51 protein-coding genes and 1 tRNA gene (1 of these 52 cut by a window edge) are annotated in these 56,821 nt (G+C 63.5%); 20 read left to right on the forward strand and 32 right to left on the reverse strand.

The window, feature by feature from the left end; genetic code table 11:
• Window positions 1-886: 886 nt before the first annotated feature.
• The 7 genes from VQ045_RS09340 to VQ045_RS09370 all read right to left on the reverse strand — a co-directional run bounded on the left by VQ045_RS09340 (window position 887) and on the right by VQ045_RS09370 (window position 5,547).
• A tRNA-Pro gene (locus VQ045_RS09340) sits at window positions 887-963 on the reverse strand.
• A 272-nt stretch (window positions 964-1,235) separates the two neighbouring features.
• The gene (locus VQ045_RS09345; RefSeq protein ID WP_331829924.1) at window positions 1,236-1,814 is read right to left on the reverse strand and encodes a MerR family transcriptional regulator; all 579 of its coding nucleotides are present in this window, start codon (window positions 1,812-1,814) and stop codon (window positions 1,236-1,238) included.
• 27 nt (window positions 1,815-1,841) lie between these two features.
• Window positions 1,842-2,189, reverse strand: a complete 348-nt coding sequence (locus VQ045_RS09350; protein ID WP_327625578.1) for an integration host factor subunit alpha — start codon at window positions 2,187-2,189, stop codon at window positions 1,842-1,844.
• A 107-nt stretch (window positions 2,190-2,296) separates the two neighbouring features.
• Window positions 2,297-3,277, reverse strand: coding sequence for a beta-ketoacyl-ACP synthase III (locus tag VQ045_RS09355; RefSeq protein ID WP_331829925.1), 981 nt, complete (start codon window positions 3,275-3,277; stop codon window positions 2,297-2,299).
• Window positions 3,274-4,347: a phosphate acyltransferase PlsX gene (plsX, locus tag VQ045_RS09360; protein ID WP_327625576.1), complete on the reverse strand. Its 1,074-nt coding sequence runs from the start codon at window positions 4,345-4,347 to the stop codon at window positions 3,274-3,276. The genes VQ045_RS09355 and plsX overlap by 4 nt, the downstream gene beginning before the upstream one ends.
• A gap of 85 nt (window positions 4,348-4,432) precedes the next feature.
• The gene (locus VQ045_RS09365; protein ID WP_331829926.1) at window positions 4,433-5,008 is read right to left on the reverse strand and encodes a YceD family protein; all 576 of its coding nucleotides are present in this window, start codon (window positions 5,006-5,008) and stop codon (window positions 4,433-4,435) included.
• Complete coding sequence (locus VQ045_RS09370) at window positions 5,005-5,547, reverse strand: ubiquinol-cytochrome C chaperone family protein (RefSeq protein ID WP_331829927.1); 543 nt, start codon at window positions 5,545-5,547, stop codon at window positions 5,005-5,007. The genes VQ045_RS09365 and VQ045_RS09370 overlap by 4 nt, the downstream gene beginning before the upstream one ends.
• 206 nt (window positions 5,548-5,753) lie before the next feature.
• Here VQ045_RS09370 and VQ045_RS09375 point away from each other — a divergent pair, with 206 nt between their 5' ends.
• Window positions 5,754-6,227 (forward strand): outer membrane protein assembly factor BamE, encoded by a 474-nt coding sequence (locus VQ045_RS09375; protein WP_331829928.1) that lies wholly within the window; start codon window positions 5,754-5,756, stop codon window positions 6,225-6,227.
• 98 nt (window positions 6,228-6,325) lie between these two features.
• On the opposite strand, the gene VQ045_RS09380 is transcribed toward VQ045_RS09375, so the two are convergent.
• The 9 genes from VQ045_RS09380 to VQ045_RS09420 all read right to left on the reverse strand — a co-directional run bounded on the left by VQ045_RS09380 (window position 6,326) and on the right by VQ045_RS09420 (window position 16,175).
• On the reverse strand, window positions 6,326-8,476 hold the full coding sequence (locus VQ045_RS09380) for a sodium-translocating pyrophosphatase (RefSeq protein ID WP_327625571.1): 2,151 nt from the start codon (window positions 8,474-8,476) through the stop codon (window positions 6,326-6,328).
• A gap of 151 nt (window positions 8,477-8,627) precedes the next feature.
• Window positions 8,628-9,854, reverse strand: coding sequence for an MFS transporter (locus VQ045_RS09385; protein ID WP_331829929.1), 1,227 nt, complete (start codon window positions 9,852-9,854; stop codon window positions 8,628-8,630).
• On the reverse strand, window positions 9,854-10,381 hold the full coding sequence (nusB, locus tag VQ045_RS09390) for a transcription antitermination factor NusB (protein WP_331829930.1): 528 nt from the start codon (window positions 10,379-10,381) through the stop codon (window positions 9,854-9,856). The genes VQ045_RS09385 and nusB overlap by 1 nt, the downstream gene beginning before the upstream one ends.
• Before the next feature lie 4 nt (window positions 10,382-10,385).
• Complete coding sequence (locus VQ045_RS09395; protein ID WP_331829931.1) at window positions 10,386-10,835, reverse strand: 6,7-dimethyl-8-ribityllumazine synthase; 450 nt, start codon at window positions 10,833-10,835, stop codon at window positions 10,386-10,388.
• Between the two features lie 139 nt (window positions 10,836-10,974).
• Window positions 10,975-11,592, reverse strand: coding sequence for a riboflavin synthase (locus VQ045_RS09400; RefSeq protein WP_331829932.1), 618 nt, complete (start codon window positions 11,590-11,592; stop codon window positions 10,975-10,977).
• Window positions 11,592-12,743, reverse strand: coding sequence for a bifunctional diaminohydroxyphosphoribosylaminopyrimidine deaminase/5-amino-6-(5-phosphoribosylamino)uracil reductase RibD (ribD, locus tag VQ045_RS09405; RefSeq protein WP_331829933.1), 1,152 nt, complete (start codon window positions 12,741-12,743; stop codon window positions 11,592-11,594). The genes VQ045_RS09400 and ribD overlap by 1 nt, the downstream gene beginning before the upstream one ends.
• A 25-nt stretch (window positions 12,744-12,768) precedes the next feature.
• The gene (nrdR, locus tag VQ045_RS09410; protein ID WP_327646503.1) at window positions 12,769-13,251 is read right to left on the reverse strand and encodes a transcriptional regulator NrdR; all 483 of its coding nucleotides are present in this window, start codon (window positions 13,249-13,251) and stop codon (window positions 12,769-12,771) included.
• 89 nt (window positions 13,252-13,340) lie between these two features.
• On the reverse strand, window positions 13,341-14,657 hold the full coding sequence (gene glyA / locus VQ045_RS09415) for a serine hydroxymethyltransferase (protein WP_327646501.1): 1,317 nt from the start codon (window positions 14,655-14,657) through the stop codon (window positions 13,341-13,343).
• Window positions 14,658-14,834: 177 nt separating this feature from the next.
• Window positions 14,835-16,175, reverse strand: coding sequence for a L,D-transpeptidase family protein (locus tag VQ045_RS09420; RefSeq protein ID WP_331829934.1), 1,341 nt, complete (start codon window positions 16,173-16,175; stop codon window positions 14,835-14,837).
• 341 nt (window positions 16,176-16,516) lie between these two features.
• Between VQ045_RS09420 and VQ045_RS09425 the strand changes: the two genes are divergently transcribed.
• A complete protein-coding gene (locus tag VQ045_RS09425; protein ID WP_327646500.1) occupies window positions 16,517-17,179 on the forward strand; it encodes a peroxiredoxin in 663 nt (220 codons plus the stop codon).
• Between the two features lie 70 nt (window positions 17,180-17,249).
• On the opposite strand, the gene ldtR is transcribed toward VQ045_RS09425, so the two are convergent.
• A complete protein-coding gene (gene ldtR / locus VQ045_RS09430) occupies window positions 17,250-17,759 on the reverse strand; it encodes a transcriptional regulator LdtR (RefSeq protein WP_206455070.1) in 510 nt (169 codons plus the stop codon).
• Between the two features lie 158 nt (window positions 17,760-17,917).
• The gene (locus tag VQ045_RS09435) at window positions 17,918-18,340 is read right to left on the reverse strand and encodes a DUF6163 family protein (protein ID WP_327625559.1); all 423 of its coding nucleotides are present in this window, start codon (window positions 18,338-18,340) and stop codon (window positions 17,918-17,920) included.
• Window positions 18,341-18,620: 280 nt separating this feature from the next.
• Between VQ045_RS09435 and hemB the strand changes: the two genes are divergently transcribed.
• The 5 genes from hemB (at window position 18,621) to VQ045_RS09460 (ending at window position 24,048) form a co-directional block, all read left to right on the forward strand.
• On the forward strand, window positions 18,621-19,655 hold the full coding sequence (gene hemB / locus VQ045_RS09440; RefSeq protein WP_442872884.1) for a porphobilinogen synthase: 1,035 nt from the start codon (window positions 18,621-18,623) through the stop codon (window positions 19,653-19,655).
• 93 nt (window positions 19,656-19,748) lie between these two features.
• Window positions 19,749-20,219, forward strand: a complete 471-nt coding sequence (locus VQ045_RS09445; protein WP_327646497.1) for an RDD family protein — start codon at window positions 19,749-19,751, stop codon at window positions 20,217-20,219.
• Window positions 20,220-20,394: 175 nt separating this feature from the next.
• Window positions 20,395-22,221 carry an SLC13 family permease gene (locus tag VQ045_RS09450; protein WP_327625557.1) on the forward strand — a complete coding sequence of 609 codons (1,827 nt, stop codon included), beginning with the start codon at window positions 20,395-20,397 and terminating at the stop codon, window positions 22,219-22,221.
• Window positions 22,222-22,237: 16 nt separating this feature from the next.
• Entirely contained in the window at window positions 22,238-22,987 is a 750-nt protein-coding gene (locus tag VQ045_RS09455; protein WP_331829935.1) for an arginyltransferase, read from the forward strand.
• 131 nt (window positions 22,988-23,118) lie between these two features.
• A complete protein-coding gene (locus VQ045_RS09460) occupies window positions 23,119-24,048 on the forward strand; it encodes a DMT family transporter (protein ID WP_327646493.1) in 930 nt (309 codons plus the stop codon).
• Between the two features lie 57 nt (window positions 24,049-24,105).
• Here the strand turns inward: VQ045_RS09460 and parC are convergent, their stop codons facing one another.
• On the reverse strand, window positions 24,106-26,358 hold the full coding sequence (parC, locus tag VQ045_RS09465; RefSeq protein ID WP_327625554.1) for a DNA topoisomerase IV subunit A: 2,253 nt from the start codon (window positions 26,356-26,358) through the stop codon (window positions 24,106-24,108).
• Window positions 26,359-26,572: 214 nt separating this feature from the next.
• Here parC and VQ045_RS09470 point away from each other — a divergent pair, with 214 nt between their 5' ends.
• Window positions 26,573-27,754, forward strand: coding sequence for a hypothetical protein (locus VQ045_RS09470; RefSeq protein WP_331829936.1), 1,182 nt, complete (start codon window positions 26,573-26,575; stop codon window positions 27,752-27,754).
• 80 nt (window positions 27,755-27,834) lie between these two features.
• Here VQ045_RS09470 and aspS read toward each other — a convergent pair whose 3' ends face one another.
• Window positions 27,835-29,715, reverse strand: a complete 1,881-nt coding sequence (gene aspS, locus VQ045_RS09475; RefSeq protein WP_331829937.1) for an aspartate--tRNA ligase — start codon at window positions 29,713-29,715, stop codon at window positions 27,835-27,837.
• A 185-nt stretch (window positions 29,716-29,900) separates the two neighbouring features.
• Between aspS and rnd the strand changes: the two genes are divergently transcribed.
• Window positions 29,901-31,058, forward strand: a complete 1,158-nt coding sequence (rnd, locus tag VQ045_RS09480) for a ribonuclease D (protein ID WP_331829938.1) — start codon at window positions 29,901-29,903, stop codon at window positions 31,056-31,058.
• A gap of 10 nt (window positions 31,059-31,068) precedes the next feature.
• On the opposite strand, the gene ppx is transcribed toward rnd, so the two are convergent.
• From ppx to VQ045_RS09505, 5 genes are read right to left on the reverse strand one after another with little or no spacing between them, the layout of a single operon-like run.
• Window positions 31,069-32,592, reverse strand: coding sequence for an exopolyphosphatase (gene ppx / locus VQ045_RS09485; protein ID WP_327625550.1), 1,524 nt, complete (start codon window positions 32,590-32,592; stop codon window positions 31,069-31,071).
• On the reverse strand, window positions 32,576-34,978 hold the full coding sequence (locus VQ045_RS09490) for an RNA degradosome polyphosphate kinase (protein WP_327625549.1): 2,403 nt from the start codon (window positions 34,976-34,978) through the stop codon (window positions 32,576-32,578). The genes ppx and VQ045_RS09490 overlap by 17 nt, the downstream gene beginning before the upstream one ends.
• Window positions 34,979-34,980: 2 nt before the next feature.
• Window positions 34,981-35,694, reverse strand: coding sequence for a hypothetical protein (locus VQ045_RS09495; protein ID WP_327625548.1), 714 nt, complete (start codon window positions 35,692-35,694; stop codon window positions 34,981-34,983).
• 12 nt (window positions 35,695-35,706) lie between these two features.
• Window positions 35,707-36,873 (reverse strand): AI-2E family transporter, encoded by a 1,167-nt coding sequence (locus tag VQ045_RS09500; protein WP_327625547.1) that lies wholly within the window; start codon window positions 36,871-36,873, stop codon window positions 35,707-35,709.
• Window positions 36,870-37,436, reverse strand: a complete 567-nt coding sequence (locus tag VQ045_RS09505) for a CDP-alcohol phosphatidyltransferase family protein (RefSeq protein WP_331829939.1) — start codon at window positions 37,434-37,436, stop codon at window positions 36,870-36,872. The genes VQ045_RS09500 and VQ045_RS09505 overlap by 4 nt, the downstream gene beginning before the upstream one ends.
• Window positions 37,437-37,567: 131 nt before the next feature.
• Here VQ045_RS09505 and purM point away from each other — a divergent pair, with 131 nt between their 5' ends.
• On the forward strand, window positions 37,568-38,635 hold the full coding sequence (gene purM / locus VQ045_RS09510) for a phosphoribosylformylglycinamidine cyclo-ligase (RefSeq protein WP_331829940.1): 1,068 nt from the start codon (window positions 37,568-37,570) through the stop codon (window positions 38,633-38,635).
• Window positions 38,632-39,324 carry a phosphoribosylglycinamide formyltransferase gene (gene purN, locus VQ045_RS09515; protein WP_327625544.1) on the forward strand — a complete coding sequence of 231 codons (693 nt, stop codon included), beginning with the start codon at window positions 38,632-38,634 and terminating at the stop codon, window positions 39,322-39,324. Before purM ends, purN begins: the two co-directional genes overlap by 4 nt.
• Before the next feature lie 608 nt (window positions 39,325-39,932).
• On the opposite strand, the gene VQ045_RS09520 is transcribed toward purN, so the two are convergent.
• From VQ045_RS09520 to VQ045_RS09530, 3 genes are all read right to left on the reverse strand, one after another.
• On the reverse strand, window positions 39,933-40,163 hold the full coding sequence (locus tag VQ045_RS09520; RefSeq protein WP_331829941.1) for a DUF433 domain-containing protein: 231 nt from the start codon (window positions 40,161-40,163) through the stop codon (window positions 39,933-39,935).
• A gap of 46 nt (window positions 40,164-40,209) precedes the next feature.
• Window positions 40,210-42,321, reverse strand: a complete 2,112-nt coding sequence (locus VQ045_RS09525; RefSeq protein WP_331829942.1) for a molybdopterin oxidoreductase family protein — start codon at window positions 42,319-42,321, stop codon at window positions 40,210-40,212.
• 163 nt (window positions 42,322-42,484) lie between these two features.
• A complete protein-coding gene (locus VQ045_RS09530; RefSeq protein WP_327624580.1) occupies window positions 42,485-43,597 on the reverse strand; it encodes an alkene reductase in 1,113 nt (370 codons plus the stop codon).
• 164 nt (window positions 43,598-43,761) lie between these two features.
• On the opposite strand from VQ045_RS09530, the gene VQ045_RS09535 reads away from it, so the two are divergent.
• The 3 genes from VQ045_RS09535 (at window position 43,762) to VQ045_RS09545 (ending at window position 45,857) form a co-directional block, all read left to right on the forward strand.
• Complete coding sequence (locus VQ045_RS09535) at window positions 43,762-44,640, forward strand: 23S rRNA (adenine(2030)-N(6))-methyltransferase RlmJ (RefSeq protein WP_331829943.1); 879 nt, start codon at window positions 43,762-43,764, stop codon at window positions 44,638-44,640.
• Between the two features lie 65 nt (window positions 44,641-44,705).
• On the forward strand, window positions 44,706-45,242 hold the full coding sequence (locus tag VQ045_RS09540) for a hypothetical protein (RefSeq protein ID WP_331829944.1): 537 nt from the start codon (window positions 44,706-44,708) through the stop codon (window positions 45,240-45,242).
• A gap of 15 nt (window positions 45,243-45,257) precedes the next feature.
• The gene (locus VQ045_RS09545) at window positions 45,258-45,857 is read left to right on the forward strand and encodes a glutathione S-transferase family protein (protein ID WP_331829945.1); all 600 of its coding nucleotides are present in this window, start codon (window positions 45,258-45,260) and stop codon (window positions 45,855-45,857) included.
• A gap of 37 nt (window positions 45,858-45,894) precedes the next feature.
• Here the strand turns inward: VQ045_RS09545 and VQ045_RS09550 are convergent, their stop codons facing one another.
• Window positions 45,895-46,563 carry an outer membrane protein gene (locus tag VQ045_RS09550; protein WP_327646464.1) on the reverse strand — a complete coding sequence of 223 codons (669 nt, stop codon included), beginning with the start codon at window positions 46,561-46,563 and terminating at the stop codon, window positions 45,895-45,897.
• A 385-nt stretch (window positions 46,564-46,948) separates the two neighbouring features.
• On the opposite strand from VQ045_RS09550, the gene uvrC reads away from it, so the two are divergent.
• From uvrC to VQ045_RS09570, 4 genes are all read left to right on the forward strand, one after another.
• Window positions 46,949-48,994 (forward strand): excinuclease ABC subunit UvrC, encoded by a 2,046-nt coding sequence (gene uvrC / locus VQ045_RS09555; protein WP_331829946.1) that lies wholly within the window; start codon window positions 46,949-46,951, stop codon window positions 48,992-48,994.
• A 92-nt stretch (window positions 48,995-49,086) separates the two neighbouring features.
• Complete coding sequence (pgsA, locus tag VQ045_RS09560) at window positions 49,087-49,668, forward strand: CDP-diacylglycerol--glycerol-3-phosphate 3-phosphatidyltransferase (protein WP_327624586.1); 582 nt, start codon at window positions 49,087-49,089, stop codon at window positions 49,666-49,668.
• 72 nt (window positions 49,669-49,740) lie between these two features.
• Entirely contained in the window at window positions 49,741-49,992 is a 252-nt protein-coding gene (gene moaD / locus VQ045_RS09565; RefSeq protein ID WP_327624587.1) for a molybdopterin converting factor subunit 1, read from the forward strand.
• A gap of 2 nt (window positions 49,993-49,994) precedes the next feature.
• Window positions 49,995-50,507, forward strand: a complete 513-nt coding sequence (locus tag VQ045_RS09570) for a molybdenum cofactor biosynthesis protein MoaE (protein WP_331829947.1) — start codon at window positions 49,995-49,997, stop codon at window positions 50,505-50,507.
• A gap of 110 nt (window positions 50,508-50,617) precedes the next feature.
• Here the strand turns inward: VQ045_RS09570 and ndk are convergent, their stop codons facing one another.
• Window positions 50,618-51,040, reverse strand: coding sequence for a nucleoside-diphosphate kinase (gene ndk, locus VQ045_RS09575; RefSeq protein WP_331829948.1), 423 nt, complete (start codon window positions 51,038-51,040; stop codon window positions 50,618-50,620).
• 195 nt (window positions 51,041-51,235) lie between these two features.
• On the opposite strand from ndk, the gene VQ045_RS09580 reads away from it, so the two are divergent.
• Window positions 51,236-53,143 (forward strand): ABC-F family ATP-binding cassette domain-containing protein, encoded by a 1,908-nt coding sequence (locus tag VQ045_RS09580; protein WP_327624590.1) that lies wholly within the window; start codon window positions 51,236-51,238, stop codon window positions 53,141-53,143.
• A 51-nt stretch (window positions 53,144-53,194) separates the two neighbouring features.
• Here the strand turns inward: VQ045_RS09580 and VQ045_RS09585 are convergent, their stop codons facing one another.
• Together VQ045_RS09585 and VQ045_RS09590 are read right to left on the reverse strand one after the other, a co-directional pair.
• On the reverse strand, window positions 53,195-53,647 hold the full coding sequence (locus VQ045_RS09585; protein ID WP_327624591.1) for a DNA polymerase III subunit chi: 453 nt from the start codon (window positions 53,645-53,647) through the stop codon (window positions 53,195-53,197).
• A 298-nt stretch (window positions 53,648-53,945) separates the two neighbouring features.
• Entirely contained in the window at window positions 53,946-55,451 is a 1,506-nt protein-coding gene (locus VQ045_RS09590) for a leucyl aminopeptidase (protein ID WP_331829949.1), read from the reverse strand.
• 255 nt (window positions 55,452-55,706) lie between these two features.
• On the opposite strand from VQ045_RS09590, the gene VQ045_RS09595 reads away from it, so the two are divergent.
• Window positions 55,707-56,821, forward strand: partial view of an LptF/LptG family permease gene (locus tag VQ045_RS09595; protein WP_331829950.1) — the 5' portion only. The gene runs 79 nt beyond the window's last position; only the first 1,115 of its 1,194 coding nucleotides appear in the window; it begins with the start codon at window positions 55,707-55,709; its stop codon lies off the right edge, out of view.

Below are 56,821 nucleotides of genomic sequence, written 5' to 3' on the forward strand. Positions count from 1 at the left end.
GGATTTCGAGAACCTGTCGCGCAACGCGCTCGCATTCCTCAAACTGGCGTCTATCCGCCTAATGCTGCGAAGGCTTTGTTCAAATTGAACAACTTTCCGGACCGACTCTTAGACAGGATCATTTTCTGCTGAAAAATCCAGCTTCTTCTCTGCCAAGCGGTGGCAATTCCACCACTGATCACTGCGGCGATGACGAAGGTCAAACTTGCGTAGAAGGCGGCCCACATTTGAAATGTTGATCTCCGAGCGGCGCATCACCTGGATGGTCAGCCAAGGTGGTTTAGCTATTGAAATTCAGCATAGGCGCTCGGTGTGCATCTGTCGATTTGTCGGGGTAAATTTGTAGATATCCCCTAGCGCGCCTCCTTGTGGAACTGCAGTCTGCGGCCTCCAATCGTGCCGCATCGTCGCTATCCCGCTAGCCCGCACGGCGTGGGACCTGCAGCGCCGGCGCGTTGCCGATTTCCGACTGCCGCATCACTGAAAGCGACTCGCGGCAGATGTTCGGCGACCTCGCATCCAGCCTGTCGTGCCCCTCCCCCAAAATTTTCTCCCCATCCTTTCACCTCCCGCATAATCCCCTCACCGCCGGCCCACGGATGGGCACGAATGACCGACCCAAGATCACTCGCGGGCCGGCGGTGCGGCGTCTATGGCGCGTGGCTCTTCCGGAGGGTTCGCGCCCCGGACGGCCCCGACGCGCCGCCGGATGGATCGCTGGCGGGGATGGAGCGGAATCGGACCGGCTGCAATTGTGGATGTCGGGGATGGTGTCCCAACCGACCCCCATCGCATCAGGGTCAAATCGGGGTCGAAAATCTTGGGGGGTTCTCAGGATTTTTGCCGCGATGCGCGGCGGTCGCTTGGCCTTGCAAGGCTTTGGAAATGGTCGGAGCGAGAGGATTCGAACCTCCGACCCCCTGAACCCCATTCAGGTGCGCTACCAGGCTGCGCTACGCTCCGACTGCTGACTGTCCTAGATAATCCAGACATGGCGCGCAACAGGCAAATGCAGTGCCGCGCACGCGATCTCGCGAAAAGCGCCCGTCCCGCTCCCGATTGAAACGGCGACAACGCCAGTGCCGGACCGCCTTGTGCAGCGGCGGGCCGCGCGAAGCCGTTCAGGCGATCGTCGGAGACCGCAAGACGGCGCCGCTGGGCGGCCGGGTCGCTTGCCGATTCCGGCAGCCCCTGAGCGCCGAAGGGCGCAGACGCCGCATTCAAGCCGGTCGACGTCACCGCACCTGATCGAGAAGACGTTTGCATTCGAGCAACTGCAGGATCACGTCGTCGAGCTCTTCGGCGCTCTCGCGCGGGAGCAATCCGCCGCGTTGGCCGTCGTCGGTGCCGGCGTTGCGGTGACGTTTCAGCAACCCGGCGAAGGGCTTGCCCGGTGCTTCCGCCGCGGCGGTCGGTTTCCCCGCCTCTTCCCGCGATTCGGGCGCAATCAGATCGATATCGTCGAGATGGGGCTCGTCGTTCGCGCCGGCACTGGCCGCGCTTTGCCGCCCCGCCTGAATCTGTTCGAGCGCCGCGATGTCACCCGAACCGATCGCCACGACGAAGCGCGCACCGTTTTCCTTCAGGATCCGCTGCACGCCCTTGATGGTGAAACCCTTGACGTACAGGAGATACTGGATGCCCTTGAGAAGCTCGACATCGTCCGGCCGGTAATAGCGACGACCGCCGCCCCGCTTCATCGGCTTGATCTGCGGGAAGCGGGTTTCCCAGAACCGCAGAACATGTTGCGGCAGGTCGAGATCTCCAGCGACCTCGCTGATCGTGCGAAAGGCGTCGACGCTCTTTTCCGTCATGGCGGTGACCAATCGACCGTAGCGGCCTTACTCGGCGGCTTTCAGCATCTCGAGACCGTGCGCTTTCGGACGTCGCTCGCCATGCGCCCCCAGTATCCGGTCCTTCAGAACGTTCGAAGGCTTGAACACCGCGACACGCCGGGGCGAGATCGGCACTTCCTCGCCGGTCTTCGGATTCCGCCCGACGCGTTCGTTCTTCTTGCGAACCAGAAACGATCCGAACGACGAAATCTTGACCGATTCCCCGCTGGCGATGGTCGAGCAGATTTCGTCGAGGACCATTTCGACAAGTTGCGCCGACTCCGTCCTGGACAGACCGATCTTCCGGAAAACCGCCTCGGCGAGGTCGGCCCTGGTGAGGGTCTTGTCTCCCATACATGTCCCCTAACTTTCTGGAAGACCGTCGGACACCGATCGCTGGTCGGCGCCCTTACGTATGGCCACACTTTAGCGAAAACATCATCTGAATCAAGGCTTGATATCTACCAGCGGAGCAAAACCGCACCCCAGGTGAAGCCGCCGCCCATGGCCTCCAGAAGCACGAGATCGCCACGCTTGATGCGACCGTCGCGAACCGCCGCGTCGAGAGCCAGCGGGATCGAGGCGGCCGAGGTGTTGCCATGTTGGTCGACGGTCACCACCACCTTCTCGGCGGCAATCCCGAGTTTCCTCGCCGAGGCATCGATGATCCGCCGGTTCGCCTGATGGGGAACGAACCAGTCGATATCATCGGCCGTTACGCCCGCCGCCGCGAACGAGTCCTCGATCACGTCGGTAATCATCCCGACCGCGTGCTTGAAGACCTCGCGGCCTTCCATGCGCAGCTTGCCGATCGTCCCGGTGGTCGAGGGGCCGCCATCGACATACAGCTTCGACTGGTGGGCGCCGTCCGAGCGCAGCCGCGAGACGATGATGCCGCGCGCGTCGCCCGCACCGGTTTCGGCGGTCGCTTCGAGCACCAGGGCGCCGGCGCCGTCGCCGAACAGCACGCAGGTCGACCGGTCCTCCCAGTCGAGAATGCGCGAAAAGGTCTCCGCGCCGATGACCAGCGCCCGCCGGGCCATGCCGCTCTTGAGGTACAGATCGGCGGTGGTCAGCGCATAGACGAAACCACTGCACACGGCCTGAATGTCGAAGGCGAAGCCATGTGAGATGCCAAGTCGATGCTGAACCTGAACGGCAGAGGCGGGAAAGGTGTTGTTGGGGGTCGCGGTCGCCAGGACGATCAGGTCGATGTCGGCGGGTTCGAGGCCGGCGGCGGCGAGCGCCTGCCGAGCCGCCGCCTCGGCGAGGGACACGGTGGTCTCGTGGTCGCCGGCGATGTGACGCGCCGCGATGCCCGTGCGCTGGCGTATCCACTCGTCGGAGGTCTCGACGATGCCTTCGAAATCCTGGTTGCGCATGATCCGTTCTGGCAGGGCCGACCCGGTCCCGCGCACGACCGATCTCGTTTCATTCGTCATTGCAGATTGCTTTCGGGAATTGCGACGGCTTCCTCGGAAACGCGCAGATAGAAGCTATTGAGGTCCGCCTCGATTTTCTCGCGCAGGCCATTGCGCGCCATCGCGTGAGCCAGATCGATCGCCGCCGCGATCCCTTCCGCATCCGTGCCGCCATGGCTCTTGATGACGATGCCGTTGAGGCCGAGAAACACGCCGCCATTGGCCTTGCGCGGATCCATCTTGTCGCGAAGCCGTTCGAAGGCGCTCCTGGCCAGGATGTATCCGGCCTTGGCAAGCCAGGTCTGCGACATGGCGGCGCGCAGATAGGCGCCGATCTGCTTGGCGGTTCCCTCGGCCGTCTTCAGCGCGATGTTGCCGGTAAAGCCCTCGGTCACGACGACATCCACAGTGCCCTTGCCGAGGTCGTCGCCTTCGACGAACCCGCGATAGTCGATACCGGACAGCGGCGTCTCTTTGAGGAAACGGCCAGCCTCGCGAATCTCGTCCTGACCCTTGACCTCCTCCACGCCGATATTGAGCAAGCCGACGGTCGGGCGCTCCACGCCGAAGAGAGCCCGCGCCATGGCGCCGCCCATCATCGAGAAGTCGATCAATTGCTGCGCGTCCGCGCCGATCGTCGCGCCGACATCGAGCACGATGCTGTCGCCACGCAGGGTCGGCCAGATCGCGGCGATCGCCGGACGCTCGATATTGGCCATCGTGCGCAGACAGAACTTGGCCATCGCCATCAGCGCACCGGTATTTCCGGCCGAGACCGCGACATCGGCCTCACGCGTCTTCACGGCCTCGATCGCTCGCCACATGGAGGATTTGTACCGGCCCTGTCGGAGCGCCTGCGACGGTTTGTCGTCCATGCGAATCGAAATTTCGCAATGGTGAAACGTCGATGCCGCCGCCAGTTCGGGATCCGCGTCGAGAAGCGGCATGACGAGATCGCTCTGGCCGAAGAGGACAAAGCGCGTGTCGGGGTGGCGCTTCAGCGCGATGGCCGCACCCGCGAGAACCACGTCCGGCCCGTGATCACCGCCCATGGCGTCGATCGAGATCGTAATGCCGGTCTTTGAATTCAAAGGTCTCTCGCTTTCCTGCAGTGCACCCGGACGGCGCGGCGAGAAGATATCCGTTTGCGCGCGAACGGCAACCGTCGATTTTCCATCAATTTTTGTTCTCATCGTCACGCGGAACGAGGGACACCAAGGCCTCGAAGGCAGAGGGCGGGCGGGCGTCGGGATCGGGGTCCGTATCGACGCGATCGAACACCGCGTCCGCCTCGCGCGGATACGGGTCGAGGGCCAGCGCCAGAGCCTCCACCAGATACGGACCAAGGTCGATGGTGTGACCGGCGTACACTTCAGGCGGATCCTCGCCCTCGGGATCGATGTATAATTCCTGCTCGCCCGGTTGATCGATACGCGCCAGCTTGGAGCCCTCTGGCACGAAGATCATCTCGAACGGTTCCGTGATCGTCTGGCGGAGCGGCTCCAGGCTGACGACGCTCAGCTGCACGACCGTCGCCGCGACCCGCCCGGTGACACGCACGCCCTCGGCCCGCCACGGCAGCACGCGGAGATCGCCGACAAACGTTTCGACGGCCGAAATGTCGAGTTCGCCGGCCAGCGCCCCACGCTCCGTTTCATCCGCCTCGAAGCGGACCAGCATGCCATCGCGCGGCAATTTGAGCGGCGATATGGGGTATCGGATGGCCTTGGACCCCATAAACTCCCGAGTCATGCCGCTCCTCCCAACTCGCCAGTCTCGATGTGTCCCGAAAGAATCGCGGAGACCGTCGTCGCCTGAAACCGCGTTTTCATCCCCGCCATGTAAGTTGCCAGCCGCAAGGCAACACCCTCCTCCGCTTCGGCAGGAACAACGCGTGCCTGAAGTGTGGCAGCGAGGCGGGCGAGCGGCGCCTGGGAATCCTCGAGCGCCGCGTCATAGGCGGCGACGCGCTCGTAGAAAATTCCGGCCAGCTTGCGCATGCGCTTTGGAACCGAGGGATCGCCCACTCCCAGTTCGCGGATCGACTGCTCGACATCGGTGATGAAACGGTCGACGACATCCTGCGCGATCGCCTGCAGCGCAGGCTCTTCCCGGCAACGCTGGAGAAACAGGAAGACATGGATCGACAAGGCGTCGAACCGTCCCATCACGGTATCCGGAACGCCGTGCTCCAGATAAAGCTCGGGGCCGCGGGCAAGCGCCACCAGTTCGCCATAGAGACGCTCAACGACTTCGCGATTACGATGGTTGGTTTTCAGTCGAGCGAACATGGCTGGGTCCGATGCGTTTCGGGCGATATCACCGGGGCGGGTGCCACAGCGCCGAGCCGATTGCAACGCCGCCGTAGGTGCTTTACCTAGTCCGACCGGCTTGGTTTGAAAGGCGGTGGAGGAGACCGCCGTGCCGTCGCGGCGCGTTGGAAATCGCCGTTATGCAGCGCAGCCTGCGGGACGCGACGTCAATGGCCTCAAGGAGAATGATCAGCGTGAATTCATCCGTCCGCCTGAAGCGATCGATGCTCGCCTCCGCCGCCGTCGCGGCGGTTCTTGCCCTGTCCGCGTGCTCGACCAGCGAAGTCCTGAACCAGGGCTACGTCGTCGACGAAAAAAGCCTTGAGCTGGTTCCGGTCGACTCCAGCCGCGAGCAGGTGCTTCTGGCTCTCGGCTCGCCATCGACGACGGCGACGTTCGATAACGAGGTGTTCTATTACATCTCCCAGAAGCGCGTTCGCCCGGTGGCGTTCATGCAGCCCCAACTGGTCGACCAGAAGGTGCTGGCGGTCTACTTCAATGCGGACGGACGCGTCGAGCGGATCGCCAATTACGGCCTGCAGAACGGCCAGCTCTTCGACTTCATCTCGCGCACGACGACGACAGGTGGCAAGGATAAAACCTTCCTCGGCCAGATCCTGACCGATACCGGAAGTGGTGGGCGCGGTATCCGCCTCTGACCTGAGCCGGACAGTCGGCCGGAGCCGGACAATCGACATGAAAAGAGCCCCGCGAGCGATCTCGCGGGGCTCTTTCGTTTTCGCGACTCCCCGCGAGATCAGCTGTGGGCGAGGACCGCCAAAAGCAGCAGCGCGACGATATTGGTGATCTTGATCGCCGGATTGACCGCCGGGCCGGCCGTATCCTTGTAGGGATCGCCGACCGTGTCACCGGTAACCGACGCCTTGTGGGCCTCCGATCCCTTCATATGCTTGGTGCCGGAGGCATCGACGAAACCATCCTCAAAGGATTTTTTCGCATTGTCCCAGGCGCCGCCGCCGGACGTCATAGAGATGGCGACGAAAATGCCGGTGACGATGACGCCGAGCAACATCCCCCCCACCGCCGAGAAGGCCTGGCTCTTGTCGGCGATCAACAGGACGCCGAAATAGACGACGATCGGCGCCAGAACCGGCAACAGTGACGGCACGATCATCTCCTTGATCGCCGCGCGGGTCAGAAGGTCGACCGCCCTTGCATAGTCGGGCCGCTCGGTGCCGGCCATGATGCCCGGCTTCTCGCGGAATTGTCGGCGAACCTCCTCGACCACCGAACTCGCTGCGCGCCCGACCGCCGTCATCGCGATGCCGCCGAAGAGAAACGGAATCAGCCCGCCGAGAAACAGGCCGACGACGACGAAGGGGTTGGTGAGCGCGAAATCAGGCTCGACCCCTTGGAAATATTCGAAGCCCTGCCCTGCGTTGGCCTGCTGGATAAAATATTGCAGGTCGTAGTTGTACGCGGCGAACAGCACCAAGGCGCCGAGACCGGCCGAGCCAATCGCATAGCCCTTGGTGACCGCCTTGGTCGTGTTGCCGACCGCGTCGAGCGCATCGGTCGAACGGCGAACATCGGCGGGCAGACCCGCCATTTCCGCGATGCCGCCCGCGTTGTCCGTCACCGGCCCGAACGCGTCGAGGGCGACGATCATGCCGGCGATGCCGAGCATGGCGGTCACGGCGATCGCGGTCCCGTAAAGGCCCGCGAGTTGGTAGGTCGAGATGATGCCGGCGACGATGACGATCGTCGGCAGCGCCGTTGCCTCGAGCGACACCGCGAGACCCTGGATGACGTTGGTTCCGTGACCCGACACGGATGCCTCGCTGATTGAACGGACGGGGCGGAAGCCGATCCCGGTATAAAATTCCGTAATCCAGACGATCAGCCCGGTGACCACGAGACCGATGATGCCGCTGAAGAAAAGGTTCAGGCCGTTGATCGTCACGCCATCCGTGGACTGGCCGATGTCGCCGAAGCCAATCGTGGCCCAGGTCGCGATCGCGAGGCCCACGATCGACAGCAGCGTCGTCGCCCACAGGCCCTTGTACAGGGCGCCCATGATCGAGCCGTTCGAGCCAAGCCGAACAAAGAACGTGCCGATGATCGACGTGATGATGCAGGCGCCGCCGATCGCCAGCGGATATGCCATCACGCTTTCGATGATGTCGGAGCCGGCAAAGAAGATCGCGCCGAGCACCATCGTCGCGACGATGGTCACCGCGTAGGTCTCGAAGAGATCGGCCGCCATGCCGGCGCAGTCGCCGACATTGTCGCCGACATTGTCGGCGATGGTGGCAGGATTGCGCGGGTCGTCCTCGGGAATGCCGGCTTCCACCTTGCCGACGAGATCACCGCCGACGTCGGCGCCCTTGGTAAAGATGCCGCCGCCCAGACGGGCGAAGATGGAGATCAGCGATGCGCCGAAGCCGAGCGAGACGAGCGCGTCGATCACGGTGCGGTCCGAGGCCGCGAAACCGAATTGCGTGGTGAGAAGGAGAAAATAGACGGTGACGCCAAGCAACGCCAGTCCGGCCACGAGCATCCCCGTGATCGCCCCCGACTTAAAGGCAATACCGAGACCGAGGCTGAGCGAGCGCGAGCACGCCTGGGCGGTCCGGACGTTGGCGCGCACCGACACGTTCATGCCGATGAAGCCGGCGAGACCTGACAAGACTGCGCCGATGAGGAAACCGCCCGCGGCATAGGCCGACAGGAGGAACCAGGTGATGGCAGCAACAACCGCGCCGACGATCGCGATGGTGGTGTACTGGCGCAAAAGATAGGCTTGGGCGCCTTCCCGAATCGCACCGGCGATCTCCTGCATTCGCGCCGAGCCCTGATCGGCCGCCATGACTGATCGGGTGGCCCAAATCGCGTAGACGATCGCCAGTAGCCCGCACAGAGCCACAATAATTAAGATTGTCGGCATGCTGTTCCCTCACTCCTCGCCAGATACGTGTCCGGCGATTTCCCCAATTTTCCCGACGAGAACGAATTTCATTCCCCATCCCGCAAGGCGACCGGGAGGTTATAGAAGGGCCGGATGCCGTCAAGCGCCCAGATTGGTCGGATGGGCGAATTTACCCTTGCGGCTGCGTCCGCGGCGCGAAGCGCGACTGCACGACCAATGCCACGAGACATAGCGCCACGATTGGGAAGATGACGACATTCATCGTCTCCCAGCCCGCGGCTACGAAGGTCCGCCCCGACATGAAGGACGCGAAGGCGACGGTGGAAAACAGCAGGAAATCGTGCAGCCCTTGCGTCTTGTTCTTTTCCGACGGCCGGTAGGTCTCCGCGACCATCGCCGTTGCCCCGATAAATCCGAAATTCCAGCCGAGGCCAAGCAGCGCGAGACCGACCCAGAAGTTCCAGACCGCGAGACCGGACATGAAAATGCCGCCACTCACCGCAAGCAGCAAAAGCCCGGTCGCCACGATGACCTGTTTTCCGAACCGAGCGATCAGGCGGCCGGTGAAGAAGCTCGGACCGAACATCGCAAGGACGTGCCACTGAATGCCTAAAACGGCCACGTCCTTGGTGAGTCCGCAGCCGACGATCGCCAGCGGCGCGCCGGTCATGACGAAGCTCATCACCCCGTACGTGCCGACGCCACACAGCAGCGCAACCAGGAAACGCGGCTGTGCGACGATCTCGGACAACGGCCGCGCCGGCATCGCATCGTCCGGATGGGTCTCCTCCGGGCCGTCGGGAATTCGCAGAAATGTCAGGACGCCGGCACCGAGGATACCGAGGATGATGACTCCAACAAACGCTCCGGCGAAATCGACCGGCAGAAAGAGGCCGTCCGTCAGCCGCACGGTCTGCGGTCCGATGACGGCGGCCAGGATGCCCCCGGCCAGCACAATCCCGATGGCCCGCGGTTGATACAACCTGGAGGCGCCGTCGGTCGCGGCAAAGCGATATTGCTGGGTGAACGAGCCGCCGACGCCGACCAACATCAAGGCCAGCGCGAAGAGCCAGAAACTGCCGCCGAACAAGGCAAGGGTCGCGACCAAACCGCCGGTGGACGTCACCAGCGCCCCCGAAACGAAACCGAGCCGCCGTCCGACTGCCCGCATCAGCGCCGCCGCCGGCAAGGCCCCAATTGCGATGCCGAGATTGAATCCGGTCACCGGGAGCGTCGCCATCGACTTGTCTTCGAGGAGCAGCCACGCACCGGCGAGACCGCCGATCGAGATCACGACCGGCGCGGCGCCTCCGACCAGAGCCTGCGCGCCCGCCAGAATGAAGGCGTTGCGGCGCACGGCCCGTTCACCGAGCGAAAGGGGCGCCGCGTTCTCCATCAAACCTTAGCGTCCTTCGCGTCCTTCGCGTCCTTGGCGTCTTTGCCTCGGCCCTCGCCGCGTTCGGCGCGCGCGACGCGGTCGAGCACCGCATTGACCAGCCCCGGTTCGTCGTCGTTGTAGAACGCCTTGGCGACGTCGACATATTCGGAAACGATCACGGCGACCGGAACGTCCTTGCGATTGGTCAATTCGTAGGCCCCGGCCCGCAGGATCGCCCGCAGGGTGGTGTCGATGCGCGATAGCGGCCAATCCGTAGGCAACGAGGCGTGGATGCGCGGATCGATGACTTTTTGGGTCCGCACGACGCCGGAGACGACATCGCGGAACCAGGCCGCATCGGCGTCGCGATAGATCTCTCCGTCGATCTCCTGGCCGAGCCGGAAACCCTCATATTCCGCTACCGTCTCCAGCAGGCCGGTACCGCCCACATCCATCTGGTAGAGCGCCTGTACGGCGGCGAGTCGTGCCGCGCCCCGCTTATTGGCGGGCTTGACAACGCGAGGCTGTGGCTCAGTCCCGGCCATGATCTCAGGCCCCCAACCGATCGCGGAGCGCGATCATCTGCAGCGCCGCGCGGGCGGCCGCGCCGCCCTTGTCCTTGCAGCGCCGGTCGGCGCGATCGAGCGCCTGCGCCTCGTTCTCGACGGTCAGGATGCCATTGCCGATCGCGACGGTCTCGTCGATCGACAGCGCCATCAGGCCCCGCGACGACTCGTTGGCGACGAGTTCGAAATGATAGGTCTCGCCGCGGATGACACATCCGAGCACGATGAACCCGTCATAATCGGCCCTTCCCTCGTCCGCGCCGGCGAGAGCGAACCCGACGGCCGCGGGCGCTTCCAGCGCGCCCGGCACGGTAACGACATCGAAGGTCGCGCCAGCTTTGTCGAGTTCGGCCTTGGCCCCTTCGATCAGCAAATCGGCGATGTGCTCATAGAACCTGGCCTCGACGACGAGGAGATGCGGCTTGGATGCCATGGGTGTTCCTTCCTGGCGGTCGAGTATTCCGGCAGACGGGGGCGCGGCGCGGGCGACGTTTCGCCGCAGTGAGATCGCGTGGTTCCGTTGTGGTGACCGGTCGGCGCTTCTTAGAAATTCCCGGCAGCGAACCCCGCCGCTAGGATGCGGTCGAGTTAGCGCCGAACAGGCGCTCGGCATAGCGCGCAATCTGATCGACCTCAAGATTGATGCTGTCGCCCTGGCGGCGGTCACCCCAGGTCGTGACCTCCAACGAATGGCGTATGAGGAGAACGTCGAAGCGATCGTCGGCAACGGAATTGACCGTCAGCGACGTGCCATCGAGACAGACCGATCCCTTTCTGGCGATGTATCGCTTCAGATCCTGGGGCGCGCGCAAGCGGAACCGGACCGCCTCGCCCTCCTCCTCGACGGCGAAAATTTCCGCCAGACCATCGATGTGTCCGGAGACCAGATGGCCCCCGATTTCATCGCCGATTCTCAGCGAGCGCTCCAGATTGATGGCCGTGCCCTCTGCCCACTGCCCGGCGGTGGTCAGGCGCAACGCCTCCTCCCAAGCCTCGACTTCAAACCAGCCGTCATTCGAGGTCTCGCCGGATAGAGCCGTTACGGTAAGACAAACTCCCGAACAGGCGATCGAGGCGCCAATGGCGATCGACGCCGTCTCGTAAGCGGTCGCGATTCGGAAGCGGCGTCCCGAATCAAGTCGTTCGACGTGGTCGATCCGGCCTATATCCGTGACGATTCCGGTGAACATCAGGCTTCCCTCCGGGCGAACTCGAACGCGTGGTCGGCGCCGAAGCGATACTGTCGGACCAAGCGAAAACGTCGCCGCGCGGCCGCGACATCGATCGGGCTCGCGATACCGTCTTCGCCGATGACGACCTCGCCCCGCAAAAGCACAAACCGATCGACGAGGTCCTCGTAGAGGAAAGCTGCAGCGGTCTCCGCTCCACCCTCGACCAGAACGCTCGACATGCCCCTGGCAGCGAGATCCTCGAGAAGTTCGGGGAGTGCGATCCGGCCGGTGTGCGGATCGGCTTCACAGGCGACGAAACCGACGCCGGCCGCAGCCAGCGCCGCGCGCTTATTCGGGTCCGCATCGGCGAAGCTGGCGATCTGCGTCGGCGTTTCCCTCGCGGTCCGCACGACGGACATCTCAGCTGTCGTGCGCAATCGCGGATCGAGCACGATTCGGGTTGGCGAACGGTCGGCGAGCCCAGGCAACCGGCAATCGAGGCGCGGATCGTCATCGAGAACGGTCCCCGCCCCGACCAGGATGGCGTCGTGTCGTGTACGTGCCAAATGGGTCTGGGCATTGGCGGTCGGACCGGTGATCTTGACCTGTCCCTGCCCTTTCAATCCAAGTTTTCCGTCCGCCGAGAGCGCCAGCTTCAGAGTCACTTCCGGGCGTTTCCTGCGATGCCGGTTGAGATATCCGGAGATCGTCTCCGCCGCTTCGTCCGCCATCAGCCGGCTTGTGACGGCCAGGCCGGCGGCCGCGAGAATTGCGTGCCCCTTGCCGTCGACCCGCGAATCGGGATCGGCCACGGCCGAGACCACCCGTGCGATGCCCGCCGCGATCAAAGCTTCCGCGCAAGGCGGTGTCCGCCCATGATGGGCGCAGGGCTCGAGCGTGACATAGGCGGTCGCTCCCTTAGCCAGTGCTCCTGCTTCGGCCAGCGCCACCGGCTCGGCATGCGGCCGTCCACCGACCGCGGTGACACCGCGCCCGACAATTCGCGGGCCATCGCCGTCGTCGCGAACGATCAGGGTCGCGACGGAGGGATTGGTCGCGGTCCGCCCGACATTGCGCATCGCATAGCGAATGGCGGCGGCCATGAAGCGGTGATCCGCGGCAGTGGCCGCCCTCCCCGCCGACAGCTCGATTGGCGCTGCCGCAGTCATCGGCCGAGCCTGATCCGATCGACGGTCATTGGGGCTCCCCGGCTTTACCCGCCGGATCCGCACGGGCCAATTCGCCGATCAACGACTGGAAATCCTTGGCCTCGCGGAAATCACGGTAGACCGATGCGAAACGGACATAGGCGACGTCGTCGAGCTCCTTCAACGCTTCCATCACCATCTCTCCGATCGTATCGGACGGAATATCCTGCTCCCCGGACTGTTCGAGACGACGCACGATTCCCGAGATCAAGCGTTCGATTCGCTCCGGTTCGACGGGTCGCTTGCGCAACGCCACCTCGATCGATCGGGCCAGCTTGTCTCGATCGAACGGAACTTTCTTGCCCGACTTCTTCAGGACTTGAAGCTCGCGGAGCTGGATGCGTTCGAAGGTGGTGAAGCGACCGTTGCAATCGGGGCAGACGCGCCGGCGGCGGATCGCGCCGCCGTCTTCGGCCGGCCGCGAATCCTTGACCTGACTATCCTGCGAGCCGCAATAGGGGCAGCGCATGGGCCCTCGTTACTTGTAACGGCGTCCAGTCTCTGCCGCCGGACGCCCGATGAAATTCGATGGGTTCTGGATCCGCGGGCGCGCGAGCCTCAGAGGTTCGGGTAGATCGGAAAGCGATCGGTCAATGCGATGACCCTGTCCTTCACCGCCGCCTCGACCGCCGCGTTGCCCTCCTCGGAATTGGCGCTCGCCAAACCGTCCAGCACCTCGACGATCATCCGGCCAACCTCACGGAACTCCTGCGCGCCAAAGCCACGGCTGGTTGCCGCCGGCGTACCCAAACGAACGCCGGAGGTGATCGTCGGCTTCTGCGGATCGTTCGGGACGCCGTTCTTGTTGCAGGTGATGTTGGCCCGGCCCAGCGCCCGCTCGGAATCCTTGCCGGTTAGGTTCTTGGGGCGTAGGTCGACGAGCATCAAATGCGTGTCGGTTCCGCCGGAAACGATGTCGACACCGCCCTCGCGCAACGTCTCGGCAAGGGCCTTGGCGTTGTCCGCCACCGCCTTGATGTAGGACTTGTACTCCGGCGTCAGAGCCTCCCCGAAAGCCACCGCCTTGCCGGCGATCACATGCATCAGGGGGCCACCCTGCAGGCCAGGGAAGATCGCTGAATTGATTTTCTTGGCGATCGCCTCGTCATTGGTCACCACGATGCCGCCGCGCGGACCGCGCAGGGTCTTGTGGGTCGTGGAGGTGGCGACATGGGCATGCGGGAACGGGCTCGGGTGCTGGCCGCCGGCAACGAGGCCAGCGAAATGCGCCATGTCGACCCATAGATAGGCCCCCACCTTGTCGGCGATGGCGCGGAAGCGCGCGAAGTCGATGCGGCGGGAATAGGCCGAACCGCCGGCGACGATGACCGCCGGCTTGTGCTCGGTCGCGAGAGCCTCGACCTGTTCGTAATCGATCATGCCAGTGTCGAGATCGAGACCGTACTGGACGGCATTGAACCAGCGCCCCGACAGATTGGGCTTGGCGCCGTGGGTGAGGTGACCGCCCGCGTCCAGACTCATTCCGAGCAGCGTGTCGCCGGGCTTCGACAGCGCCAACAACACAGCCTGGTTGGCTTGGCTGCCGGAATTCGGCTGGACGTTCGCGTAGGCGCAACCGAACAGCTGCTTGGCGCGCTCGATCGCGAGATCCTCGACGATGTCGACGAATTCGCAGCCGCCATAATAGCGCCGCCCCGGATAACCCTCGGCGTATTTGTTGGTCAGGACCGAGCCCTGGGCCTCAAGAACCGCACGCGAGACGATGTTTTCCGACGCGATCAGCTCGATCTCGTGCTGCTGGCGAGAGAGTTCCTGGCGGACGGCGCCAGCCACATCCGGATCCCGTTCCGCCAGTGTCGCGGTGAAGAAGTCCTCGAAATCAGACGGGGCAACGGCGCCGGAAACCTGGCTCATTCGTGTTCTCTCCTGATCGGCAAGGCAGGCGCGCGCCGCCTTTGAAATGTCCGGTCTGGCCATATCACAGCCGTTACGCCAGACCAATGCGCCAACAAACAACGCAAACGGGCCGGAGACTGTCGCCCCCGGCCCGAAAAATACGTCACTCATCTACGTCTGGAGCGTGGCTTGGGGTCAGTAGCCGTCCTCGCCCCGGGCGTAGGGGTTCTGCTCGTTGGCGGCGTAGGCAGTCGCATTGACATCAGTCATCGCGAGCTGCTGCGCCCCGTCCCGCTGATAGATGTCGTCGCGGAACTGCACCACAGACGGATCGGTCGCCCAGGCGGTGAAATAGCTGAAATAGACCGGGATGGTCGTGGTCAGGTTGATATCCTCGCGCTGGCGCGATGCGATCACCTGTTCGATGCGCTGGCGATCCCAGCCCGGCACGTCGCGGGCGATCCAGACGATCAGATCGCGGACGTTCTGCACCCGCACGCAACCGGAGGATTCGAAGCGCAGCAGTTCGGAAAACAGGCTCTGTTGCGGCGTGTCGTGCATGTAGACAGCGTGCGGGTTCGGGAAGTTGATCTTCACCGAGGCCATCGCGTTGATCTTGCCTGGATCCTGACGGAGCAGATATTTCACCGCCTCGTCGGTATTCCAGTCGATCGACTGTGGCGGAATCTCGTTGCCGCTGCCGTCGAAGATCCGGATGCTGTTGCGCTCCAGATAGGTCGGATCCTTCTGCATCAGCGGAATGATGTCCCGGCGAACGATCGAAGCCGGCGCGTGCCAATACGGGTTGAGGTTCAAATTGGTGATCTTGGAATTCAGGATCGGGGTCTGACGATCGACCTTGCCGACGATGGCGGTATGGCGCTGGACCACTTGGCCGTTCTCGACCGCCTCGATCGAAGCAGCCGGAATGTTGACCATGACGAAGCGGTCGGCAAGCTCGCCAAGCTTTGACTCGATCCGCGTTATGTTCGTCTGCAACTGACCGAGACGCAGGTCGGCCGGGACGTTCATCGCCTTGTAGGTATAGGTCGAGGCGACCCCGTCGGCTGGCAGTCCGTGGCGCGCCTGGAAGCGCTTGACCGCCGCGTCGACATAGGTGTCGAAGGCCTGTGATGCACCGGCGCTGGCCGGCAGATCGCCGGAAATCGCAAGACGCTGGCGAAGCGCCACGACGGCGGGCGACTGGACACCGAGACGCATCGGCTGACCATCGGGTACCATCGGCCATCCGCCCATCTGGACGATTTGCTGGTAATTGGCCATAGCGGCCTGCATCGACGCGACTGTGTTGGACGACAGCGTGGGCGAGTTTGACGCGACCTGGCGGACATTGGTGCCGCGCGTGTCGAATTGATCGTCCCAATTGCCACGGCTTGGCGCCTGGAGGAGATCGCTGAGGGCATTCTGGGCCAGAACCGTGCCCGGCATCAACGCTGCGCTGGCCGCGGCCGTGCCGAGAACGAAATTCCGGCGCGTCAGGCGTTTTCCTTGAATCCGATCGGTTGCGTTGGCCATGAGTACCCCTCGTCAATCTGTTGGTTGCTCGCCGCGACCCGGTCATCCTTGTGAAGGGTGGCTTGCAGGTCGCCAAGCGCTGGCGCAGGGCGCCGCTCCCCTGCGTCATGTCGGGTAAGACATCGCAATATGGCCAAAGCGTGAAGCGCGGGCGATCGCGCGGCGGATAGGGACAATCTCCGACGGTGCAAGCTCCGCTATTCAGTCTGATTGTGCTATTCTGACCGCAACTCTGAGCCCTCGGGCTCATCAGGTGCCGGCTGGCGGGACGTCAGGCCGCAGAGTACGGCTGGTCGCCGTTACCTCTGTCGCCGCTGGCACATCGATCCATGGAGGACGTCATGTCGCTGATGATCAACGAGACCGCCCCTGACTTCGAGGCCGACACCACCGAGGGACCCATCAGGTTCCACGAATGGATCGGCGATTCCTGGTGCGTGCTGTTCTCGCATCCGAAAAACTTCACGCCCGTCTGCACCACCGAGCTTGGCTATATGGCGAGGATCAAGGGCGAATTCGATAAGCGCGACGTAAAGGTTATCGGCCTGAGCGTGGATCCCGTCGCCGAGCATGCCAAGTGGTCGGAGGACATCAAGGAGACGCAGGGCGTCGCACCCAATTATCCGATGATCGGCGATCCCAATCTAGCGGTCGCCAAGCTTTACGGAATGCTTCCGGCGAGCCTCACCGGGACGTCCGAAGGGCGCACGCCGGCGGACAACCAGACTGTGCGTAACGTCTTCGTCATCGGGCCGGACAAGAAGATCAAGCTGATCCTGGTCTATCCGATGAGCACGGGACGCAATTTCGACGAGGTGTTGCGGGTGATCGACTCGCTCCAATTGACCGCCGCGCACCGTGTCGCCACCCCGGCCAACTGGAAGCCCGGCGAAGATGTCATTATCGCCGGCTCAGTCTCGAACGAAGAGGCCGAGAAGATCTATCCGCAGGGCTGGAAGGCGCCCAAGCCCTACATGCGCATCGTGCCGCAGCCAAGGAGCTGAGCACCGTGTCAGCCGTCCCGCGACGGCGCCAATGCACCGTCTGCGATGGTCGAGCCACGTGCCGTCGGGATCAGAGGCGGTAGAGGATCTGATCGTTCCAGAAGCGATCGAGCCGTTGCAGCGACCGGTTCATCTTCTGGAATTCCTGCTCGTCGAGTCCGCCGACCTTGTCGATGGAGCCGATGTGGCGATCATAGAGTTCCGCGACGATCGCTGCGACGGCCATACCCGCTTCGGTGAGCGAAACGCGGACGGCGCGGCGGTCCACCCGCGACTTCTGATGATTGATGAAGCCGAGGTCGACCAGCTTCTTGAGATTGTAGGAGACGTTGGAGCCCAGATAGAAGCCCCGGCTGCGCAATTCTCCAGCGGTCAACGTGGAGTCGCCGATATTGAAGAGCAGCAACGCCTGCACGGCATTGATGTCGGTGCGGCCGTTGCGATCGAACTCGTCCTTGATGACATCCAGCAGCCGCCGATGCAGCCGCTCGACGAGTTGCAACGTCTCGAGATAAAGCGACTTCAGTTCGTTCTTCGCCGAGGGCTGCGTGGCGATTTCGCTCTTGATCTGCGCGTTCATAGTATTGCTCCGCTGTTGTCTTGATGGATGTTCTTTTCGACCCCATCTTGAGACCCAACTTACGCGACGCATCTAAAATTCGACTTAAACCGCAGGCTTAATGCAAGCTTACGATTGCCCGAACAATTTTTTTGCTTAACAAGACGTCTCTCGGCGGCTCAGTAGCCGCGGGCCAGCCGCCCCTCGCGCCACGCCATGAGACGCAGAACTCCCAGCAGGGACAGACCGGATGCATGAAATCCGAGCCGCAGTAGCTCGGAGCCGAAGAGCTCGGGAAAGCCGAGATACATCACTGCTTCGACGATCGCGATCAGGACCCAGACGACCGAACCCCAGCCGACCGTCATCCACAGCCCGATACCGGCGACCGGATAAAGCACCGCCAATGTCGGGGCCGCCATCTTCCACCAGATCGGCATCAGGTCGAAGCGCGCGAGGGGGCCCGCTTCAATGCCGACGAGCCGAATCCAGTAGCCGACACCTGCGACGAACATGACAACCGCCGACAAGCGGCAGAGCCAGGTCGTCAAGCTGCGATTCAGGCTCCTGGCCTTGTGTTGCGGCGCAAGTTCGATCGTCACATCTTGCCTTTCCCGGCCTGCTGGCCTGCGAACGCAACGCCGCCGCGATCGCCCTGGGAGAGCGGTCGACGATCGAAACCGATGACCAGGATTTTGCGGCATGCCTGTTCGTGGCCGGACCCTATGGTCGCTCGGGTGACCCCGTCAATCTTGAACTCCCGCCCCTGACGGCATAGGCAAATCCAAGTTGGCGCCTCGTGGGTCCTTATCCGCAGCACCAGGTGAGATACCGGCGCGTCCGATCGCGCGAGATCAAGTACGAACAAAGGACGGGCGTTCCATGAGTCAGCCAAGCGGTTCCCTTTCTTCGATAAGTGAACGTATCGACACCGTGACCGGCGGCATGAGAATGCGGCGGCTGCGGCAGGCGGATTGGTCCCGGCGCCTGGTTCGGGAAACCGCTATCGGAGTCGATGACCTGATTTGGCCGATTTTCGTGCGCAACGGGGACGGCGAGCCGCAAGCCGTGCCCTCGATGCCGGGCGTGTTCCGCTTCTCGGTGGAAGACTGCGTCGATGCCGCGCGCAAGGCCCGCGATCTCGGCATCCCGGTCGTCGCGCTGTTTCCTTATACCGACGCCTCGAAGCGCGACGAAAGCGGTTCGGAGGCGCTCAACCACGCCAATCTGGTCTGCACCGCAAGCCGAGCGATCAAGTCCGCCGTGCCCGAAGTTGGCATTCTTTGCGATGTCGCCCTCGATCCCTATACGAGTCACGGCCATGATGGTCTGCTCGAGGGCGAACGCATCCTCAACGACGAGACGGTGGACATGCTCTGTCGCCAGGCGGTCGTACAGGCGGAGGCCGGCTGCGACATCATTGGCCCCTCGGACATGATGGATGGCCGCGTCGCCTGCATCCGCGCGGCACTCGACGCGGCCGGCCATCGCGACACGCTGATCATGTCCTACGCGGCGAAATACGCCTCAGCCTTCTATGGGCCGTTTCGCGACGCGGTGGGTTCGGGTTCGATGCTCAAGGGCGACAAGCGAACCTATCAGATGGATTGCGGCAATTCCGACGAGGCGATTCGGGAGGCGGCGCAGGACATTGCCGAAGGCGCCGACATGATCATGGTCAAGCCGGGCATGCTCTATCTCGACATCGTCGCCCGGCTGGCGGGCGAACTCGGTGTGCCGACCTTCGCCTACCAGACGTCGGGCGAATACGCGATGATCGTGGCGGCGGCGCAGAATGGCTGGCTCGACGGCGACCGGGCGATGATGGAGAGCCTTGCCGCCTTCAAGCGGGCGGGCGCCGCCGGCGTGCTCAGCTATTTCTCGCCGAAGGTCGCCGACATGCTGCGCCGTCGCTGAGCCGTCCTTTGGGAAGGTGTCGGCACGTTGCGCCAACGCGTCACAGTCCCCATTTCAGCCTCACGCAACCAGGATGACAGAGGGCCAGCCGTGATGGACCGAACCGCAAACCCGTCGAACGATTTTTCGACCACTGATCTGGATCTGCCTCGCCTCTATGAAGGCGTGCGGACGCGACGAATTGCTTCGTTCGTCATCGACTATGCGCTGGTGCTTTTCCTGTCGGTTCCAGCCGCGATTTTGATCTTCCTGCTCGGCATCGTCACGCTGGGAATCGCCTGGGGCCTCTATGCGGTGCTGCTGCCGGTGATCGCCATCGTCTATATCGGCTTCACCATGGGCGGACACCGGCAGGCGACACCGGGCATGCGTTTTGCCGGCGTCCATGTCGCGCGCCTCGACGGCGAGCGTGTCGATCCTGCTGTCGCCGTTCTTCACGGCGTTCTGTTCTGGGCCTCGGCCTCGATCCTGACCCCGCTCGTTCTGCTGGTCAGCCTGTTCACCGCTCGCAAGCAGCTACTGCACGATCTTCTGCTGGGTACGGTCGTCGTTCGCGATCGCTGATCCCGCACTCGTAGCGGCCACCCCGGCGGCAATGTCCGGCAGGCAGCGCCAGCACGGGTGGCGGCCTGAATTCGCGTCCGGTGATCGTCGCCCAACGATGAGCGGGATAGACGCAGGTTGCCAACAAGGGGGCGGAGAACGATAAGGTTCCGCGGTCAACGGAACGCGGCGCCACATGGATTCGATACACGTCTGGGCCACCTATCTCCTCATTCTGGCGAGCGTGATCGGCTATGCTTGGGAGCGATGGCCGATCGAAGCCGTCGCAGCGGCCTCGCTCAGCGCCTTCCTGCTTCTCTTTGCGGTCGCGCCATACCGGGATGCCGCGGGCTTTGCGGTCACGAGCGGCGACCTGCTTTCGGGATTTTCCAATCCGGCGTTGATCACGGTGTTGGCGCTGCTGATTGTCGGACAAGGGCTTTTCGCCACCGACGCGATGGCGCGACCGACGCAGTGGCTGACCCGAATTGGGGGTACCGTCGGCGGGCGCGCCACCGCGGTGGTGCTGCTCAGCGCGGCCTTGCTGTCCGCATTCCTCAACAACACCCCCGTCGTCGTCATCTTCATCCCGATCCTGACGATGCTTGCGACCCAGCGTGGTATCCCGCCGGCCCATGTCTTCATGCCGTTGTCCTTCCTGTCGATTCTCGGCGGTATGACGACGCTGATCGGTTCGTCCACCAATCTGCTGGTCGCAGGCGTTGCCGCCCGTTCCGGCATCGAGATCGGCTTCTTCGACATCACCGTGCCGGGGCTTGCGATCGCTGTCGTCGGCGGAATTTACGTGATCGGGTTCATGCCGCGCATTCTCACGCCGCGCCAGGGATCGGAAGGCCGCGTGGCGGATTCGGGCGGCAAGCAGTTCCTCGGCGAAATCGATATTACCGAAGGCCACGCCTTCGAGTGGCTCACAGCGAGAGCGGGCCTCTTCCCCGGTCTCGGCGATCTGATGCCGCGCATGATCCTGCGCGGCGAACGAACGATCCTGCCACCCTTCGACGACATCACGCTGGCGGTCGGCGACCGCCTGATCGTGACGGCGACCCGGCGCGCTTTTTCCAAGGCGCTGTCCACAGGCAATCTGACGGTCAAGGCGCTGGATCCCTCGGCGGAAACCCTGGGCGACCAGACCAACAAGATCGGCCCCGACATGGTGATGGCCGAGGCCGTGGTCGCACCGGGCTCGCGCTATGCCGGCCGCACGATGCAATATTCGGGTCTGCGCACCCAGTTCGGCATCACGCTCTTCGGCTTGCAGCGCAAGAGCCGTATGGCGCGCTCCGCGCTGTCGGAAATCAGGCTGGAGCCCGGCGACACCTTGCTGCTTTGCGGACAGGCAAGCGCGATCGCGAAGTTGAAGGGCAACCACGACCTGCTGCTGCTGGAATATTCCGCCCAGACGATTCCGCAAAGCGCCAAGGCGGGCCTTGCCGCCTCCATCTTCTTCGCCATCGTTCTCATGGCGGCGACCGGCGCCCTTCCCATCGAGGTGCTCGCCGTCGTCGGCGCCCTCCTAATGGTCGCCACCGGGTGCCTGACGGTCGGCGAAGCGGCGCGCGCGTTCGATCGATCGATATTCATGTTGATCGGCGCCTCGATCGCCGCTGCGGTGGCGCTCGAACGGACGGGCGGCGCCGCAATGATCGCAGAGACCGCCATGACGGCGCTGGCTGGCTTATCCACCGCGGCGATCCTATCGGGACTGTTCCTGGTGATCGCGATCATGACGAATGTGCTATCAAACAACGCCACCGCCGTTCTATTCACGCCGATCGCGCTCGACCTGTCGCGGCGACTGGGAACCTCGCCGGAAGCGTTTCTCGCCTGCGTCATTTTCGCAGCCAACGCGTCCTTCGCAACGCCGATCGGCTATCAGACCAACTTGCTGATCATGGGGCCGGGGCGCTATCGCTTCATCGACTTCGCCAAAGCCGGTGTTCCCCTTGTGATCCTCGTGTGGTTAACATTCTCGATCGTGGCACCGTGGTATTATGGACTATGAGGGGGGCGCGACGGCAGTGACAGTTCATCATCCGCAAACGCCGCAGTTCTTTCTCACCTCGCCCTCCCCCTGCCCGTATCTCAGAGGTCAGTCCGAGCGGAAGGTCTTCACGCACCTCGTCGGCGAGCGCGCCCCGGGCCTGCTCGATCTCCTGAGCCAGGGCGGGTTCCGGCGCAGCCAGAACATCGCTTACAGGCCTGCCTGCGAATCGTGTCGGGCCTGCATTTCCGTCCGCATACTGGTCGACGAGTTCAAGCCGAGCCGCTCGATGCGCCGGATCATGGCCCGCAATCGGGATCTGGTCGGCCGGATGGGTGTGCCGGCTCCATCAAGCGAACAGTACTCGCTGTTCCGCCGCTATCTCGAAGACCGGCATACCCATGGCGGGATGTCGGAGATGAGCGTCCTGGACTACGCCATGATGGTCGAGGACAGCCAGGTCGATACGCGTCTCATCCAATATCGCCTGCGGGGACCGGATTCGTTCTTCAGCGACCAATCGGATTGCGACCTTGTCGGCGTCGCGCTGAGCGACGTGATGGGGGATGGAATGTCGATGGTCTACTCGTTCTTCGAGCCGGGGCAGAGAGCCCGAAGCCTGGGGACCTACATGATCCTCGACCATATCGAGCAGACCAGGAAGCTGGGCCTGCCCTATCTCTATCTCGGCTATTGGGTGAACGGCTCGTCGAAGATGGACTACAAGATCCGGTTTCAGCCGCAGGAGCACCTGATGCCGAAGGGCTGGGAGCGCTACGAGGGCTGAGCGACGCGTCGTTGCGCGCGCCTTTCCCGCCGCGGTGTTTCACCGTCGCCTGCGATGATGCTAAGGCGAAGCATATCAGCAGTTTTCGCCAGCGCCGCTCACTTATCCCGATCTGTCCATAACGGAATTTTATGTCTGTCCCGCCGCAAGCGAGCGAGTCGTCGCCGTCGTCATCCTACGCGCAGGGCCTCGCCCTTGTCGGTTTCGGCGGCTTCGTCCTCTCTTTCGACATTCCGCTCATTCGGCTGTCGGAGAGCGCCTTCTGGACCGTCCTGCTAGTACGCGGCGCCCTCACCTGTCTGGCGGCGGTGCTGATCTGGCGCATAGACCGCTCGCTGTTTCCGAGCAGCCGGAAGCTGATCGCCGGGCGCGCCGGGCTTATTGTCACGGGCATCTATTCCCTCGCGGCCGCGACCTTCGTCTTTTCGGTTTTCAACACCAGCGCCGGCAACGTCGTCTTCATCCTTGCCTTCAATCCGATGTTCTCGGCGCTGCTGTCCTGGCGGATGGTCGGCGAGCGGCCGTCGACAGCGACCCTCCTGGCCATCCCAGCAACGCTCTTCGGCGTTCTACTGATCATCGGAGCCGGCTTCGAGACCGGCAACTGGATGGGCGACTTGGCCGCGCTCGCCACCGCCTTCCTCATCGCCCTCGCCATCACCCTTGCCCGGCGCAGCCGAACCGACATGCGTTACGCCGCGGCGCTTGGCGCCTTCCTGCCGGCGCTGATCGCCGCTCCCTTCGTCGCCGTCGAGGGCATCCATTCCGAGGCGATTGGGTGGCTCGCCCTTAACGGCGCGGTGATCATTCCCATCGCGTTGATCTGCCTGGCGCTCGGGCCGATGTTCGTGCCGGCGCCCATCGTGTCGATGGCATATCTGGTGGAAACCGTGCTCGCGCCCGTCTGGGTCTGGATGGTGTTCAGCGAGCGGTCGACGGATCTGGCGCTTGTCGGCGGCATCGTCGTCGTCGGAACGCTCGTGGTGCACTCTCTCGTCGAGCTCGGTCGCGCGCGGCGCTCCCGGCGGCCGCGTATCGCGGTCGCATCCCGCCACGTGTGACGGGAGCGACAAGCGCTCACCCGGCCATCGATCGAGCCGACGCGATGCGCGGCGAGTTCAGCCTTCGAACTTGTTGGTCTTCGGAAAGCCCTTCGGCACCAGGCGGCCGGCCTGCGCCCGGTCACCGCGCCATTCCAGGAGTTCGGCTTCGGAGCGGGTAAACATCCGGCCGGCGGAATCCGACCAGACCAGACCGCCCGCCATCCCGAAGACCTTGGCGTCCGAGACCCCACCATCCTTGTAACGCTGCAGGCGCACGCCCTTGCCGCGCGCCATCTGCGCCACCTGCGCCAGCGGGAAGACCAGCAGTTTTCGATTCTCACCAACGATCGCGACGTGGTCGCCCTCGTCGACCGTCGGCGCGAGCGCCAACGCGGTCTTGCCGGACAGATTCATCAGTTGCTTGCCCTTGCGCGTCGCCGACAGCATATCGGCCTCCGCAACGATGAAGCCATTGCCGTCGGACGAGACCAGCAGACGACGGCGGTCCGGATCGGACACGAAGGCGATAGCGATGTCCTGCTCGTCGTCGAAGTCGAAGGCGAGACGAATCGGCTCGCCCTGCCCGCGCCCGCCCGGCAGCTTGTCGGCGCCGAGCGTGAACGCCCGACCGCCCGTCGACAGAAATACCAACTTGTCGGTCGTCATGGCATGGAAGGCGAGCTTCAGGCCATCGCCTTCCTTGAAGGTCAATGTCGAGAAATCCGCGAGATGCCCGCGCATGCCGCGTAGGAAGCCCTTTTTGGACAGAACGAGGGTCACCGGCTCCTTCTCGATCAGCGCGACGGCGATGTCGTCGAGAGCCCGGTTGGGCGCGTCGGCGAAGAGCGTGCGGCGGCGTCCGAGTTTGGTCTTCTTGGAATAGGTTTCGCGGACTTCGCGAATCTCGCCGGCAACCGACGACCATTGTTGATCGTCGGAGGCGAGCAGCGCTTCCTTTTCGGCTTTCTCTTCCGTGAGCCGATCGAACTCGCGTCTGAGCTCGAATTCCTCCAGCTTGCGCAAGGAGCGAAGGCGCATGTTGAGGATCGCCTCGGCCTGCACGTCGGTCAATTCGAAGGTCTGGATCAGCACCGCCTTCGGCTCGTCCTCCTCGCGGATGATCCGGATCACCTCGTCGAGGTTGAGAAAGGCGATCAGATAGCCGGCCAGGACCTCCAGCCGCCGCTCGATCTGCCCGAGCCGATAACGCGCCCGACGTACCAGCACCTCGCGCTGATGGGCGAGCCACTCGCTCAGCACGTCCTTGAGCGACATGACCTTCGGCACCTTGCCGCCGGACAGGACGTTCATGTTCAGCGAGATGCGCGATTCCAGATCGGTCAGCCGGAACAGCGATTCCATCAAGAGTTCCGGATCGACGGTCCGGCTCTTCGGCTCGATGACGACGCGCACGTCCTCGGCCGATTCGTCGCGGATGTCGGCGAGCAGCGGCAATTTGCGCGCTTGCAGCAGTTCGGCGATCTTTTCGATCAGCCGCGACTTCTGCACCTGATACGGGATTTCGGTAACGACAACGACATAGGCGCCGCGACCCTGGTCCTCGGTCTCCCAACGGGCCCGGACGCGGAACGAGCCGCGGCCGCTGTCGTAGGCTTCGCGGATCTGCGCATGGTTGTCGACGATGACGCCGCCGGTCGGGAAATCCGGCCCCTGCACGAAACGCAGCAACGCATCGGTCGAGGCGTCCGGGTTTTCGATCAGCTTGAGCGCGGCGTCGCAGAGTTCGGCGGCGTTGTGCGGCGGAATCGACGTCGCCATCCCGACCGCGATTCCCGACGAGCCGTTGGCCAAGAGATTGGGGAACGCGCCCGGCAGGACGATCGGCTCCTGATCCTCCTCGTTATAGGTCGCGCGAAAATCGACCGCGTCCTCGTCGAGGCCCCGCAGGAGCAGCGTCGCAACGTCGGTCATGCGTGCTTCGGTGTAGCGCATGGCCGCCGGGCTATCGCCGTCGACATTGCCGAAATTACCCTGACCGTCGATCAGCGGATAGCGGATGGCGAAGTCCTGGCTCAGCCGCACCAGCGCATCATAGATCGACGCGTCGCCATGGGGGTGGAACTTGCCCATCACGTCGCCGACGATGCGGGCGCATTTCTTGTAGCCTTGGCCCGGATCGAGCCGCAGAACGCGCATGGCATGGACGATGCGCCGATGGACGGGCTTCAGGCCATCGCGCACATCGGGCAGCGCCCGCCCCATGATCGTCGACAGCGCATAGGCGAGGTAACGCTCCTCGAGTGCCGCCTTCAGGTCGATCGCTTCGATGTTGCCGCCGCCCGACGGCGGCTCTACAGCCTTGCCCATGCGGCTGGTCTAGGACAGGACTGCGACCGGAACAACTCCGGAACGTGGTTATTCAAGGATTTGTAGGCGCCTAGGCGAGCGCCTTTACTCTAATTCCGTCGCTCGCCGCCCCTCCCCTTATCGCGACGGGGCTTCCGTCCTACAATAGTACGCGACACCGGTCCGCATTCTCATCGCGCTGCGGCGCGCCCAGGTTCAAGCGAAAGGTTCTCACATGCTCGCCAGGACAGGCATATCCCTCGCCACAACGACGCTGCTGCTACTCAGCTCGACGTCGGCTTTCGCGGTCGACGCCGAGGCATTTGCCGAGCGGCTCAAGGCCGTCGCGCAGAAGCAGAACATGTCGCTGACATTCGACAGCGCGGAAGCCGTTGGCGAGAATGTCGTGCTGAAGGGCGTCTCGGGGGCCAAGGCCGATGGGAAAGGCAAGGTCGTCGAGATCACGTTCGAGAACGTCTCCGGCTCCACCCCCGATGGATGGGACGTCGAGCGGGTCGCGTTTCCGGACTTCGACGAGACCGAGGATAGCACGCGCACGCGAATCGGCGGCATGGTGGTTGAGGGCCTGGAGCTCGTCGGGACCAGCGCGACCGACGTACCGGCGGCGATGAAATTCTCCGACTTCTATTTCGAGAGCGCCACGATCGGATCCGTGGAGGTCGAGAAGGACGGCAAGAAAATCTTCAGCCTCGCGGATGCTTCCTTGAGCAACGAGATCGGCGACGATGGTGCGTTCACGGCGGAGTTCGATTTCGGCAGCTTCACGGCGGATCTCACCTCGGGAGACGATCCAGAAGCCACGAAAACGATCCAGGAGGTCGGTTACAGCACGCTGAGTGGCGAGATATCCGGCTCCGCCACCTGGACCCCCGCGAGCGGCCTCCTCGAGCTCGATCCGTTCGACATCAATTTGAAAGATGCCGGCAGCCTGTCCTTCACTTACGGAATTTCTGGCTACACACCAGCGTTTATCGAGTCGCTGCAACAGCTGCAGCAGCAGATGGCCGCCAATCCGGACAATCAGCAGGCATCCGGCATGGCGGTCATGGGGCTGATCTCACAACTCTATCTGAACGCCGCCGACTTTACCTTCGTCGATGACTCACTCACCGGCAAGCTGCTCGACTACTATGCCGAGAAGAATGGGCAGACGCGCGAGCGGCTGATCGAGGGGCTCATCGGCATGCTGCCGATGTTCCTGTCCTACCTGCAAAACCCGGACTTCCAGAAGGACGTCACCGACGCCGTGACGGCCTATCTCAACGATCCGAAGTCGTTGTCGATCACCGTCGCGCCGGCCAATCCAGTGCCGGCGACACAGCTGATCGGCGCGGCGATGGGCGCCCCGCAGACCTTGCCGAGCGTGCTGTCGCTGACCGTCAGCGCCAACGATTAAACGTCGACGGCCAACCCAGTTGGGGAATGTCCAGCGATCGCTCTCCCCTCCGCGAAAGGCGCGGAGGGGAGAGCGCCTGGTCAGTTTTTCGCCGCCGGCGCCAGACGCAGGCCGAGTTCACGCAGCTGCGCGGGCGAGGCCTCGTTCGGCGCGCCCATCAGCAGATCGTGAGCCTGCTGGTTCATCGGGAACATGGCGATCTCGCGCAGGTTCTTGGCCCCGCACAGAAGCATGACAATGCGGTCGACCCCAGCCGCCATGCCGCCATGGGGCGGCGCGCCGTACTGGAAGGCACGGTAGAGCCCGCCGAAGCGTTCCTCGACCGTTTCCTTCGAATAGCCGGCGATCTCGAACGCCTTCACCATGGTCTCGGGAATGTGGTTGCGAATGCCGCCCGAGGCGATCTCGAAACCATTGCAGACGATATCGTACTGGAATGCCTTGATCGCCAGCGGCTCGTCGCTCTGCAGCGCGTCCATGCCGCCCTGCGGCATCGAGAAGGGATTGTGGGCGAAATCGACCTTCTTTTCCTCCTCCTGCCATTCGTAGAAGGGGAAGTCGATGATCCAGGCGAGCTCGAACCGATCGCGATCGACCAGATTCAGTTCCTCGCCGACCCGCGTCCGAGCGGCACCGGCGAAGGCCGCGAAGGCGTCCGGCCGCCCTGCGACGAAGAAGCAGGCGTCGCCCGCTTCGAGGCCGAGTTGGGTGCGCAACGCCTGCGTACGCTCTGGTCCGATGTTCTTGGCAAGCGGACCAGCCCCCTCGGCTCCACCTACGTTGTCACTTGCAACTGCATTAATTATCGCATCGATCTTGTCAGGATCTCCCTGATCCATATCGAAAGCTTCAGAAGTCGATGGACCTGGCTCCGTTTCGCGCCAGAAGATGTAGCCGAGACCCGGCTGGCCTTCGCCCTGCGCCCAGGAGTTCATCCGGTCGCAGAAGGCCCGCGAACCGCCGGTCTTGGCCGGGATCGCCCAGATCTCGACCGCCGGATCGTTGGCGATCATGCCGGCGAACACCTTGAAACCCGAACCGGCGAAATGCTCGGTCACCGCTTGCATCCCGATCGGATTACGCAGGTCCGGCTTGTCGGTGCCGTATTTGCGGATCGATTCGGCATAAGGAATGCGGCGGAAATTCTGGCTGACCGGCTTGCCGTCGGCGAAACTCTCGAACACGGTGCGGATCACCGGTTCCATCGCCTGGAGAATGTCCTCCTGCTCGACGAAGCTCATCTCGACGTCGAGCTGATAGAACTCGCCGTAGAAGCGGTCGGCGCGCGGGTCTTCGTCCCGGAAGCAGGGCGCGATCTGGAAATACCGATCGAAGCCGGACATCATGATCAGCTGCTTGTATTGCTGCGGCGCCTGCGGCAGCGCGTAGAACAGGCCGTTGTGCAGTCGCGACGGCACCAGAAAGTCGCGCGCACCCTCCGGCGAGGAGGCGGTGAGGATCGGCGTCTGGAACTCGAAGAAACCCCCGTCGCCCATTAGCTGGCGCATTTTCGAGACGATCTGCGTGCGCCGCATCATGTTCTTGTGCAGCGTCTCGCGGCGAAGGTCGAGGAAGCGGTATTTGAGCCGGATATCCTCCGGGTACTCCGGCTCGCCAAACACTGGCAGCGGCAGTTCCTTGGCCTGCGACAGCACCTCGATCTCGCGGGCGAACACTTCGACCGCGCCGGTCGGCAGCTTGGCGTTAACGGTTTCGTCCGAGCGCGCCTTCACTTCCCCGTCGATCCGGATGACCCATTCGCCACGCACCGTTTCCGCCACCGCGAAGGCAGGCGAGTCGGGATCGACGACGACTTGCGTCAGCCCGTAATGGTCGCGCAGGTCGATGAACAACAGGCCGCCGTGATCGCGGATTCGATGGGCCCAACCGGACAGGCGGACGGTTTTGCCGACATCGTCCTTGCGAAGGGCGGCGCAGCTGTGACTGCGATAGCGGTGCATGGCATTCTCTCTTGAATCTGGCCCGGGTCCGGCCGCACGTCGGCGCGCGCAGGCACGGTTTGGCGGCTCGATTGAATCGCGGGGGACAAGCGCACGCAGCTTTCGTCCTGTCAAGATTTCACGGGTGCTGTGGCGCATCCGCCTTTCGCACGGCACCGCGATCGGGCTAAGGATATCGGATGCAAATGATCACCACGACCGCGGACCTTGCCAAGGCCTGCACCAACCTCGCCACCGCCGAATATGTCACCGTCGATACCGAGTTCATCCGCGAAACGACGTTCTGGCCCGAGCTCTGCCTGATCCAGATGGCGTCGGACGATCTTGCCGTGCTGGTGGACCCGCTCGCCAGCGGCATGGATTTGGCGCCGTTCTTCGAGCTGATGGCCGACGAGAGCGTCGTGAAGGTGTTCCACGCGGCGCGCCAAGATCTGGAAATCGTCTACAAGCTCGGCGGCATCTTGCCCAAGCCGCTCTTCGATACCCAGGTCGCGGCGATGGTCTGCGGGTTTGGGGAATCAATCGCCTACGACCAACTCGTCGCCCGGACCACCGATGGGCGCATCGACAAGACCTCGCGTTTCACCGACTGGCGCCGCCGCCCGCTCAGCGAGCAGCAGCTAACCTATGCGCTTGCCGACGTCACCTATCTGCGCGACGTCTATCGCGAGTTGACAAAGCAGTTGGAGGCCGACGACCGCGGCCACTGGCTGGCCGAGGAAATGGCGATCCTGGCGGACCCGGCCACTTACGACCTGCATCCGGACGACGCCTGGAAGCGACTGAAGCTGCGGGTGCGCAAGCCGATCGAATTGCAGGTGATGAAAGAACTGGCGACATGGCGCGAGCGCGAGGCACGCGACCTCGACAAGCCGCGCGGGCGTATCCTCAAGGACGATGCGATTTACGAGATCGCCCAGCAGCAGCCGACAGACGAACAGGGGCTCGGCCGCCTGCGGACGATCCCCAACGGGTTCGAACGCAGCGCTGCGGGGCGGGCGATTATCGCCGCAGTGAGCCGCGCGCTGGCGGTGCCGAAATCGGAGCTGCCCCCCATTCCGCGCTCTCGGCAACTGCCCGAGGGCACCGCGGCGGCGGTCGAATTCCTCAAGGTCCTTCTGAAGATCGTGGTCGAGGAAAAGGGCGTCGCGGCCAAGATGATCGCGTCGGGCGACGACCTGGAAAAACTTGCCTGGAAGGGTGAGGAAGCCGAAATTGCAGCGATGTCGGGCTGGCGCCGGGAGATCTTCGGCGAACGGGCGCTCGGGCTGTTGCAAGGCGAGACCGCCCTCGTCTATCGCAACCGCAAGGTCGAAGTGGTCTCGCTTGAAGGGGACGCGTGAGGCCGCGCGGCTACCGCACTTCCATGCGCAGTGTCTTGTCGACGGTCTTGGCGAATTGCTGGAGGCGGCCTTCGGGCCGCTCCCCGATCAGCGCGGCGAGTGCGCGCGGGATCACCAGCGTGAAGCCGCCGCGTGGATCCTGCGCCCATTTCAACTGATCGAGCACGCCCGGCATCGACGCCGTCAACAGATAGGTCGCGCGAAACAGCGATGCGAGAATGCGGGCACGCGTCATCAGTCGGTCCTCGATCAGACGCTCGAGTTCGGGCAGCTGCATCTGCTCGAAACTGCCCTCGTGCCGGTAGTAATTGGTCAGGCCTAGATAGGCTCGGCCGCGATGGTCGACGGCCGGAAAGGCGGCATGGGCGATGATCGAGAGGGATTGCTTGCCGCGATAGTCCGGATGGGCGCGCCAGCCGATATCGGCGAGAAGACAGGCGGCTTCGCGCAGCCGCTCCTCGTCCTCGGTTTCCTCGATGCCAAACGCCTCGAAGGTGCGCCGGCTCCATTCGACGAGTTCCAGGGCATGGGTGGGCGAGCGGGACCGCAGGATCGATAATTCGCGCGCGGATTCGATCAGCGGGTCCTTGGCCTTTTCCGCGTCCGGTAGCAGCGAATAAAGATAGCCCTCGCGCACACCAAGTGCCGACATCACGATCTTTGACGGCTTGATGTGACGCATGACGCTTTTCAGCGCGACGGCGCCATAGGCGAGCAGTGGTCGGCGCGATTTCGAGACCGCGCTGATTCCCTGCAGCTTCTCGGGATCGCCGCGCAGGATGGTGTCGAGGAAATCCTCGATCCCGGAGGCGTCGATCTCGTAGCCATGCATAACGTGCAACGGGTATTTGGTCTGTGCCATGTGCAGCTTGGCCAAGTTGCGCCATGTGCCCCCGACAGCGAAGAAGGGACGCCCCTCACCTTTTCCGGCAAGAGCGCAGGCGGCCAGGTGGCTGTCGGCGATGGCCTGCGCCCGCGAAAGATCTCCCTCGGCGAGATCGCGCAGACGCAGACCGCCGAGCGGAAGAGTCAGTCCCCCTTCGAACTGCCCGTCATGAATGTCGACCAATTCGAGACTGCCGCCGCCGAGATCACCACCGATGCCGGCGGGCGTATGGAAACCCGCCAGCACGCCCTCGGCCGCATAGCGCGCCTCGTCGGCGCCCGACAGGATTGAAATCCGGGAACCGATCGCTTCTTCAGCCGCGACGATGAAATCCGGCCCATTCTGGGCTTCGCGCGCGGCCGCTGTCGCGATCGGATGGAGTTCGACGACATGGGCCTGCTCAGCAAGCTTGCGAAAGCGCCTGAGCGCGGCCAACGCGCTATCGATGGCTTGCGGATCGAGCCGGTTGGTCTGGGTCAGCCCCTTGCCCAACCCGCTCAGAACCTTTTCGTTGAACAGGACCGTCAAGGTCCGGCAGTTGCCTTCGTAGATGACCAGACGAACGGAGTTCGACCCGATATCGACGACGCCAACGGGTCGGCGGTCCTGAAGCCGGCCCTGGGCTATCGGCTCAGTCGAAGCGCGCATGGTCCGCGCGCTGCCGCGCGATGAGTTTTGGGGCATCCGTTTTCAGTGCTTTCCCGCGCCCCGACAGACTCGGATTGGTCATGAAATAACGTTGGGCGTTGAACGGCTGTTCACCCGGCGAAGGAAAGATATGGCGCGACGTCCCATCGGCGGCGACCGACCAGCTCTGCTGATTGTCGAGAATGTTGCCGAGCATGATCTGCGACAGCACCTGACTGTGGACGGTCGGCGTGGTGATGGGCACCAGTGTCTCGACCCGGCGGTCAAGATTGCGCGGCATCATGTCGGCCGAGCCCATATAGACGATCGCCGCCTCGGAGGGCAGTCCCTGCCCATTGCCGAAGCAGAAGATACGGCTGTGCTCGAGGAACCGGCCGACGATCGATTTGACGCGGATATTGTCTGACAGGCCGGGCACACGCGGTCGCAGACAACAGATGCCGCGCACCACGAGGTCGATCTCGACGCCCGCCTGGCTTGCCCTGTAGAGCGCATCGATGATCGCCGGGTCGACTAGCGAATTCATCTTCATCCAGATCTGGCCCGGACGTCCCGCCCGCACATGAGCGACCTCGTCCTCGATGTGTCCGACGATTCGGCTGCGCATCGTCAGCGGCGAGATGGCGAGCTTCTTGACCTCGGCCGGTTCGGCGTAGCCAGTGATGTAGTTGAACACCAGCTGGACGTCATGTGCGATGTCCGGGTCGGCGGTGAAGTAGGACAAGTCCGTATAGATTCTCGCGGTGATCGGATGGTAGTTGCCGGTGCCGATGTGAACGAAGTTCACAAGCTTTCCATCCTCCCGCCGAACGATCAGCGATAGCTTCGCGTGGGTCTTCTTTTCGATGAAGCCGAAAACCACCTGGACGCCCGCCCGCTCCAGATCGCGGGCCCAGCGGATATTGGCCTCCTCGTCGAACCGCGCCTTCAGCTCGACCAGCGCCGTCACCGACTTGCCGGATTCGGCGGCGTCGACCAGCGCCCGGACGATCGGGGACTCGTTCGACGTGCGATAAAGCGTCTGCTTGATCGCGATGACGTTCGGGTCCTGCGCCGCCTGCCGAAGGAACTGCACGACCACGTCGAACGATTCATACGGATGATGGACGATGATGTCCTTCTCGCGGATGGCCGCGAAGCAATCGCCATTGTGTTCGCGGATCCGCTCGGGAAAGCGCGGAATGTAGGGTTTGAACTTCAGATCGTCGCGCGGCAATTTGCAGATCTGCGACACCGAATCGAGCGCCAGCATGCCGTCCATGACCGAGACGCGCGACTCCGGCACCGCCAGTTCGCCCGCGACGAAATTGCGCAGCGTCTCCGGCATGACCGAATCGAACTCGATCCGGATTACCGACCCGCGGCGTCGCCGCTTCAAGGCGCTTTCGAAATGGCGGACGAGATCCTCGGCCTCTTCCTCGACCTCGATATCGCTGTCGCGAATGATACGGAAGGTCCCCGCGCCCTTGACCCTGTACCCTGGAAACAATCGACCTATAAACAATGCGACGATGCTCTCCAGCGGCACCAGGCGCAGGAGCCCCTTGTCAGTCGGCGGCATCTCGATAAATCGCTGCAGCGCCGGCGGCAGGCGCAAAAGCGCGTTCATGGGCTGGGAATCGCGCTCGCGCAGCAGGGCGAGAGCGATCGAGAAGCCCAGATTGGGAATGAATGGAAACGGATGCGCCGGGTCGACCGACAGCGGCGTCAGGACCGGGAAGATCGTCTCGTCGAAATGCTTCTCCAGCCAGGCCCGGTCGTCGCGCTTGAGATCGCCAGCGCCGACGATCTGGATGCGCTCCTGCCGCAGTTCCTTGACGAGTTCGGCCAGCGATGCCTGTTGTTCCCCCTGCAGATGCCCCACATCATCGAGAATCCGGTCGAGCTGTTCCTGCGGCGTCAGGCCGTCGATGCTGCGGACGGTGATTTTCTCGCGCACCTGACCGGCGAGACCGGCCACCCGGACCATGAAGAATTCGTCGAGATTGTCAGCCGAGATCGACAGGAAGCGAATGCGCTCGAGCAAGGGATGCGAGGAGTTCTGCGATTCCTCGAGCACGCGGCGGTTGAACTGAAGCCACGAAATCTCCCGATTGATGAAACGGTCCGCCGGCAACTCGCTGTCGGCCGGCCGGTCGTTGTTCGCCGCCGCCTCCACCTCCGCCGGTGGTGTTTCCAGGATGACCGAAGCCTCCGACAGGATCGGCGTGGTCTCGCCCGCATCCCGCTCCGGGACCGCCGATGCCGCGGCGTTGTCGACGCTCGCCGGCGTGTCGGTCGGAACCTCAGCAGCCGTTTCCTGCCGCCCTGTTGCCGCGCCAGCCATAGGCTTGCGCGTGCGGGATTTCCTCGATTTGGCCCGGGGCGCCGGTGATGCTGTATCCATGATCAGTCCTCCGTCGCGCCCGGGTAGCGGGCCGGCACGACCGCCTGATGACGCACCGCTTCGCTCTCGCGGTCAAGCACCCGCTTGAGAAGGCGCGTGCTTATGCGCTCCTTGGAAGCCAACGCCTCGCGATCGACGGCGGCGACGACGCGGCGGGCTGAATCGAGCGAGCGCTCCATTCGCTCGGCCAGATAGCGGACCATCCGCGGCGCTATGTCGAGCTGGCGGTCGGCGAAAAGTTTGACCAGGACGCCGGCCAAAAGGTCGTCGTCGGGGGCTCCAAGCTCGGCGATCGTCGCCGCGCAAAGGCGCGAGCGAAGATCGCTAAGCGTGAATGCCATTCCCGCCGGCGGCGTCCGGCTTGTCGCAAGCACGCTCCCGGCTCCCAGCCGCGCGGCGTTGACGAGGCCGAACAGGTCGGTTTCCGACAAGTGCGAGCGATCGAGATCGTCGACGACGATGCGAAATCCCGACTGGTCGAGATGGGCGGCCATAGCGCCGGCTTCGGCGATCCGCGCCCCGGCCCGCTCCGCCCATACATTGGCGAGATGCGTCTTGCCCGCTCCGGGCGGTCCCACGATCACCAACACCGAATGCCGCCAATGTGGCCAGGTGTCGACAGCCTCGACAGCGAGCCGGTTCGACGCCGAGACGATGAGATCCTCACGGGCGTGCGAGGCGGCGTGGGGAAGATCGAGAGGGAGTTGCGACGGCATGGCGGCCTTGCCCTATTCGCCGGCACCCGAGCGAGGTTCGGCGCTAATCACCTTCGGAGCCGGAGATTCCTCGACCGTCACGCAAGTGGCATTCTCCGGGGGCGACGGCGGGCCATAATACATCTCGCTTTGTAAATATTGCGTAATTGCAAAGCGGGCCAGAACGCCAACCGCTGCCGCGGCGGGGACGGCGATCAAGAGACCGACGAAACCAAACAGGGCGCCGAAGGCGAACAGCGCGAACATCAGCCAGACCGGATGCAAGCCGACCGAGGCCCCGACCAGCTTCGGCTGCAGGATGTTGCCCTCGAAAAACTGTCCGACGAAGAAAATCGTCGCGACGGCGACGATCCAGATCCAGTCCGGCCAGAACTGCACCAGCGCCACGCCGACGGCGAGCACAAGGCCGACGGTCGAGCCGATATAGGGGATGAACGAGATCAGCCCCGCGAACAGGCCGATCAGCAACCCGAAATTGAGCCCGGTGAGCGTCAGTCCGATGGCATAGAAGGTGCCGAGGATCAGGCTGACGCTGCCTTGGCCACGAAGGAAGCCGGCCACCGAACGGTCGATGTCGTGCGCCAGATGCCGAACGGTCGTGGTGTGCTGGCGCGGGATCCAGGAATCGACCTTCGCGATCATCCGATCCCAGTCGAGCAGGAGATAGAAGGCGACGACCGGCGTCACCACGAACAATGCCACGAAATTGACCACAGCCAGCGACGAGGTCCAGACAGAGCCGAGGAAGGAGGTGATGAACCCGGTTCCCTCATTGACGATCTTGGCAAAATCCTGCTTCAGATTGCTCTCTTCTCCCGAGAATAGAAACGCCAGCGGCCCGCTTCGCGCTGCGGTGGCCAAGCCCTGCAACCGATCGAGATAATCCGGAACGCGCTCTGCGAAACTGGCAATCTGACTGCCGATAACCGGCACGAGAATCAGCACGGCGGCAATGAAGGTCGCCGCGAACAGAACAAGGATGACGACCGTCGCCGCCACCCGCGAAAAGCCGTGGCGCTCGAACCAGTCCGCGACGGGATCGAGGAAATAGGCGATCACCATACCGAGGACGAAGGGCAGCAGAATCCCGGAAAACAGCCATAGCAGCAATACGGCCAGAACCGCAGCTGAGCTCCAGAAGAACACCTGCCGGCGGATCAGCGCACTTCGGTCGTTCATGTCGGATCACCTTCCTCACGCCCGGGATGCCCCTCGGAGGCCATGTGCCGAAGCCAATCAACGAGATAGGCGGCGGCCGACAGTCCGGTCAAGAGCGCTGTGATGCCGACGAGAACGGCAATGAGCAGGTTAAGCTGGAGGCCGAAAGCCGGCTCCGCAAGAGCCACCGCCGCTAACATGAGTTGCGCCAGGGTGGTCATTTTGGAGACCAGCAGCGGACGCACCTTCACAGGCTGTCCCATGACGTAGGACAGAAGCACGGCGGCGATGATGAGAAGGTCGCGGCTGACCACCGCCACCGCCAACCAGGCCGGCAGCTGGTCGAGCAGGCTAAGGCCGACGAAGACCGAAATCAGCAAAGCCTTGTCGGCGAGCGGATCGAGGTAAAGGCCGAGGGTGGACTGCTGATCGAAGTGGCGCGCGATCGCCCCGTCGACGGCATCCGAGATGCCCGCGAGAATGAAGATCAGAAAGGCAAGCTGCCAATCGCCGTCGATCAATGCCCAGACCAGAATCGGGACGCCGAGAAGCCGGGCGATCGAGATGAAATTCGGGACCGTCATGCAACCGCGCCAGTCGTTGAAGAAAACCGCTCGCTCGCCCACCGATACATCGTGACAATTCCTCGCGCCATGGCTTCGGGTCTTGCTCACGGGCCGCTATCATGTCAACTCGGCGGAAACGGGCGGGGACCATGACCGACACGAGCAACTCTCTGACTTACCGGGACGCCGGCGTCGATATCGACGCCGGCAATGAGCTTGTGCAGCGGATCAAGCCGCATGTGCGCTCGACGCGGCGCCGCGGCGCCGACGGCGAAATCGGCGGCTTTGGCGGCCTCTTCGACCTCAAGGCGGCCGGCTTCGACGACCCGCTGCTGGTCGCGGCGAATGACGGCGTCGGCACGAAGCTCAGAATCGCCATCGAGACCGGCCTGCACGAGACGATCGGCGTCGATCTCGTCGCCATGTGCGTCAACGATCTCGTTGTCCAGGGCGCCGAGCCGCTGTTCTTCCTCGATTATTACGCCACCGGCCGGCTCGACCCGTCCGAAGGCGAGGCCATCGTCAAAGGCATCGCGAGCGGCTGCCGCCAGGCCGGATGCGCGCTGATCGGCGGCGAAACCGCCGAGATGCCGGGCCTTTATGCCGACAAGGACTACGATCTGGCCGGCTTTGCCGTCGGCGCGGTCGAGCGCGGCCGCCTGCTCCCGGCCGGTACGATCGAAGCTGGTGACATGATCCTCGGGCTCGCGTCCTCCGGGGTTCACTCGAATGGCTATTCGCTGGTTCGCCGCATCGTCGAGCGGTCCGGCGCGCGCTATGGCGACTCGGCACCCTTCGACGCCGACCGAACGCTGGGCGAAGCCCTGATCGAACCGACCCGCATCTATGTCAAAGCGCTGCTTTCGGCCTTCGCCGAGACGAACGGCATCAAGGCGCTGGCGCATATCACTGGCGGCGGCTTCGTCGAAAACATTCCACGAGTTCTGCCGGAAACGCTGAGGGCCGACATCGACCTGTTCGCGGTTCCGGTACCGCCGGTGTTCGCCTGGCTCGCCAAGGAAGGCGGCATCGCGGAACTGGAAATGCTGCGCACCTTCAATTGCGGCATCGGCATGATCGTCGTCGTGTCCGAGGCCGACGCGGCGACGGTCAGCGCGATCCTGCAGAAAGCCGGCGAAACCGTCGTGCCGCTCGGGCGCATCCTGCCGCGCAAGGACGCGGCGGTGACCTTCAACGGCGCGTTGCCGCTACCATGAACGCGGTCCGCCGGCAGAGGATCGCGATCCTGATCTCCGGACGCGGCACCAATATGAGCGCCTTGGCCGCCGCCTCGATGGATCCGGCCTATCCGGGCCAGATCGTCGGTGTCATCGCCAACCACGCCGACGCGCCGGGTCTCGAAACGGCGGAGCGCTCGGGCATCACGGCCATTGCCGTCGAACAGGGCGCCTTCGCCGATCGCGCCAAGCACGAGGCTGCGGTCCTCAAGGCGCTGGACGACCTCAAGCCGGACGTCGTCTGCCTTGCCGGCTACATGCGGATTTTGTCGGAAGGCTTCGTGCGGCGCTACAGCGGGCGCCTGATCAACATCCACCCGTCGCTGCTGCCGCTGTTTCCCGGTCTGGACTCCCATAGGCGGGCGCTGGCGACGGGAATGCGAATCCACGGCTGCACGGTCCATTTCGTCACCGAGCGTATGGACGAGGGGCCGATCATCGCCCAGGCGGCGATCGCGATCGAGCCGGACGACACCGCCGAGACGCTGGGGGCGCGACTGTTGCGGGCCGAGCACCGGCTTTATCCGCATGCGCTGAAGCTGGTGCTCGACGGCACCGTGCGCATGTCGAACGGCCGGACGATCACCAAGGGCTCGCGGAAATTGGCGGAGCACAACACGGCCGACGCGCCGCATATTCTCGTGTCGCCGGACGCCCGGCGGGATTGAAACGGGATTGAGAATTCAGCACAATTCAATCTGATCCACGCACTACCACACAACAGTCACGTCTGGATTCATTTACGATTTTGCATTATATTGCGATGAATTAGGAATATATTGGCGCCCAATGAAAAATACTGGAAATCGACTGGGGCATTCGCTTCGCTTTTGGCTCGGCGTGGTTATATCATTCTATATATTCTTGCTTGCATTCAGTTATTTATTTAACATTGTATACCCCATTCCTGATTTTCATGACAGGTCTGAAATTGGGTGCTATTGGACCAACGCTCTGTTTGTCTACGCGGAATGCCAGGGGTTTTTTGGCGCGAACATCATTGCATTTGTTCGATCATTTTTTATATTGTCGATTCAATTATCCCCTATTATAATTTCCTATCCATTGATTGGAATTATATATCTCCTTATTTTTGTCGGTGGATTGGTATTATTTTTATGGTTAGGCGAAAGGGCGTTTTTGTGGTCCAAGACTGCTTGGCTGCGGCGAATTTCGCGTGATTGATTATTCTGGCGCAGCGCTTTGATTGCCCTGGGATAAAGAATAGCGAGACGATCGTAGAGTTTAAGGCTGAAATTCTGGTCGAGGGATAGGCTTACTGTGCCGCCGTGATCGTATGGCGCTCCCGATCGGCGGCATAGCTCAAGGCCGCGCGGATATCAGCCTCCGTCAATTCGGGGAAATCATCCAGAATTTCCCCATTGCTCATACCGGACGAGAGCCAGCCAAGAACATCGGCGACCGCAATGCGGGTACCACGGATGGTCGGGCGCCCGCCGCGGATGTTCGGATCGAGAGTGATATGACCATCGGGCGACTGACGCATTGGTTTTAAGACCCTTTTCCCGTCGCAAGCGGCATAAGATCACCCTTTACGCGCTGGTTTTCAACCACACCCGATTGTCATGAAACGCCGCGCCGCCGAAGGGCGCCACCGGATCGGCACCGGTGAGCGTGTTGATCCCCTCCTCGTCGAGGAAATCGGTATTCGCCCAGATCCCCTCATGAACGAGAACGCCGGGCTTGACGGTCTCGGTGATGGTCAGCGCCAGCCGAACCTCGCCCCGCTCATTGCCGATCGTCACGATATCGCCCGCGACCAGCCCCTCACGTGCGGCGTCTTCGGGATGGATCATGAGTTCCGGCGCCCCTTCCCGCGACCGCGAACCGGTCGTCTCGGCGAAAGTCGAATTCAGGAACTGCCGCGCCGGTGACGTCGCGAGTCGATAGGGATGCGACGCGTCGGCCGCCTCGATCAGCTCGGCATGATCGGGAAAGGCCGGCAAGTCGGCAACCGGTCCTTGGAGTCCGAGGCTATCCGGCGGCCGGTTCGGCGCCATCGCGCCGATCCAGTCGGGCTTGAACCGGAACTTGCCGTCCGGCCAGGCGAAACCATTCAGGAAATGCGCCTCCTCGAAGGGCGGCTGGCAGTCGATCCAACGGTCGCGTTTCAGCCCGTCGTAACCCTCGGTGTGGCCGGCGGCCTTCACCATGTTGTCGACGAGTTGGCGTTCGCTGAGGCCGAAACCCGGCCGGTCGGCGACGCCGAGGCGTTTGGCCAGTTCCTCGAAGACGAAATGGTTGGTCCGCACGGTTTCCGGCGGCTCGACGAGCTTCGGGCCCAGCACGATGTGGTTCTGGCCGCCGCCGCGATAGATGTCATCATGCTCCAGAAACATCGTCGCCGGGAGCACCAGATCGGCGAGCTTGGCCGTATCGGTCATGAACTGCTCGTGGACGCAGGTGAACAGGTCGTCCCGCGCGAAACCCCGCCGCACCAGCCGCTGCTCCGGGCAGACATTGGCCGGGTTGGTGTTCTGGATCAGCATAGCGGTGACAGGCGGCCCGCCGGACAGCGCCTCCGCATCGCCGGTCAGCGCCGCCCCGATCCGGCACTGGTCGATAAAGCGGATCGCGGGGTCGCGATAGGCGGTGCCCATGATCTCGCTCTTGTCGAGGCCGAAGATGTCCGAGTTCGAGTGGAAGGCGCCTCCACCCTCATATTGCCAATGGCCGTAGACCGCCGGGATCGACATTGCCGCATGCATCGCCACCGCGCCGTTGCGCTGGCGGGTAAAGCCGTAGCCGAGGCGGAAATAGCTGCGCTGCGTGCGGCCGATCAGCGCCGCGAAGGCCTCGATCTCCTCGACGCCGAGCCCCGTGATCGCCGCCGCCCATTGCGGCGTGCGGGTCGCCAGATGCGCTTCCAGTCCGGCCGGGTCGTCGGTGAAGCGGGCGAGATAATCGCGGTCCGCCGTCCCATCGCGAAAGGCAATGTGCATCAGCGCACAGGCCAGCGCCCCGTCTGTACCTGGCCTGAGCTTCAGCGCCAAGTCGGCCTGCTTCATCGTCGCGTTGTCGTAGACGTCGATGACGACGATCTTGGCTCCGCGCTCCTTGCGGGCTTTGGCCGCGTGGGTCATCACGTTGACCTGCGTCGCCACCGCGTTGGTGCCCCAGATGATCACGCAGTCGGACTTGGCCATCTCGCGCGGGTCGGCGCCGCGCATGGCGCCGGCACCGACGAACCAGCCGGTCCAAGCCATGTTGGTGCAGATCGTGTCGAACTGGCCGGAATAGCGCTTGGCGTGGCGCAGCCGGTGGATGCCGTCGCGCTGTACCAGGCCCATCGTCCCGGCATATTGATAGGGCCAGACCGTCTCGGACCCATGCCTGGCCTCGGCCTTGATGAATTCCTCGGCCACCAGATCAAGCGCGTCGTCCCAGCCGATCTCGCGCCAGCCGCCCTCGCCTTTCGCGCCGACCCGCTGCAGCGGTTTCAGCAACCGGTCCTTGTGATGGATCCGCTCGGCATAGCGGGCGACCTTGGCGCAGATGACGCCGGCCGTGTAGTCGTTCGCCGCCGCACCACGCACGCGGCCGATCGTGCGGCTATCGAGCACCTCGACGTCGAGAGCGCAGGTGGATGGGCAATCATGCGGGCAGGCTGAGTGCCCGATGGTGACGGGGAGCGGCTTGTTCATGCCTGATCCATACCGCAGCCGGCCGCGCCGCCAAAATTCATTTTGGCGATCGCATCCATTCGCGGCGCGGTCGAAGCCGCCGGTGCTGATTTGCGCACCGGGCAAGAAAAAGGGCCGGAACGCGCGTTCCGACCCTCGTCATGCGGATTTCGCCGTCGCCCGATCAGGCGGCCTCGGCGTAGCGGGCGCGTTCTTCATCGCTCAGCGCGGGATAGTCCAGGTAGCCCTCCCTGGCGCCGCCATAGAAGGTGGCCTCGTTCCACTCGGCCAGCGGCGCGCCGATTTCGAGCCGCGCGACCAGATCCGGATTGGAGATGAAGGGCCGGCCGAAGCAGATGAGATCGGCCTCATCCGCCTCGATACGCTCGATGGCGAGCTCGCGGTCGTAGCGGTTGTTGCCCATGTAGAGACCGTCGAAATGGTCCTTCAGCGTCCATGCCTTGAAGGCGTGCGGATCGCGCTCGGTCCGCGTCGCGCCCTCGATGACATGGAGATAGACGAGCTTACGCTTCGACAATTCCTCGACATAGCGGGTGAACAGCGGCTCCGGATCGCTGTCGCGAAGATCGTTGGCCGGGCTCACCGGCGAGATGCGGATGCCGACCCGGTCGGCGCCCCAGACCTTGACCACGGCGTCGACGACTTCCAGCGGGAAGCGCATGCGGTTTTCGATCGAGCCGCCGTAATCGTCGGTCCGCTGGTTGGCGCCGTCGCGCAGGAACTGGTCGAGCAGATAGCCATTGGCCGAGTGGATCTCGACGCCGTCGAAGCCCGCCGCCTTAGCGTTTTCCGCCGCCTTCACATAGTCGGCGACGATGCGCGGCAGTTCGTCCCGGTCAAGCGCCCGCGGGGTCTCTGCGTCCTTGAGGCCATTGGCGGTAAAGGCCTGCATCTGCGGTTTGATCGCCGACGGGGCGACGGGGAGCGCGCCGCCCGGCTGCAAATCGGGATGCGAAACCCGCCCGACATGCCAGAGCTGCAGGACCATCTTGCCGCCCTCTGCATGGACGGCATCCGTCACCTTCTTCCAGGCCGCGACCTGCGCGTCGGAAAAAATGCCCGGCGTCCAGGCATAGCCACGTCCTTCGGGCGAAATGTTCGTCGCCTCGGCAATGATCAGCCCGGCGCTCGCGCGCTGGCGATAATATTCCACGTGAAGGTCGTTCGGCACGCCTGCTTCATTGGCGCGGCTGCGGGTCAACGGCGCCATGACGACGCGGTTGGCGAGCTTTATCGGGCCGAGATCGACGGGCTGAAACAGTTTCGACTGAACCATTGCGGTGTCCTTTCGTGAATGCCAAGACGGGCGAAGATGGGCGTCATGTCGCAGCCCAAGATGGGACTTTGCCGCAGCGCGGTAAGGGCTATGAACGCAGCGTTCGCCGCGAAAGCTCCTGTTCAGGCGCTGGCGTGCCCCCTGAACCCTAAGGGGGTACGGCCATGTGGCCCCCTGCAGCGCAAGAGAACGGCAGCAGGATGAACTACCGTCATGCCTATCACGCGGGAAACTTCGCGGACGTCGTGAAGCATGTGCTGATGAGCCGGCTGATCGAATACCTGAAGCGCAAGGACAAACCGTTTCGCGTCTTCGACACCCACGCCGGACGCGGTCTTTACGCCCTATCCGCCAACGAAGCGGTTCGAACCGGCGAGCATGCCGAGGGCATTGGCCGCCTGCGCGCTGCCGCCGAATTGACGACAAACCCGCTCTTCGAGCCTTATTTCACCGCGTTGCAGCCGGACTTGGAACAGGAACGTTATCCTGGCTCGCCGTTGATCGCGCGACGCCTCTTGCGCCCAAAGGATCGTTTGTCCGCCTACGAGCTTCATCCCGAGGAGGCGACGGTATTGAAAGCAGTCTTCGTCGGCGACATCCAGACCAAGGCGATCGAACTCGACGGCTGGCTCGCGCTTGGCTCGCACGTGCCGCCGAAGGAAAAGCGCGGACTCGTTCTGATCGACCCCCCCTTCGAAAAGCCGAGCGAGGTCGAAGATATCGTCACGGGGCTCAAGAATGCACTGCGCCGCTGGCCTGGCGGCATTTACGCCATCTGGTACCCGTTGAAACACCGGGAGACGGTGGATGCGCTGCATGACGGACTGCGAACGCTCGGCATCGCCGACATGGTAACGGCTGAATTTTTCCGCGAGCCATATTCGGCGGACCAGCGCTTCGTCGGCACCGGGATGGCGGTGATCAACCCGCCCTTCGTGTTCGCCGAGGAAGCCGAAGCGATCATGAAAGCCCTGCTGCCGGTGCTGGGACGCGGCCCCGGCGCAACATATGAGGTTTTTGCGCCTCCTCCCGCCAAGCCCTGACGGCGCCTACGTCGTTTTCATGCTAATTGTCGACAGGATCAGTCCTATCGCAGCGAGTTCCCATCATGCGCCGTCTCCTTACCGCTTTTCTCTCCGCGTCCCTCGCCAGTTTGGCGACGGCCGGCCCGACGACCGCCGCCGACATGCAACGCTTGCAGGCGCCGGCCGTCGCGAGTGCCAATGTTCCGGCCTGCGGCGACGCCGACGTGCTGGCCGAGGTCGAGGACCAGTTCGAATATGGCGCCCCACGTATGCTCGAAACCAAGCTCGAAATCCTCGAATTCAGCGGCATGATCGAGACCGGCTATTTCCCGCAAAAGCTGGACGAGCCCCTCCCCAGCAGTCCGATCGAGCGCCGCTACTGCCAGGCGACCGCGCAGATTTCCGACGGCAAGCACCGGACGGTTTACTACGTCATCGAGCACCCGATGGGCTTTGCCGCGGCGGGCGGCCATCTCGGCAGGTTCTCGCCGGTGAAATCCTGGCGGGCCGAGGGCTGCGTGCTGGGACTTGACGAGTGGCACATCTATGGCGCCGATTGCCAGTCGCTTCGCCGGTTCCCGGCGGCGGGGCGCACCAGTCCCGGCTATGTCGCGAAATAAGGTCGATCCATCACCATGCGTCTGTATTATTCCTCCGCCTCTCCGTTCGCGGCCAAGGCCCGCATGGCCGCACGCCATTGCGGGATCGAGATCGAAAGCGTCGCTGTCGACACGTCGGCCGAGCCGGTCGAACTCACCTCCGCCAATCCGCTCGGCAAGATCCCCGTGCTGGTCCTCGACGACGGCACCTCGGTCTACGACAGCCGCGTCATCTGCGATTTGTTCGACCGGATGAGCGGCAACCAGCTCGTCCCGCAAGAACTCGACGCCTGGCGGTCGGTCAAGACCTTCGAGGCCGCCGCCGACGGGGTCGGCGACGCGCTGATTCTCACTGTCTACGAAGTGCGTTACCGGCCGGAGGAAAAGCGCCATCAGGCTTGGGTCGACAAACAGATGCGCAAGGCCGATCGCGGCCTGGCGTTCCTCGAAGACCATATCGACGAACTCTCCGACGAGCCGACGACCGCTCATTTCGCGCTGGCGGGCCTGCTCGGCTGGATGGCATTCCGCTTTGCCGGGAAAATCGAGAGCGAGCGGCCGAAGCTCGCGCAATGGCTCAAGCAATTCCCCGAGAGCTTCCCGGACTACGACGAATTGCAGCCCCGCGCGGCGTAAGGGTCCGACGCCAGGGCGCCCGACGGTCCGGCCGGCATCAGAATTTCAGCGCGATGCCGGCGCGGATCGAGTGCTCGTCGAAGCCCGACGAGATGCTGGTATTGCCAAGGTCGTAGGTCTCGCTGCCGAAATCGGAATAGCGATATTCGAGCCGCGACGTGACGCTGTCGGAAATCTTGGCCTCGATCCCGGCGCCGAGCGTATAGCCGATGCTGGTCTGGCTGTCGGATGCTCCGCCCAGGGACAACTCGTTGCGAGACGCGGCGACGCCGCCGGTCGCGAAGACGAGGAACGGGTCGACCGCAACACCGGCCCGCGCCCGCAGCGATCCAAAAATATTCGTTTCAGCGTCGATCGGCGCTCCGACAGCACCATTAAAGCCGCGGCCGTCCACACCCGAGCCGCCGATATCGGCCTCGATCCCGTAAACGATGCGATCGGTCTGCAGATTGTAGCCGGTGTAGACACCTCCGACGAAGCCGTCGCCGTCAAACGTGGCTCCGCCGGACTGATCGAAATTGGACGTGTTGTAGCCGACGAAAGCGCCCGCATACGGGCCAGACCATAAGTGAATCGGAACGGACGGGGCGAGCGGGGCCGGAACGGGTGGCTGCGGGCTGTCGAAGACCGCATCAGCCGCATGGGCCGACGTTGCCAGCAGTGCGACGGTCAAGCTCACCATCAAATGTCGAAGCGGCGTCACCATTGGGCTTCTCCTCTCTTCAACCGACCACATTCTGCTCTCATCGAGCCGAGCGGGTCCGGAACGCTCTCGTCAAAATGACATCGCATTCATCGTCAGTAGATGGGGTGCGTTGTGTGAGGCGAACAGGACCTGCCTCGGGCCATGGTGTGGCGATCGATGAATTTTTTATCGTCGTTGCCGATTTGCAACTTGGACGTCATCGACCTACCGACAGCTCATTCCGGCGGGCGAATTGTCCACTGAAAGCCCCGTGAATTTCCTCTTTCGCGCAATCATATAAGAAGCCGGATGATAGAGATGGACGGACATGAGCCGATCGCGTCCGCAACGCATTTTCCAGAGAGTCCGGCTGAGCGCTGAACCGCGCGGGCCGGCCTAGGATGACATGACCGCCCAAACCGAAGACTTTGACGACGAGCTTGTGCCCGAGACGGTGGACGCCACCACCGATACGGCGGCCGCTATCGGCGCCTCGCTGATCGCGGCGATCGATTGGGACGATGCCGGCAAGTTCGTCGCCGGCGATCTCGTCGGGGCGGAGCTGATCGCGGCGCTGGCAAAGCGCCTGCCCAACCAGTCCGGCGTCTACCGCATGTTCGGCAAGGACGGCGAGGTGCTCTACGTCGGTAAGGCCCGCTCCTTGAAGAAGCGGGTGACGAGCTATACGCGGATGGGCGGCCACACCCAGCGCATCGCCCGCATGATCCGCGAAACGCGGCAGATGGAATTCGTCACCACGCCCACCGAGACCGAGGCGCTGCTGCTTGAAGCCAATCTGATCAAACGTCTCAGACCACGCTTCAACGTCCTGATGCGGGACGACAAGTCGTTTCCCTATATCCTCGTCAGCGAGGACCACGCGGCGCCCGCGATCATGAAGCATCGCGGCGGACGCTCGCGAAAAGGCAGCTATTTCGGCCCCTTCGCCTCGGCCGGCGCGGTCGGTCGCACGATCAACTCGCTGCAACGGGCCTTCCTGCTCAGAACCTGTACCGATTCGGTCTATGAGAGCCGGACGCGCCCGTGCCTGCTCCATCAGATCAAACGCTGCTCGGCCCCCTGCACCGGTGAGATCGGAATCGACGACTATCTTGGTCTCGTGAACGAGGCGAAGGCGTTCCTGTCCGGCCGCTCCAACCAGATCAAGAACGGCATGGCCGCCGCGATGCAGGACGCGTCGGACGACCTCGATTTCGAGCGCGCCGCCATCTACCGCGACCGTCTTGCCGCGCTGTCGCACGTCCAGAGCCATCAGGGCATCAATCCGGCCGGGATCGAGGAGGCGGACGTCTTCGCCATCCATCAGGAGGGCGGCCTTACCTCGATCCAGGTGTTCTTTTTCCGCACCGGCCAGAACTGGGGCAACCGGGCCTATTTTCCGAAGGCCGATCCCTCGCTAGAGGCAACCGAGGTGCTGGGAGCCTTCCTGGCGCAATTCTACGACGACAAGCCGGCTCCGCGGCTGATCCTGCTGCCGATCCATGTCGAGGATGAAGCGCTGCTCGCGGAAGCCCTCAGCGTCAGGGCCGAACGGCGCGTTGAGATCGCTGTGCCCTCGCGCGGGCTGAAGAAGGATCTGGTCAACCATGCCGCCGCTAACGCCCGCGAGGCGCTCGGGCGTCGGCTGGCCGAAACCTCGTCCCAGGCGCGGCTGCTCAAGGGCTTGCAGGAAACCTTTGCCCTGCCCCATCCGCCCCGGCGAATCGAGGTCTACGACAACTCCCACATCATGGGCACCAACGCTGTCGGCGCGATGATCGTCGCCGGGCCGGAGGGGTTTGCCAAGAATCAGTACCGCAAGTTCAACATCAAGGGCGCGGACATCACGCCGGGCGACGATTTCGGCATGATGAAAGAGGTCATGACGCGGCGGTTCTCGCGGCTGCTCAAGGAGCACGCAGAAGGCCCGCAGGCTCCTGAACCCGTCGTCGAGGAAGACGAGGATGATGCCGCACTGTCCGACACAGCGATGCCGGCCTGGCCCGACCTCGTCCTGATCGACGGCGGCAAGGGTCAGATTTCCGCAGTGCGCGGGATTCTCGCCGAGCTGGGCATCGCCGACAAGGTCACCACGATCGGCGTCGCCAAGGGCGTCGATCGCGACGCCGGGCGCGAACGATTCGTCACCGATGGCCGCGAGCCGTTCTCCCTGCCGCCGCGCGACCCGGTGCTGTATTTTCTGCAACGGCTGCGCGACGAGGCGCACCGTTTCGCCATCGGGTCGCATCGCGCCCGCCGCAAGAAGGATCTGGTCAAGAATCCGCTCGACGAGATCGGCGGCATCGGACCGAGCCGCAAGCGTGCGCTGCTCCATCATTTCGGCACGGCGAAGGCCGTTTCACGGGCGGCCTTGAGCGACCTGCGGGAGGTCGAAGGCGTCTCCGCCACGATGGCGAAATCGATCTACGACCATTTCCACGAGCAAGGATGAGACAATCGTCGCGTTTCGTTGCGATGATGACGGTTGACGTGAGGCCGACGGACGGGCTTGTACTGTCGCGCACAGCCGAAGCGGACGATCTCATGGCATCTCAGGCCCTCAGCCTACCCAACATCCTCACCTATGCACGCATTGTCTGCGTGCCGCTGGTCGTCGCCTGCTTTTTTGTGGAGGGCGAATTCAACGCCTCGGAAGCGGCGCGGTGGTGGGCGCTGTTCATCTTCGTGGCCGCAAGCATCACCGACTTCTTCGACGGCTACCTGGCGCGCGCCTGGCAGCAGACCTCGACGATCGGGCGCATGCTCGACCCGATCGCCGACAAGCTTCTGGTCGCGGCAGCGCTGCTCCTGCTCGCGGCCGCGAATACCATCGTTGGCTGGAGCCTTTGGGCGGCGATCGTGATTTTATGCCGCGAGATTCTCGTCTCCGGGCTCCGGGAATATCTGGCGGAGCTCAAAGTGTCCGTTCCGGTCACCCGCCTCGCCAAGTGGAAAACGACGATGCAGATGATCGCCATCGGCTTTCTGCTCGCCGGCCCGGCGGCCGACAAGATCATTAGCTTCACCACTGAAACCGGGATCGGGCTCTTGTGGATTTCGGCGATCATCACGCTCTATACGGGCTATGACTATTTCCGGGCCGGGCTTCGGCACATCGACGTTTGATCGTCACGCCCCTGGATCGCGGCGGCGCGAAAACCCATCTGTCCCTCTGAACGATTGACGAGGTCCGTTGCCATGAAACTTGCTTATTTCGCATGGGTCCGCGAGCGGATCGGCGTCGCCGAGGAAGAGGTGGAACTGCCGGCCGGCATCACCACCGTTGCGGATCTGCTGCATTGGCTGAAGGGCCGTGGCGAGACCTACGACATGGCGCTGCAGGCGCCCGAGATCATCCGCGTCGCGATCGACCACGAGCATGTGGATCATTCCGAGCCGATCGCCGGCGCCAGGGAGATTGCACTGTTTCCGCCGATGACGGGCGGCTGACCATGGCCGCGAAATCCGATCAATCGGCCGTCACCGATCCCTCCGGCATATCGCCGGTGGTGCGGATTCAGGCCGATCGCATCGACATCGCCGCCGAGATCGCGGCCATGACGGGTGGCGCGGCCGAAGGCGCTGTCGGTGGCCTCGTCAGCTTTTCCGGTTATTGCCGCGACGAAGGCGGGCGTCTCCGCGCCCTGGAACTCGAACACTATCCGGGCATGGCGGAGCGCGAAATCGAGCGGATCGCACGCGACGCGATCTCACGCTGGCCCCTCCTCTCCTGCCGGGCCATCCATCGCTTCGGCATGATCGTGCCTGGCGAGGAGATCGTCTTTGTCGCCTGTGCCTCCGAGCACCGTCAGGCGGCCTTCGAGGCGGCCTCCTATCTGATGGACTTCCTCAAGACGCAGGCGCCATTCTGGAAGCGGGAGCATCTGAAGGACGGAACCACGGGCGGCTGGGTCGAGGCGAAGGACACCGACGACAGCGCCGCCGATCGCTGGCACCGGCTCTGAAAAGGCTGCGGCAGGGACTTTTTTTGCTGTCTCGCCGCCGGACGTAAAAAAGGGAGGCACATGGCCTCCCTCCAGGCCCCTTGTCGAGGGCCGCATTCAGACTGGCAGCCTTAGCCGACGATCTCGGTCTCGGAGAACCAGTAGGCGATTTCCTGCTGCGCTGTCTCCGGCGCATCCGACCCATGCACGGAGTTCTCGCCGATCGACTGGGCGTGTGCCTTGCGGATGGTGCCCTCGGCGGCGTCGGCCGGGTTGGTCGCGCCCATGATTTCGCGATTGCGCGCGATGGCGTTCTCGCCCTGGAGAACCTGCACGATCGTCGGACCCGACGACATCGACTCGACGAGTTCGCCGAAGAACGGCCGCTCCTTGTGGACCGCGTAGAAGCCCTCGGCTTCGCGGCGGCTCATCCAGACCCGCTTGGACGCGACGACCGTCAAACCGGCCTCCTCCAGCATCTTGGTGATGGCGCCCGTGAGGTTGCGACGGGTGGCATCGGGTTTGATCATCGAGAACGTGCGTTCGACCGCCATGGCGTGGTCCTTTTTTCGGAATGGTTCGGGAAAAATGTGGGCGACCTATACCCGCCGGCCCGAGGACGGGCAAGGCATGGACTGAAGCTGGAGACCAGAAGACCCTAACCGGGATTGCCATGACAACCTTGCTGGAGGTCCCGTCGATACCGATGCCCCCTTTCGCACTGCCGCATACCGTGGCAAAAGCCGCCCATGCTCCAGATAACCGATCTTTCCGCGCGCGTCGCCGGGCGCCTTCTCATCGATCATGCCAGCCTGACGCTGCCGTCCGGTACCAAGGCTGGCCTGGTCGGACGCAACGGCGCCGGCAAATCGACCTTGTTTCGCATCATCACCGGCGATCTCGCTGCCGAGACCGGCTCAGCCTCCTATCCGAAGAACATGCGCCTCGGCCAGGTGGCTCAGGAGGCCCCGGGCACGGAAGAGTCGCTGATCGAGATCGTCCTGAAGGCCGATACGGAACGCCTTGCCCTCCTCGACGAAGCCGAGACCGCAAGCGATCCACACCGCATCGCCGACATTCATTTGCGCCTCGCCGACATCGACGCCCACTCGGCCGAAGCCCGGGCCTCGGCGATCCTGTCCGGCCTCGGCTTCGACATGGCCGCGCAGGCCCGTCCCGCCTCGTCCTTTTCCGGCGGCTGGCGAATGCGCGTCGCGCTCGCGGCGGTGCTGTTCTCGCGGCCCGATGTGCTGCTGCTCGATGAGCCGACCAACTATCTCGACCTCGAGGGCACCCTGTGGCTCGAGAATTTCGTCGCCCGCTATCCCTATACCGTGATCGTGATCAGCCATGATCGCGACGTCCTCAACAATGCCGTCAACTCGATCATTCATCTCGACCAGAAGAAGCTGGTCTTCTATCGCGGCGACTACGACCAGTTCGAGCGTCAGCGCGCCGAGAAGCTGCTGTTGCTGCAAAAGGCGATCGTCAAGCAGACCGCCGAGCGCAATCACATGGAAGCCTTCGTCGAACGCTTCCGGGCCAAGGCGTCCAAGGCACGGCAGGCACAGTCGCGTCTCAAGGCACTCGAGCGGATGCAGCCGCTGCAAGGGATCGTCGAGGAGCACGTCACGCCCTTCATCTTCGACGCTCCCGAAAAGGCGGCAGCGTCGCCGATCATCCGTATGGAAGGCGTCTCCGTCGGCTATCAGCCCGGGCGTCCGATCCTGTCGAAGCTCGACCTGCGGATCGACACCGACGACCGCATCGCCCTCTTGGGTCAGAACGGCAACGGCAAATCGACCTTCGCCAAACTCCTGGCCGAGAGGCTGCGGGAGCAATCCGGCACGGTCACCCGCGCGCCGGGGCTCAAGATAGCCTTTTTCGCCCAGCACCAGATCGACGATCTGCGGCCGGCGGAAAGTGCGGTCCAGCACGTGCGCCGCCTGATGCCGGACGCGCCGGAAGCCAAGGTCCGTGCCAAGGTCGCGCGCATGGGCTTGCCGACCCAGAAGATGGACACGGCCGCCGAAAAGCTCTCGGGCGGCGAAAAGGCGCGGCTTTTGATGGGGCTGGCGACGATCGACGCGCCAAACCTCCTCATTCTCGATGAGCCGACCAACCACCTCGACATCGAGGCGCGCGAGAGTCTGGTGCGCGCCCTCAACGATTATCCGGGCGCGGTCATCCTGATCAGCCATGACCGCCACATGGTCGAGGCGACGATGGATCGGCTGTGGATCGTCGCCGAAGGCACGGTATCGCGGTACGACGGCGATCTGGAGGACTACAAGAAGCTTGTCCTGTCCGGCGGGACCAAGGGCAGTGGCGTGCAGGATCCGGGCGACAATCCACAGGCATCAGAACCCGCCCCTTTGTCCAAGATCGACCAACGCCGTATCGCCGCCGAGAAGCGCGAATCGCTCAAGCCGCTCAAGCAGAAGATCAGCCAGCTGGAAATCCAGATCTCGCGGCTACAGAAGACCCTTGAGGGACTCGACGAGTCGCTCGGTGACCCGGCGCTCTACACGCGCGATCCGGCGCGGGCGAGCGCCCTCAACAAGCAGCGGTCGGATGCCGCGAAGACGCTCGCTGGCTGCGAGGAAAACTGGCTGGCACTCACCGAAGAGCATGATTCCGCAATGGCGGCAGAGTAGGCGCGGCGAGCGCAAAGCAGCGCACGAGCGGTATCAGTCACGCGGTGGACGCTACACCTTCTTGACCCACCTGCCCCCATCGGTCTGCTGCCAATAGGTGACGTCGTGGCCGGCGGCTTTCTCGACCGTCCAGCGCTCCCGCGCCCGGCCGATCTGGTCCTCGTCATGGCCATCGAAGAGATAGACCGCGCGGACATAGCGATCGAGCGCGGCGGGCGCCGCGCCTTCGACCAGGAACCGCACATGCGGATCGTTACCCTCCTGACCCGCCTCGACGGTCAGCAAGATCGGCTGCAGCGCGCCGGAGCCGTCGGCATCGCTGCCGTGCGGCAGAAAGCTCTCGTCCTTGTAGACCCAGAGATGATGGTCGAGAGCGTCGCGACGCTCCTCGCTGGCAAATTGCACGACGACGCGCCAGCCCTTGGCCAAGCTTCGCTCAAGAAGGCCCGGCAGGGCGTCCTCGAGCCGACTTTCCGTCAGATGGTAGAACAGGACCTCGGTCATCGGAGCATCGGACGATAATAAGGACGCCGTTCTGTTTCTCGGTTCGCGGAGGTGATCCACGCGGAGGGCGGCGAGGAGCGTAGCGGCGCTACGGTCGAGCCGGACGACAAAGTGGGCGCCCGGCGACCGGAAACCTTACGGACCAGGGGATGGCAGAACGCGTTCATATTATCGNAGCGTAGCGGCGCTACGGTCGAGCCGGACGACAAAGTGGGCGCCCGGCGACCGGAAACCTTACGGACCAGGGGATGGCAGAACGCGTTCATATTATCGTCCGATGCTCTAAGCCCGGCCCGTCCTAGTGTGACTGATAGTGGTCGGCGACGAGCTGATTGAGCAGCCGCACACCGTAACCCGACGCCCAGGACTGATTGTATTCGTTGGACGGCGAGCCCATCGCGGTGCCGGCGATGTCGAGATGCGCCCAGGGAACGTCGTTGACGAAGCGCTGCAGGAACTGCGCCGCAGTGACAGACCCGGCCGCACGTCCGCCGCCGATATTCTTGATGTCGGCGAACTTGCCTTCGATCATCTTGTCATATTCGGGAGCCAGCGGCAGCCGCCAGACCTTTTCGCCTGACGTCTTACCGGCAGCCGTCAGGCGCTCGGCGAGTTCGTCATTGTTGGAGAAGAGCCCGGCATGATGATTGCCGAGCGCCACGATGATCGCCCCGGTCAGGGTGGCGAGATCGATCATGAACTTAGGCTTGAACCGGGCCTGACAGTACCAAAGCGCGTCGGCCAGCACCAAGCGTCCCTCGGCGTCGGTGTTGAGGACCTCGATCGTGGTACCGGACATCGCCTTGACGATGTCGCCGGGGCGCTGGGCATTGCCATCGACGGCATTTTCGACCAGCCCGACGATGCCGATGGCGTTGACCTTGGCCTTGCGGCCGGCGAGTGCCCGCATCAGGCCGGTGACTGCCGCCGCGCCGCCCATGTCGCCCTTCATGTCTTCCATCGACGCGGAGGGCTTGATCGAAATGCCACCGGTGTCGAAGACGACGCCCTTCCCGACGAAGGCGATCGGCGCCTCGCCCTCGGGACCGCCGTTCCAGCGCATGATTGCCAATCGCGGCGGGCGGGGCGAGCCCTGCGCAACGCCGAGAAGCGCATCCATCTTCAGATCGCGCATTTCCTTTTCGGTCAGGATCTCGACCTCGAGTCCGTGTTCACCAAGCGCCGCGATGCGATCGGCGAACTCGACCGGCCCGAGAGTATTGGCCGGCTCGTTGACAAGATCGCGGGCGAGCATCGTCCCCGCGGCAACTGCTTCCGCGACTTGGTAGGCGGCCCTGGCCGCATCCGGATTCTCGACGGAGATCGCAATCCGCGTCACCACGTCGGGCTCCTCAGGCTCTTGGTCTTTCTTCGGCTTCTTGGTCTTGTAGAGATCAAAATCGTAGGATCGCAATGTCGCGCCGACCGCCAGGGTCGCGGCGTTCTCCGCGCTGACAGATTCTCCACCGGGCCGTTCGCAGCGCACGGTGACGGCGTCGGCACCCTTGGTCTTCGCGGCAATCACCCCGCCAATCTTCAGCCAATCCTCTTCCACCAGCGCCTTGTCGGAATGGGTGCCGACGACCAACAGGCGATCGACAGCCACCTCGCCTGGCGCCAGAAGATCCAGCGTGGCCAGCGACTTACCATTAAATTTTGCGACCTTCGCGGCCTTCTCCACCAGCGCCTTCACCCGGGCATCAATGCCATCGGCCAGCGCTCCCGCTTTCCCGGCCAGCACAACCATGACGCCTTTGGGCGTTGCATCGCGCGAGACGAATTCGATCGTTGGAAGAGTGGCCATGAAAACTCCTGGAAGATTGTCCTGACTGGACCGGGTCGGCAGCAGCGGTTGTATCGCTCGCCCCTATGATGGTCCCGACCATAGGCTTTGCAAGAGCGATCGCAGCCGTTACACGACGTTAACCACAGTCCTTCGCCCTTCTTTAGCCAAGCTGCTGCTGTCATTGGAGGGGCATCGTCCGGCTTCCGGTCAGCCTCGGACGCTAAAAGGCCAAGAGTGATGCCATCGGGCGGCACCTTGTAACGCGCGAGTCTCATGACGCTCCTCGAACGATATCTCTTCAAACGCGCCATTACCTATGCCGCAGCTTCTCTGGCGTCGTTGGTGTTGATCGTCTGGATCGTGCAGGCGCTGGCCCGCATCGATATCATCAAGACCAGCGCATCGGCGGCGGGCAACATTTTCTGGATCGCCCTGATGCTGCTTCCAGATTTGACAGCCGGCGTCGTCCCATTCGCGGTCCTCATCGGCGCGATCCAGGCACTGAACTCGCTGAACACCGACTCCGAACGTCCGGTCATTGCCGCGTCTGGCGCCTCCCAATCGGTGATCGCCAAACCCATTATCGCGCTCGGCTTGATCGGCGGACTGCTTATTTTGTTTATCGCCCACATCATCGGCCCAGCCTCGGCGAGCGCCTTTCAAAACGGAATCCGCTCGATCAATGCCGACACCATTACGCTGTTTCTGCAGCCGGGCCGGTTCGAACGGGTGCAACCCGGGCTCGTGGTCAGCATCGGCGCCGCGCGGGGCTCGACCGTCGAAAGTCTCGTCATTGCCGATACGCGCGACGGGACGACCGATCTGACCTATTTCGCCCGCGAGGCAAAAATCCTCAAGCAGGACGACCAATCGCTGCTCCTGCTCTACGACGGCCAACTGCATCGTCGGAGCAAATCCGATGGCGGGATCTCCGTGATCGAGTTCCAGACCTATGCTTTTGACCTTGCAGAGCTGAAACCCGCCACGCAAGGCGACTGGATCCGGGCGTCCGAGCGGAGCACTTTCGATCTTATTTGGCCGGACCCGAATGACACGCTCTATCAGACTCGGCCCGCCGTCCTGACGGAGGAATTGACCGACCGGATGACGAACTGGCTTTACGCTTTGGCCTTCGCGTTATGGGCGGTGGTGGTCGCCGGCCAACCGCGCACCAATCGGCAGGGTACCGGGCCGGCGATGGCCCTCGGGCTGATCGGTGGCCTGGGTCTGAAAGCGATCGGCTTCGTGACGCTATCGCTGATCGAAGAGAGCTTCATCTGGGTCCTGGTGACATACGCGCTACCGCTGAGCGCCATCACCCTGAACGCCGTCCTGATCATGCGCGATTTCAATCTGTCCCGCTGGTCGCTCTTCGAAAAGTTCGCCAA

It is taken from the genome of Aurantimonas sp. E1-2-R+4 (genome assembly GCF_036549515.1).
Taxonomy (GTDB): domain Bacteria; phylum Pseudomonadota; class Alphaproteobacteria; order Rhizobiales; family Rhizobiaceae; genus Aurantimonas; species Aurantimonas coralicida_A.

Bases quoted from the DNA above. Each gene is read 5' to 3' on its own strand.
- VQ045_RS09345 (WP_331829924.1), bottom strand. From the start codon at position 1,814: ATGACGGAAAAGAGCGTCGACGCCTTTCGCACGATCAGCGAGGTCGCT.
- VQ045_RS09350 (WP_327625578.1), bottom strand. From the start codon at position 2,189: ATGGGAGACAAGACCCTCACCAGGGCCGACCTCGCCGAGGCGGTTTTC.
- VQ045_RS09355 (WP_331829925.1), bottom strand. From the start codon at position 3,277: ATGACGAATGAAACGAGATCGGTCGTGCGCGGGACCGGGTCGGCCCTG.
- VQ045_RS09365 (WP_331829926.1), bottom strand. From the start codon at position 5,008: ATGACTCGGGAGTTTATGGGGTCCAAGGCCATCCGATACCCCATATCG.
- VQ045_RS09370 (WP_331829927.1), bottom strand. From the start codon at position 5,547: ATGTTCGCTCGACTGAAAACCAACCATCGTAATCGCGAAGTCGTTGAG.
- VQ045_RS09375 (WP_331829928.1), top strand. From the start codon at position 5,754: ATGATCAGCGTGAATTCATCCGTCCGCCTGAAGCGATCGATGCTCGCC.
- VQ045_RS09380 (WP_327625571.1), bottom strand. From the start codon at position 8,476: ATGCCGACAATCTTAATTATTGTGGCTCTGTGCGGGCTACTGGCGATC.
- VQ045_RS09385 (WP_331829929.1), bottom strand. From the start codon at position 9,854: ATGGAGAACGCGGCGCCCCTTTCGCTCGGTGAACGGGCCGTGCGCCGC.
- nusB (WP_331829930.1), bottom strand. From the start codon at position 10,381: ATGGCCGGGACTGAGCCACAGCCTCGCGTTGTCAAGCCCGCCAATAAG.
- VQ045_RS09395 (WP_331829931.1), bottom strand. From the start codon at position 10,835: ATGGCATCCAAGCCGCATCTCCTCGTCGTCGAGGCCAGGTTCTATGAG.
- VQ045_RS09400 (WP_331829932.1), bottom strand. From the start codon at position 11,592: ATGTTCACCGGAATCGTCACGGATATAGGCCGGATCGACCACGTCGAA.
- ribD (WP_331829933.1), bottom strand. From the start codon at position 12,743: ATGACTGCGGCAGCGCCAATCGAGCTGTCGGCGGGGAGGGCGGCCACT.
- nrdR (WP_327646503.1), bottom strand. From the start codon at position 13,251: ATGCGCTGCCCCTATTGCGGCTCGCAGGATAGTCAGGTCAAGGATTCG.
- glyA (WP_327646501.1), bottom strand. From the start codon at position 14,657: ATGAGCCAGGTTTCCGGCGCCGTTGCCCCGTCTGATTTCGAGGACTTC.
- VQ045_RS09420 (WP_331829934.1), bottom strand. From the start codon at position 16,175: ATGGCCAACGCAACCGATCGGATTCAAGGAAAACGCCTGACGCGCCGG.
- VQ045_RS09425 (WP_327646500.1), top strand. From the start codon at position 16,517: ATGTCGCTGATGATCAACGAGACCGCCCCTGACTTCGAGGCCGACACC.
- ldtR (WP_206455070.1), bottom strand. From the start codon at position 17,759: ATGAACGCGCAGATCAAGAGCGAAATCGCCACGCAGCCCTCGGCGAAG.
- hemB (WP_442872884.1), top strand. From the start codon at position 18,621: ATGAGTCAGCCAAGCGGTTCCCTTTCTTCGATAAGTGAACGTATCGAC.
- VQ045_RS09445 (WP_327646497.1), top strand. From the start codon at position 19,749: ATGGACCGAACCGCAAACCCGTCGAACGATTTTTCGACCACTGATCTG.
- VQ045_RS09450 (WP_327625557.1), top strand. From the start codon at position 20,395: ATGGATTCGATACACGTCTGGGCCACCTATCTCCTCATTCTGGCGAGC.
- VQ045_RS09460 (WP_327646493.1), top strand. From the start codon at position 23,119: ATGTCTGTCCCGCCGCAAGCGAGCGAGTCGTCGCCGTCGTCATCCTAC.
- parC (WP_327625554.1), bottom strand. From the start codon at position 26,358: ATGGGCAAGGCTGTAGAGCCGCCGTCGGGCGGCGGCAACATCGAAGCG.
- VQ045_RS09470 (WP_331829936.1), top strand. From the start codon at position 26,573: ATGCTCGCCAGGACAGGCATATCCCTCGCCACAACGACGCTGCTGCTA.
- aspS (WP_331829937.1), bottom strand. From the start codon at position 29,715: ATGCACCGCTATCGCAGTCACAGCTGCGCCGCCCTTCGCAAGGACGAT.
- rnd (WP_331829938.1), top strand. From the start codon at position 29,901: ATGATCACCACGACCGCGGACCTTGCCAAGGCCTGCACCAACCTCGCC.
- ppx (WP_327625550.1), bottom strand. From the start codon at position 32,592: ATGCGCGCTTCGACTGAGCCGATAGCCCAGGGCCGGCTTCAGGACCGC.
- VQ045_RS09490 (WP_327625549.1), bottom strand. From the start codon at position 34,978: ATGGATACAGCATCACCGGCGCCCCGGGCCAAATCGAGGAAATCCCGC.
- VQ045_RS09495 (WP_327625548.1), bottom strand. From the start codon at position 35,694: ATGCCGTCGCAACTCCCTCTCGATCTTCCCCACGCCGCCTCGCACGCC.
- VQ045_RS09500 (WP_327625547.1), bottom strand. From the start codon at position 36,873: ATGAACGACCGAAGTGCGCTGATCCGCCGGCAGGTGTTCTTCTGGAGC.
- VQ045_RS09505 (WP_331829939.1), bottom strand. From the start codon at position 37,436: ATGACGGTCCCGAATTTCATCTCGATCGCCCGGCTTCTCGGCGTCCCG.
- purM (WP_331829940.1), top strand. From the start codon at position 37,568: ATGACCGACACGAGCAACTCTCTGACTTACCGGGACGCCGGCGTCGAT.
- purN (WP_327625544.1), top strand. From the start codon at position 38,632: ATGAACGCGGTCCGCCGGCAGAGGATCGCGATCCTGATCTCCGGACGC.
- VQ045_RS09520 (WP_331829941.1), bottom strand. From the start codon at position 40,163: ATGCGTCAGTCGCCCGATGGTCATATCACTCTCGATCCGAACATCCGC.
- VQ045_RS09525 (WP_331829942.1), bottom strand. From the start codon at position 42,321: ATGAACAAGCCGCTCCCCGTCACCATCGGGCACTCAGCCTGCCCGCAT.
- VQ045_RS09530 (WP_327624580.1), bottom strand. From the start codon at position 43,597: ATGGTTCAGTCGAAACTGTTTCAGCCCGTCGATCTCGGCCCGATAAAG.
- VQ045_RS09535 (WP_331829943.1), top strand. From the start codon at position 43,762: ATGTGGCCCCCTGCAGCGCAAGAGAACGGCAGCAGGATGAACTACCGT.
- VQ045_RS09540 (WP_331829944.1), top strand. From the start codon at position 44,706: ATGCGCCGTCTCCTTACCGCTTTTCTCTCCGCGTCCCTCGCCAGTTTG.
- VQ045_RS09545 (WP_331829945.1), top strand. From the start codon at position 45,258: ATGCGTCTGTATTATTCCTCCGCCTCTCCGTTCGCGGCCAAGGCCCGC.
- VQ045_RS09550 (WP_327646464.1), bottom strand. From the start codon at position 46,563: ATGGTGACGCCGCTTCGACATTTGATGGTGAGCTTGACCGTCGCACTG.
- uvrC (WP_331829946.1), top strand. From the start codon at position 46,949: ATGACCGCCCAAACCGAAGACTTTGACGACGAGCTTGTGCCCGAGACG.
- pgsA (WP_327624586.1), top strand. From the start codon at position 49,087: ATGGCATCTCAGGCCCTCAGCCTACCCAACATCCTCACCTATGCACGC.
- moaD (WP_327624587.1), top strand. From the start codon at position 49,741: ATGAAACTTGCTTATTTCGCATGGGTCCGCGAGCGGATCGGCGTCGCC.
- VQ045_RS09570 (WP_331829947.1), top strand. From the start codon at position 49,995: ATGGCCGCGAAATCCGATCAATCGGCCGTCACCGATCCCTCCGGCATA.
- ndk (WP_331829948.1), bottom strand. From the start codon at position 51,040: ATGGCGGTCGAACGCACGTTCTCGATGATCAAACCCGATGCCACCCGT.
- VQ045_RS09580 (WP_327624590.1), top strand. From the start codon at position 51,236: ATGCTCCAGATAACCGATCTTTCCGCGCGCGTCGCCGGGCGCCTTCTC.
- VQ045_RS09585 (WP_327624591.1), bottom strand. From the start codon at position 53,647: ATGACCGAGGTCCTGTTCTACCATCTGACGGAAAGTCGGCTCGAGGAC.
- VQ045_RS09590 (WP_331829949.1), bottom strand. From the start codon at position 55,451: ATGGCCACTCTTCCAACGATCGAATTCGTCTCGCGCGATGCAACGCCC.